45 protein-coding genes and 1 pseudogene (1 of these 46 only partly in view) are annotated in these 57,265 nt (G+C 73.7%); 25 read left to right on the top strand and 21 right to left on the bottom strand.

Annotation, left to right across the window (positions count from 1 at the left end; translation table 11 throughout):
• The 3 genes from ABT299_RS04880 to ABT299_RS04870 all read left to right on the top strand — a co-directional run.
• Positions 1–352, top strand: the 3' end of a protein-coding gene (locus tag ABT299_RS04880; protein ID WP_500249792.1) for an ATP-binding protein. Its footprint begins 758 nt before the window's first position; 352 of the gene's 1,110 nt are visible here — the last part of the coding sequence; its start codon lies beyond the left edge, outside the window; its stop codon occupies positions 350–352.
• Positions 349–2,640: a DUF5682 family protein gene (locus ABT299_RS04875; protein ID WP_500249791.1), complete on the top strand. Its 2,292-nt coding sequence runs from the start codon at positions 349–351 to the stop codon at positions 2,638–2,640. The genes ABT299_RS04880 and ABT299_RS04875 overlap by 4 nt, the downstream gene beginning before the upstream one ends.
• Positions 2,641–2,717: 77 nt before the next feature.
• Positions 2,718–3,860 (top strand): VWA domain-containing protein, encoded by a 1,143-nt coding sequence (locus ABT299_RS04870; protein ID WP_500249863.1) that lies wholly within the window; start codon positions 2,718–2,720, stop codon positions 3,858–3,860.
• Here ABT299_RS04870 and ABT299_RS04865 read toward each other — a convergent pair whose 3' ends face one another.
• Entirely contained in the window at positions 3,861–5,801 is a 1,941-nt protein-coding gene (locus ABT299_RS04865; protein ID WP_500249790.1) for a serine/threonine-protein kinase, read from the bottom strand.
• Between the two features lie 132 nt (positions 5,802–5,933).
• Here ABT299_RS04865 and ABT299_RS04860 point away from each other — a divergent pair, with 132 nt between their 5' ends.
• The 3 genes from ABT299_RS04860 to ABT299_RS04850 are packed head-to-tail and all read left to right on the top strand — an operon-like array spanning position 5,934 to position 8,520.
• Positions 5,934–7,058 carry a DUF6777 domain-containing protein gene (locus ABT299_RS04860; protein ID WP_500249789.1) on the top strand — a complete coding sequence of 375 codons (1,125 nt, stop codon included), beginning with the start codon at positions 5,934–5,936 and terminating at the stop codon, positions 7,056–7,058.
• Between the two features lie 23 nt (positions 7,059–7,081).
• Positions 7,082–7,471, top strand: coding sequence for an ArsR/SmtB family transcription factor (locus tag ABT299_RS04855; protein WP_190863600.1), 390 nt, complete (start codon positions 7,082–7,084; stop codon positions 7,469–7,471).
• Positions 7,468–8,520, top strand: a complete 1,053-nt coding sequence (locus ABT299_RS04850) for a cation diffusion facilitator family transporter (protein ID WP_500249788.1) — start codon at positions 7,468–7,470, stop codon at positions 8,518–8,520. Before ABT299_RS04855 ends, ABT299_RS04850 begins: the two co-directional genes overlap by 4 nt.
• A gap of 41 nt (positions 8,521–8,561) precedes the next feature.
• On the opposite strand, the gene ABT299_RS04845 is transcribed toward ABT299_RS04850, so the two are convergent.
• Positions 8,562–9,449: an amidohydrolase family protein gene (locus tag ABT299_RS04845; protein WP_500249787.1), complete on the bottom strand. Its 888-nt coding sequence runs from the start codon at positions 9,447–9,449 to the stop codon at positions 8,562–8,564.
• 42 nt (positions 9,450–9,491) lie between these two features.
• Positions 9,492–10,421: an alpha/beta hydrolase gene (locus ABT299_RS04840; RefSeq protein ID WP_500249786.1), complete on the bottom strand. Its 930-nt coding sequence runs from the start codon at positions 10,419–10,421 to the stop codon at positions 9,492–9,494.
• Positions 10,422–10,584: 163 nt separating this feature from the next.
• On the opposite strand from ABT299_RS04840, the gene ABT299_RS04835 reads away from it, so the two are divergent.
• Positions 10,585–11,571: a diacylglycerol/lipid kinase family protein gene (locus ABT299_RS04835; protein ID WP_190863592.1), complete on the top strand. Its 987-nt coding sequence runs from the start codon at positions 10,585–10,587 to the stop codon at positions 11,569–11,571.
• A gap of 42 nt (positions 11,572–11,613) precedes the next feature.
• On the opposite strand, the gene ABT299_RS04830 is transcribed toward ABT299_RS04835, so the two are convergent.
• Together ABT299_RS04830 and ABT299_RS04825 are read right to left on the bottom strand one after the other, a co-directional pair.
• A complete protein-coding gene (locus ABT299_RS04830; protein ID WP_500249785.1) occupies positions 11,614–12,723 on the bottom strand; it encodes a DmpA family aminopeptidase in 1,110 nt (369 codons plus the stop codon).
• Positions 12,724–12,747: 24 nt separating this feature from the next.
• Positions 12,748–13,305: a PadR family transcriptional regulator gene (locus tag ABT299_RS04825; RefSeq protein ID WP_241756161.1), complete on the bottom strand. Its 558-nt coding sequence runs from the start codon at positions 13,303–13,305 to the stop codon at positions 12,748–12,750.
• Positions 13,306–13,445: 140 nt separating this feature from the next.
• Here ABT299_RS04825 and ABT299_RS04820 point away from each other — a divergent pair, with 140 nt between their 5' ends.
• Positions 13,446–13,955, top strand: a complete 510-nt coding sequence (locus ABT299_RS04820) for a hypothetical protein (protein WP_500249784.1) — start codon at positions 13,446–13,448, stop codon at positions 13,953–13,955.
• Here the strand turns inward: ABT299_RS04820 and ABT299_RS04815 are convergent.
• Entirely contained in the window at positions 13,952–14,824 is an 873-nt protein-coding gene (locus tag ABT299_RS04815) for an aldo/keto reductase (protein ID WP_500249783.1), read from the bottom strand. The genes ABT299_RS04820 and ABT299_RS04815 overlap by 4 nt on opposite strands.
• 90 nt (positions 14,825–14,914) lie before the next feature.
• Here ABT299_RS04815 and ABT299_RS04810 point away from each other — a divergent pair, with 90 nt between their 5' ends.
• The gene (locus tag ABT299_RS04810; RefSeq protein ID WP_190863583.1) at positions 14,915–15,577 is read left to right on the top strand and encodes a helix-turn-helix domain-containing protein; all 663 of its coding nucleotides are present in this window, start codon (positions 14,915–14,917) and stop codon (positions 15,575–15,577) included.
• Positions 15,578–15,632: 55 nt separating this feature from the next.
• Here ABT299_RS04810 and ABT299_RS04805 read toward each other — a convergent pair whose 3' ends face one another.
• The 4 genes from ABT299_RS04805 to ABT299_RS04790 are packed head-to-tail and all read right to left on the bottom strand — an operon-like array spanning position 15,633 to position 22,403.
• Positions 15,633–16,025, bottom strand: coding sequence for a hypothetical protein (locus tag ABT299_RS04805; RefSeq protein WP_190863581.1), 393 nt, complete (start codon positions 16,023–16,025; stop codon positions 15,633–15,635).
• A complete protein-coding gene (locus tag ABT299_RS04800; protein WP_500249782.1) occupies positions 16,022–18,352 on the bottom strand; it encodes a DUF4132 domain-containing protein in 2,331 nt (776 codons plus the stop codon). The genes ABT299_RS04805 and ABT299_RS04800 overlap by 4 nt, the downstream gene beginning before the upstream one ends.
• Positions 18,352–19,863, bottom strand: coding sequence for a DUF4132 domain-containing protein (locus tag ABT299_RS04795; protein WP_500249781.1), 1,512 nt, complete (start codon positions 19,861–19,863; stop codon positions 18,352–18,354). The genes ABT299_RS04800 and ABT299_RS04795 overlap by 1 nt, the downstream gene beginning before the upstream one ends.
• Before the next feature lie 50 nt (positions 19,864–19,913).
• Positions 19,914–22,403, bottom strand: coding sequence for a DUF4132 domain-containing protein (locus ABT299_RS04790; RefSeq protein WP_500249780.1), 2,490 nt, complete (start codon positions 22,401–22,403; stop codon positions 19,914–19,916).
• A gap of 113 nt (positions 22,404–22,516) precedes the next feature.
• Here ABT299_RS04790 and ABT299_RS04785 point away from each other — a divergent pair, with 113 nt between their 5' ends.
• From ABT299_RS04785 to ABT299_RS04760, 6 genes are all read left to right on the top strand, one after another.
• The gene (locus ABT299_RS04785; protein WP_500249779.1) at positions 22,517–23,974 is read left to right on the top strand and encodes a flavin-containing monooxygenase; all 1,458 of its coding nucleotides are present in this window, start codon (positions 22,517–22,519) and stop codon (positions 23,972–23,974) included.
• 22 nt (positions 23,975–23,996) lie between these two features.
• Positions 23,997–24,764, top strand: coding sequence for an SDR family NAD(P)-dependent oxidoreductase (locus ABT299_RS04780; protein ID WP_387023680.1), 768 nt, complete (start codon positions 23,997–23,999; stop codon positions 24,762–24,764).
• A gap of 122 nt (positions 24,765–24,886) precedes the next feature.
• The gene (locus ABT299_RS04775) at positions 24,887–25,843 is read left to right on the top strand and encodes a DMT family transporter (RefSeq protein ID WP_387023682.1); all 957 of its coding nucleotides are present in this window, start codon (positions 24,887–24,889) and stop codon (positions 25,841–25,843) included.
• Positions 25,844–25,860: 17 nt separating this feature from the next.
• Positions 25,861–26,682 (top strand): serine protease, encoded by an 822-nt coding sequence (locus tag ABT299_RS04770; protein ID WP_500249778.1) that lies wholly within the window; start codon positions 25,861–25,863, stop codon positions 26,680–26,682.
• Positions 26,683–26,754: 72 nt separating this feature from the next.
• Entirely contained in the window at positions 26,755–27,663 is a 909-nt protein-coding gene (locus ABT299_RS04765) for an NAD-dependent epimerase/dehydratase family protein (RefSeq protein WP_500249777.1), read from the top strand.
• Positions 27,664–27,673: 10 nt separating this feature from the next.
• Positions 27,674–27,994: a co-chaperone GroES gene (locus ABT299_RS04760; RefSeq protein ID WP_190863563.1), complete on the top strand. Its 321-nt coding sequence runs from the start codon at positions 27,674–27,676 to the stop codon at positions 27,992–27,994.
• Between the two features lie 111 nt (positions 27,995–28,105).
• On the opposite strand, the gene ABT299_RS04755 is transcribed toward ABT299_RS04760, so the two are convergent.
• Positions 28,106–31,618, bottom strand: a complete 3,513-nt coding sequence (locus ABT299_RS04755; RefSeq protein ID WP_500249776.1) for an alpha-N-acetylglucosaminidase TIM-barrel domain-containing protein — start codon at positions 31,616–31,618, stop codon at positions 28,106–28,108.
• A 194-nt stretch (positions 31,619–31,812) separates the two neighbouring features.
• Between ABT299_RS04755 and ABT299_RS04750 the strand changes: the two genes are divergently transcribed.
• Positions 31,813–33,000: an ROK family transcriptional regulator gene (locus ABT299_RS04750; RefSeq protein ID WP_190863558.1), complete on the top strand. Its 1,188-nt coding sequence runs from the start codon at positions 31,813–31,815 to the stop codon at positions 32,998–33,000.
• A 28-nt stretch (positions 33,001–33,028) separates the two neighbouring features.
• Here the strand turns inward: ABT299_RS04750 and ABT299_RS04745 are convergent.
• A pseudogene (locus tag ABT299_RS04745) lies at positions 33,029–34,326 on the bottom strand (amidase).
• A gap of 355 nt (positions 34,327–34,681) precedes the next feature.
• Here ABT299_RS04745 and ABT299_RS04740 point away from each other — a divergent pair.
• The 3 genes from ABT299_RS04740 to ABT299_RS04730 all read left to right on the top strand — a co-directional run bounded on the left by ABT299_RS04740 (position 34,682) and on the right by ABT299_RS04730 (position 38,283).
• On the top strand, positions 34,682–35,509 hold the full coding sequence (locus ABT299_RS04740) for a nuclease-related domain-containing protein (RefSeq protein ID WP_190864207.1): 828 nt from the start codon (positions 34,682–34,684) through the stop codon (positions 35,507–35,509).
• Between the two features lie 432 nt (positions 35,510–35,941).
• Positions 35,942–37,792: a dihydroxy-acid dehydratase gene (ilvD, locus tag ABT299_RS04735; protein ID WP_500249775.1), complete on the top strand. Its 1,851-nt coding sequence runs from the start codon at positions 35,942–35,944 to the stop codon at positions 37,790–37,792.
• A gap of 137 nt (positions 37,793–37,929) precedes the next feature.
• Positions 37,930–38,283, top strand: coding sequence for a DUF1330 domain-containing protein (locus tag ABT299_RS04730; RefSeq protein ID WP_433149817.1), 354 nt, complete (start codon positions 37,930–37,932; stop codon positions 38,281–38,283).
• Positions 38,284–38,506: 223 nt separating this feature from the next.
• On the opposite strand, the gene ABT299_RS04725 is transcribed toward ABT299_RS04730, so the two are convergent.
• The 3 genes from ABT299_RS04725 to ABT299_RS04715 form a co-directional block, all read right to left on the bottom strand.
• Positions 38,507–38,725 (bottom strand): FmdB family zinc ribbon protein, encoded by a 219-nt coding sequence (locus ABT299_RS04725; RefSeq protein WP_190864213.1) that lies wholly within the window; start codon positions 38,723–38,725, stop codon positions 38,507–38,509.
• Positions 38,726–38,757: 32 nt separating this feature from the next.
• On the bottom strand, positions 38,758–39,267 hold the full coding sequence (locus ABT299_RS04720; RefSeq protein WP_173095744.1) for an HNH endonuclease: 510 nt from the start codon (positions 39,265–39,267) through the stop codon (positions 38,758–38,760).
• Between the two features lie 382 nt (positions 39,268–39,649).
• Positions 39,650–40,849: an RNA-guided endonuclease InsQ/TnpB family protein gene (locus ABT299_RS04715; RefSeq protein WP_500249774.1), complete on the bottom strand. Its 1,200-nt coding sequence runs from the start codon at positions 40,847–40,849 to the stop codon at positions 39,650–39,652.
• 151 nt (positions 40,850–41,000) lie between these two features.
• Between ABT299_RS04715 and ABT299_RS04710 the strand changes: the two genes are divergently transcribed.
• The gene (locus tag ABT299_RS04710; RefSeq protein ID WP_500249773.1) at positions 41,001–43,079 is read left to right on the top strand and encodes a prolyl oligopeptidase family serine peptidase; all 2,079 of its coding nucleotides are present in this window, start codon (positions 41,001–41,003) and stop codon (positions 43,077–43,079) included.
• A gap of 157 nt (positions 43,080–43,236) precedes the next feature.
• The gene (locus ABT299_RS04705) at positions 43,237–44,043 is read left to right on the top strand and encodes a methyltransferase domain-containing protein (protein ID WP_347256970.1); all 807 of its coding nucleotides are present in this window, start codon (positions 43,237–43,239) and stop codon (positions 44,041–44,043) included.
• A 105-nt stretch (positions 44,044–44,148) separates the two neighbouring features.
• On the opposite strand, the gene ABT299_RS04700 is transcribed toward ABT299_RS04705, so the two are convergent.
• Positions 44,149–44,862, bottom strand: a complete 714-nt coding sequence (locus ABT299_RS04700) for a GNAT family N-acetyltransferase (protein ID WP_387029035.1) — start codon at positions 44,860–44,862, stop codon at positions 44,149–44,151.
• A 6-nt stretch (positions 44,863–44,868) separates the two neighbouring features.
• Positions 44,869–46,536, bottom strand: a complete 1,668-nt coding sequence (locus ABT299_RS04695; protein WP_241756195.1) for an NsdA family TPR-like regulatory protein — start codon at positions 46,534–46,536, stop codon at positions 44,869–44,871.
• A gap of 408 nt (positions 46,537–46,944) precedes the next feature.
• On the opposite strand from ABT299_RS04695, the gene ABT299_RS04690 reads away from it, so the two are divergent.
• The 4 genes from ABT299_RS04690 (at position 46,945) to ABT299_RS04675 (ending at position 50,623) form a co-directional block, all read left to right on the top strand.
• Entirely contained in the window at positions 46,945–47,346 is a 402-nt protein-coding gene (locus ABT299_RS04690; RefSeq protein WP_500249772.1) for a hypothetical protein, read from the top strand.
• Between the two features lie 219 nt (positions 47,347–47,565).
• Complete coding sequence (locus ABT299_RS04685) at positions 47,566–48,564, top strand: mechanosensitive ion channel family protein (RefSeq protein WP_190864221.1); 999 nt, start codon at positions 47,566–47,568, stop codon at positions 48,562–48,564.
• A gap of 70 nt (positions 48,565–48,634) precedes the next feature.
• On the top strand, positions 48,635–49,018 hold the full coding sequence (locus tag ABT299_RS04680; RefSeq protein ID WP_500249771.1) for a globin: 384 nt from the start codon (positions 48,635–48,637) through the stop codon (positions 49,016–49,018).
• Positions 49,019–49,036: 18 nt separating this feature from the next.
• On the top strand, positions 49,037–50,623 hold the full coding sequence (locus tag ABT299_RS04675) for a glycoside hydrolase family 13 protein (RefSeq protein WP_500249770.1): 1,587 nt from the start codon (positions 49,037–49,039) through the stop codon (positions 50,621–50,623).
• Positions 50,624–51,139: 516 nt separating this feature from the next.
• Here the strand turns inward: ABT299_RS04675 and ABT299_RS04670 are convergent.
• The 4 genes from ABT299_RS04670 to ettA form a co-directional block, all read right to left on the bottom strand.
• Complete coding sequence (locus tag ABT299_RS04670; RefSeq protein WP_190864226.1) at positions 51,140–52,561, bottom strand: S28 family serine protease; 1,422 nt, start codon at positions 52,559–52,561, stop codon at positions 51,140–51,142.
• 164 nt (positions 52,562–52,725) lie between these two features.
• Positions 52,726–53,163, bottom strand: coding sequence for an acyl-CoA thioesterase (locus ABT299_RS04665; RefSeq protein WP_190864228.1), 438 nt, complete (start codon positions 53,161–53,163; stop codon positions 52,726–52,728).
• A gap of 149 nt (positions 53,164–53,312) precedes the next feature.
• Positions 53,313–54,650, bottom strand: coding sequence for an enolase C-terminal domain-like protein (locus ABT299_RS04660; RefSeq protein ID WP_500249769.1), 1,338 nt, complete (start codon positions 54,648–54,650; stop codon positions 53,313–53,315).
• A gap of 199 nt (positions 54,651–54,849) precedes the next feature.
• Positions 54,850–56,514: an energy-dependent translational throttle protein EttA gene (gene ettA / locus ABT299_RS04655; RefSeq protein WP_190864232.1), complete on the bottom strand. Its 1,665-nt coding sequence runs from the start codon at positions 56,512–56,514 to the stop codon at positions 54,850–54,852.
• Positions 56,515–57,265 lie beyond the last annotated feature (751 nt).

Raw genomic sequence — 57,265 nt, 5'->3', positions numbered from 1 at the left:
GTCGCTGGAGCTGCCGCAGGCGCCGGCGGGCCTGGAGGAGATCCGCCGGGTCGTCACCGTGTTCCGGGAGCTGCGCTCGGGCCTGACGTCCGACGGCCGCACGAAGCTGAAGTCGCCGAGCGGAACGCTCAGCACCGCCGAGGCGATCTCGGTGATCACCAGCGGGCTGGCGCTGGCCGCGCACTTCGGCGACGGGGTGCTGCGGGCCGCGGACGTGGCGGGCGGGCTCGTCGGCGCCGTCGTCCAGGACCCGGTGTCGGACCGGGTGGTGTGGCAGGAGTACCTGGAGGCGGTCGTGCGGGACCGCCCGGAGTGGCGGGACTTCTACCGCGCCTGCCGGGAGGTGTCTTGACGGCCGGACGGGTCGAGGTCTTCGGGATCCGCCACCACGGTCCCGGTTCGGCGCGCGCGCTGCGCGGCGCGCTGGAGGAGTTCGGTCCGGACGCGGTCCTGATCGAGGGTCCGCCGGAGGCCGACGCGATCGTCGAGCTGGCCGGCGACCCCGGCATGGTCCCGCCGGTCGCGCTGCTGGCCTACTCCCCCGCCGGCCCGCCCGGCGGCGCGGCGGGGAAGGACGACCGGAAGGCCGCGTTCTGGCCGTTCGCGGAGTTCAGCCCGGAATGGCAGGCGATCCGGTACGGGCTGGCGGCGGGCGCGGCCGTCCGGTTCTGCGACCTGCCCGCGGCGCAGCAGCTCGTCCCGCCCGAACCGGACGCCGCCGACCCCTCCGGCGCCGGACCCGGCGGCGAGGAGCCCGGGGACGGGGCTGCGGGCGCCGCGCCGCCGGAGGACGTCCGGCTGGATCCGCTCGGGACGCTGGCCAAGGCGGCGGGCTACGACGACACCGAACGCTGGTGGGACGACGTCGTCGAGCACCGCCACGAGGGCCCCTCGCCGTTCCCCGCGATCGCGGAGGCCATGGCCGAGCTGCGCGAGCGGGTGGAGCCGTCCCGGGCCGACCGCCGCGAGGAGCAGCGCGAGGCCCACATGCGCCGGACCGTGCGCCGCGCCCTCAAGGAGGGGTTCGAGCGGGTCGCGGTGATCTGCGGCGCCTGGCACGTCCCCGCGCTGCGCGCGAAGGTCCCCGCGACGCACGACGACCGGACGCTGCGCGGGCTGCCGAAGACGAAGGTCGCGATGACGTGGGTGCCGTGGACGCACGGGCGGCTCGCGGGCCGCTCCGGGTACGGCGCGGGCGTCCGCTCCCCCGGCTGGTACCACCACCTGTTCGCGGCGCCGGACCGGCCGGTCGAGCGGTGGCTCGCCGCCGCCGCGCGGCTGCTGCGCGAGGAGGACCTGCACGTCTCGTCCGCCCACGTGATCGAGGCGGTCCGGCTGGCGGAGGCGCTCGCCGCGCTGCGCGGCCGCCCGCTGGCCGGGCTCGACGAGGTCACCGAGGCGACCCGCGCGGTGCTGTGCGAGGGCGCGGAGGCGCCCGTCGAGCTGATCCGCGAGCGGATGGTCGTCGGGGAGCGGCTCGGCGCCGTCCCGGACCGGACCCCGATGGTGCCGCTCCAGCGCGACCTGCAGGCCGAGCAGCGGCGGCTGCGGCTCAAGCCGTCCGCGCTCGGCAAGGAGCAGGACCTCGACCTCCGCAAGCCCACCGACCTGGAGCGCAGCCGGCTGCTGCACCGGCTCCGGCTGCTCGACGTCGACTGGGGCGTGCCCGCCGAGAGCCGGTCGAAGGGCACGTTCCGGGAGACGTGGACGCTGATGTGGCGGCCCGAGTTCGACGTCGAGCTGATCGAGGCGAGCGCGTGGGGCACGACCGTGCGGGACGCGACCGCGGCCCGCGCGGAGGCGATGGCCGCCGAGGCCGGGACGCTGCCGGAGCTGACGTCCGTCGCGGAGCGCTGCCTGCTCGCCGACCTCGGCGACGCGCTGCCGACGGTGATGCGCGCCCTCGCCGACCGGGCCGCGCTCGACACCGACGTCGCGCACCTGATGGCGGCGCTGCCCGCGCTCGTGCGCGCGCTCCGCTACGGCGACGTGCGCGGCACCGCGACGGGCCCGCTGCGCACCGTCGTGGACGGCCTGGTCGTCCGGGTGTGCGTCGGCCTGCCGCCCGCCGTGTCGGGCCTCGACGACGACGCGGCCCGCGATTTCCTCGGGCACATCGACTCCGTCCACGGCGCCCTCGCCCTGCTCGCCGACGAGGACCACCTCGAACGCTGGCGCGCGGCCCTGACGGCCCTGATCGCCCGGCCCGAGACCCTCCACGGCCTGCTCGAAGGCCGGATCACCCGGCTGCTGCTGGACGCGGGCCGGCTGGACGATGTCCCCGCCCGGATGGCGCGCGCCGTGTCGGTCGGCGCGGCGCCCGCCCGCGCCGCCGCCTGGGTGGAGGGTTTCCTGTCCGGCGGCGGGCTCGTCCTGGTACACGACGAGGAACTGCTCCGGTTGGTCGACGGCTGGATCGCCGGGCTGCCCGCCGACGCGTTCACCGACGTCCTGCCGCTGCTGCGCCGCACGTTCGGCGCGTACGCCGCCGCCGAGCGGCGTGCGATCGGCGAGCGGGTCCGCCGGGCCGGGGCCGCGCCCGCCGGGCCGTCCCGCCCGCCCGGCGACGACCTCGACGGGAAGCGCGCGGCGCCCGCCGTCGCGACGGCACTGCGCGTCCTCGGCTGGGAGGCCCCGTGAACGACGACACCACCAACGACGGCACCACCAACGACGGCACCGTGAACGAGGGCACCGCGAACGGCGGGCCGGAACGGATGCGGCGGTGGCGGCTGGTGCTCGGCGGCGAGCGCGCCGACGGCACCGGGGTGTCCCTGACCGGCGACGACGCCCGGATGGACGCGGCGCTGGAGAAGCTCTACGGGGCCGGCGACGCCGGAGGAGGCCGGCCCCGGCCGGGCCGCCGCGGCGCCGGGCTCGGCGACTCCGCACCGTCGGTCGCTCGCTGGCTCGGCGACATCCGCGCCTACTTCCCGTCCACGGTCGTCCAGGTGATGCAGAAGGACGCGATCGAGCGGCTCGACCTCACCCGGCTGCTGCTGGAGCCGGAGATGCTGGAGGCCGTCGAACCGGACGTGCACCTGGTCGGGACGCTGCTGTCGCTGAACAAGGTCATGCCGGACCGGGCGCGGGAGTCGGCGCGGGCCGTCGTCCGCAAGGTCGTCGACGAGCTGGAGCGGCGGCTCGCGCAGCGGACCCGCTCGGCGGTCGGCGGCGCCCTCGACCGGTCCGCGCGGGTGCGGCGGCCGAAGCGGCTCGCGGACGTCGACTGGGACCGGACGATCCGCGCGAACCTGCGGCACTACCTGCCCGAGCACGGCACGCTCGTGCCGGAGCGGATGATCGGGTACGGGCGGCGCCGGCAGGCGGTGCAGCGGGACGTGGTCCTCGCGATCGACCAGAGCGGCTCGATGGCGGCGTCGGTGGTGTACGCGAGCGTGTTCGGCGCCGTGCTGGCCTCGATGCGGTCGCTGCGGACGTCGCTGGTGGTGTTCGACACCGCCGTCGCCGACCTGACCGACCAGCTGCACGATCCGGTCGAGGTCCTGTTCGGGACCCGGCTCGGCGGCGGCACGGACATCAACCGCGCGGTCGCGTACTGCCAGGGCCTCGTGACCCGGCCGAACGAGACGATCCTGGTACTGGTCAGCGACCTGTACGAGGGCGGCGTCCGGGACGAGATGCTGCAGCGGGTCGCGGCGCTGACGGCGGCGGGCGTGCAGGTCGTCGTGCTGCTGGCGCTGTCCGACGACGGTGCGCCGGCCTATGACCACGACAACGCCGCGGCCCTCGCGGCGCTCGGCGTCCCGGCGTTCGCCTGCACCCCGGACGCCTTCCCGGACCTGATGGCCGCCGCGATCGAGCGCCGCGACCTCGGGCAGTGGGCGGAGCGGCGCTGATCAGGAGGCCCAGAGGCCCTGCGCGAGCAGGAGCACCACCAGGGCGGTGAGGGCGGCGTGCCCGGCGAGCGCGGCGGGCTCCACGTGGACCAGCCCGCCCCACGCCGCCCACATCGCGACGCGGGCGACCCGCGCGGCCACGACCGTCCACGCCGCCGCCCGGCTGCCCCGCCACGCGACGATCACCGCGACCAGCGTGACGACCGCGACCAGCGTGAACGACGACGCGACCAGCGGGAGGAGCCCGCCCCGGTGGCCGGCGCTGAGCGACGGCCGGGCGATCAGGATCGCGAGCGCGACGACGTCCAGCGCGGCGAGCAGCGTCGCGAGCACCAGACCGGTGACGACTCCCGGTCCGCGCCGCAGCCGCCGGTACGTCCGCGCGGGCGCCGCCTGCGGCCCCGGGCGCCCGCTGTCACCGATCGGGCCCGGATGGCCGGACGGCTCGTGAGCGTCAGGTGGCCCCTGAGGCTGGAGTGGCTGCCGGTACTCGATGGGCTGCGAGTACCCGGAGGGGGCGAAGTTCTCGGGCGACGGCCGGTAGGCGGCGGACGCGGTCTCCGCGCCCGCGCCCTGCGTCCCGGCGGCGTCCCACGCCGGCGGGCTGCCGGAACCGGCCGGGAGGCCCGGCGCGGCGGCCTCGGTCGAACCGGGACCGGCGCCGGAGCCGACGACGGTCGGCGCCTCCCCCGCGCCGTACGCGCCGGGCGGCGCCCCGGTCGCCCCCGCGCCGGGCCCGATCCCGGCCTGCGCCGGACCCTGCTGAACGGCTCCCGGCGGAGCGGCGCCAGGCGGGGCCTCACCGGAACCGGACGGACCGGGCCGGGCGCCACCGGCGGCGGCGCCCGGCTGGACGCCTCGGCCCGGGATGGCGCCGGACCGGGCGCCAGAGGCAGAGGTCGAGCCGGGTCGGGCGTCCTGGGCAGGGACGGCTCCAGGTTGGGCGCCGTAGGCAAAGGCAGCGCCGGGCCGGCCGCCTTGGGCAGGGGTCGAGCCCGGGCCGGCGGTGCCGGTCCAGGTGGCGGTCGGGGGTTCGGGGAGGGCCGCCGTGGCGGGGGCGGCGGACGGGTCGAGGCGCGGGTGCGGCGGGCCCGGACGGTCGCCGAGGAGGCGGAGCAGGACGTCCTCGGAGGTGGGGCGGGCCTTGGGGTCCTTGGCGAGGCAGCCGGCGGCGACCTCGGCGATCGGGCCCGGCAGCGCGCCGAGGTCGGGGGTCTCGTGCATGATCCGGTACATCACGGCGGGCAGCGCGCCGCCCGCGAACGGGTCGCGGCCGGTGGCGGCGAACAGCAGCGTGGCCGCCCACGCGAACAGGTCGGTGGCGGGCGACACCCGTCCCGCGAACTGCTCCGGGGCCATGTAGGCGGGCGTCCCGACGACCTGGCTGGTCATCGTGGCGCCGGCGTCGAACGCGCGGGCGATGCCGAAGTCGATCACGCGCGGCCCGTCCAGCCCCATCAGCACGTTCTGCGGCTTGAAGTCGCGGTGCACGACGCCCGCGCGGTGGATCGCGGTGAGCGCGGTGACCGTGCCGATCGCCAGCCGGTCCAGATCGGCGCCGGTGCGCGGGCCCTGCTCGAGCACGAGCTCGCGCAGCGACCGGCCCGGCACGTACTCGCTGACGATGTAGGGGCGGTCGCCGTCCATGTCGGCGGCGAGGACCTGCGCGGTGCAGAACCCCGCGACCCGCTGCAGCAGCGCCAGCTCGCGGACGAAACGGCCGCGCGCGGCGGCGTTGCCGAGCAGCTGGGCGTGCAGCAGCTTGACGGCGACGCGCGGCGGCGCGCCGGACGGGCCCGGCGCGGCGGGCGCGCGGTCGCCCGCGCCGGCGGGGCGGCCGAGGTAGACCACGCCCTGGCCGCCGGTGCCGAGCCGCCCGAGGATCTCGTAGCCGCCGAGGCGGGTGGGATCCGCGGCGGTGAGGGGAAGCGGGCTCGCCATTGTGACCCCCGTCAGGTCCCGCAATGCCGGCCGCCGGCCGGGCGCAAGAATTCCGTATTCTCCCGGGCACTAATCGGTGCCGCCCGGCATCCAAGAGTATAGGTTCACCGAACCCGGAGCGGGAGACGACGCATGCTCGAGATCAATTCACGAATGGCGCGGGGCCGGATGCCGATCATGGCGGCCGGCGCGCTGGTGCTGGCGGCGGGGACGCTGGCGGGCTGCGGGGACGCGGGGGCCACCATCACCCGGCTGACCGTGGGCTCGCCGGGGCGCGACCCGTACACCCTGGCGGCGAACACCGACCAGGTCAAGGTGGCGACGCGCCCGGCGCGGGGCGGCACGAAGGACGGCGACGCGCCCGGCCTGTACGGCGGGACGCGCCGGATCTCGAGCTGCGACCAGCGCAGGCTCGTCGCGTTCCTGCAGGCCAACCCGGACAAGGCGCGCGCGTGGGCGGGCGTGCAGGGCATTCCGGTGAGCGACATCCCGCGGTACGTGTCGCGGCTGACGCCGGTGCTGCTGCGCACCGACACCCTGGTGACCAACCACGGCTACCGGGACGGCAGGGCGACGAGCGAGAGCGCCGTGCTCCAGGCCGGAATGGGCGTTCTGGTCAATGGCTACGGGGTTCCGGCGGTGAAGTGCAATTGCGGGAATCCGCTGACCGCGCCGGCGGGCAAGATCAAAACGTCGAACGCGCGGTACAGTGGCCGAAAGTGGCCGGGATTCGAGAAGCGGAATGTGACGCGGATCCGGCCGCGGGATTCCCGCAAGGGCACGATCACGGTCTTCGTGCTCGTCGATCCGGGCGCCACGATGGGCTTCGAGCGGCCGCGCGCGACCACGGGCGGCGACGACGGGCCGCCGCTGCCGCTTCCGGCCACCGAGATGGAGCCGTCGGGCGGCACGCCCAGCGACTCCCCGGCGCCGGCCGACTCGGGGTCGTCGGGCTCCCCCGCGCCGGGCGACGGGTCGCCGGCCCCCGGGTCGCCGGAGCCGGGGATCTCCGATCCGGGATCGCCCGCGCCGGGGTCCCCGGCGCCGGAAATCTCGCAGCCGGGGGTGTCGCCCGGCGGCGGACCGGGCACGGGGACCGCGACCGGCACCGGAACCGGCGATGATGGGTCGGGCGGCACCGGGACCGGCGGCACCACCGGCGGGACGGGGGCCGGGACGCCCGGCGACGAGCCGCAGAGCCCGGTGATCTCGATGGCGCCGCCCGGCGGTTCCGCGGGGTCGTCCCCGGCCTTCTGACCCCTGCTGCTACATTTGTTCATATGAGCAGTGCTTCAGATGTCATCCCCGCGGAGGCGTGCGCCGTCCGCGTGGTCGACGCGGAGAAGGTCGCCCTCGTGTCCGCCTCGATGCCGGGCGCGGAGGCGGTCGGGGAGCTCGCGCAGGTGTTCGGGCTGCTGTCCGACCCGGGCCGGCTCCGGGTGATCACCGCGCTGCTCGAGGGGGGAGAGATGTGCGTGTGCGACATCGCGGCGTCCTGCGGGCAGTCGGAGTCGTCGGTGTCGCACGCGCTGCGCCTGCTGCGCGCCAACCGCGTGGTCCGGGTCCGCCGGGCCGGCCGGATGGCCTACTACCGGCTGGACGACTCGCACGTCCGGATGCTGCTCGATCTCGCCCTCGCCCACGTCGGCCACGGGGAGGAAGGCGCATGACCGCGAAGCCGGGGAACGAGCCGGACGGGCATGGGCACGGCCATGAGCACGCCCAGGGCCAGAGCCAAGGCCATGGGCATGGACACGGCCACGGGCACGGCATCTCCGCCAACGCGGACCGGAGGGTGCTCGGCGGCGCCCTCGCCCTGATCGTCGCCTACATGGCGGGCGAGGTCGTGATCGGCCTGCTGGCCGGGTCGCTCGCCCTGCTCTCCGACGCCGCGCACATGCTGACCGACGCGTTCGCGATCGCGCTGGCGCTGGTCGCCATGCGGATCGCGGCGCGCCCGCCGCAAGGCGGTTTCACGTTCGGGATGCGCCGCGCGGAGATCCTCTCGGCCCAGCTGAACGGGCTGACGCTGATCCTGCTCGCGGCGTTCTTCGTCTACGAGGGCGTCCACCGGCTGATCAGCCCGCCGGAGGTCGACGGGCGGTTCGTCCTCTGGACGGCCCTTGCGGGCATCGTGGTCAACCTGGGCGCGAGCTGGCTGCTGAGCCGGGCGAACCGGACGAGCCTGAACGTGGAGGGCGCGTTCCAGCACATCCTGAACGACCTGTTCGCGTTCGTCTGCACCGCCGTCGCGGGACTGGTGGTGTGGACGACGGGGTTCGCCCGCGCGGACGCGATCGCGTCGCTGGTGGTGGCGGCGCTGATGCTGAAGGCCGGGTACGGGCTGCTGCGGGACGCGGGACGGGTGCTGATGGAGGCCGCCCCGGCGGGCATCGACCCGTCCGAGCTGGGCTCCCGGCTGGCCGAGCGGCCGTGCGTCGAGGAGGTGCACGACCTGCACGTGTGGGAGGTCGGGTCCGGCTATCCGGCGCTGTCGGCGCACGTGCTGGTGGACGCGAAGGGCGACTGCCACGCCGTCCGCCGCGACATGCAGGACCTGCTGCGCGCCTCGTACGGGATCACCCACACGACGCTGGAGGTCGATCACGTGGACGGCCCGTCCCGGCACGGCCACTGCGAGGACTCGCACGGCCCCCGGCACGTGGGCGAGGCCGACCAGCCGCACCAGCACGCGGGCTCCGCTCCCTGCGACCACTGACCCGCCGCACGTCACAGGCCCTGGGCGTCAGAGCCCCGGCGTCAGAGGTCGAAGAGCTCGGCGGCGGTGTTCCAGCAGACGGCCCGCAGCCAGTCGTCGCCGAGGCCGAGATCGGCCAGCGCCTCCAGTTGATGGGCGTAGGCGTAGGGGATGTTGGGGAAATCGGTGCCGAGCAGGATCCTGCCCTCCAGGCCGAGGTCGCGGAGCCGCGGCAGGAGCGCCTCGGGGAACGAGCCCAGGCCGCCCGCGAACCGGGTGAAGGTCATCGTCGTGTCCAGATGGACGCCGCCGTACCGGTCGGCGAGGTCGAAGAAGCCCCCGAACTCGGGCGCGCCGAGGTGGGCGATGATCGCGGTGAGGCGGGGGTGGCGGGCCAGCACCCCGGCGAACGGGTCCGGACCGGTGAACCCGTTGGCGACCGGGCCGGACCCGGCGTGGACCAGGGCGGGCACCCCGGCCTCGGCGAGGATCCCCCACGCCTCGTCCAGCTCCTTGTCCCGGGGGTCGAACCCGCCGACCTGGAGGTGGACCTTGAACACGCGCGCCCCCGACTCCAGGGCGCGGCGCACGTAGGCGGCGGCGCCCGGCTCGGGGAAGAACGTCGCGGTCTGCAGGCAGTCGGGGACGCGGGCGGCGAACTCGGCGCCCCACTCGTTCAGCGACTCGGCCATGCCGGGCCGGTGCGGGTACACCAGCGCGGTGAACGCGCGGACGCCGAGGCCGCGCAGGAACGCCAGCCGCTCCTCCTCCGAGTCCCGGTAGCGGATCGGCCACTCCGTGCCGATCAGCGGTCCGGCGTCGTCGAAGTACGCCCAGACCGCGCTCATCAGCCGCGGCGGCATGAAGTGGACGTGCGCGTCGATGATGCCGGGCAGCCCGAGCGCCTGCCAGAACGCGGGGACGGCGGAATCCGAACGGGGTTCAGTCACGCCCCGAACCCTAGCCGGAGGCGGGCGGGCCGCCGACAGGTGCTAGGCGATCGCGGCCAGCAGGGCGGGCAGCGCGGCGCGCAGCTCCCGCCGCCAGTACGGCCAGGTGTGCGTGCCGCGGTAGAAGTGCGTGGAGATCGGGATGCCGAGCTTCTTCAGCTTGCCCGCGAACTCGCGGGTGACGGTGCCGGCGAGCGCCTCCACCACGTCGTGGCCGGTGCCGGGCCTCGGGTCGTAGGGGCCGGGACGCCCGTCGCCCGCGCTGACGTGCAGCTGGACGCCGGCGAGGCGGTCGGCCAGGTCGAACGGGTTGTGCTGGCGCCACACCACGCGCTGCTCGTCGGGGTCGCCCCACACGTCCGTCCAGTCGCGGGCGGGCTCGCCGATCGCGACGGTCAGCTCGACGAGGTCGGCGACGTCCAGGCCGCACGGGTCGCGGTGGAGGGTATGCACCGGGCCGCTGAACGACGCGGCGGCGCGGAACAGGCCGCGGTGCCGGGCGGCGTAGGACAGCGCGCCCATCCCGCCGGTCCCATTCCCGGCGACGGCGCGCCGCGTTCCGGCGCGGTATCCGCGTTCGAGTATCTGGCGCAGCTCGGCCAGATGGAACGTCTCCCACTTCGGCGCCCCGCCGTCGCCGCGATTCCACCAGTCGGTGTAATTGCCGCACGGGCCGCCGTCCGGCATGACGACGATCACCTCGCCGTCCCCGGTCAGCTCCTCGACGCCGCCGTGGTCGGTCCAGGCGGTGTGCCCGGCGCCGGAGCCGTGCAGCAGCCACAGCACGGGCCAGGTCCGGGAGGCGTCCCGCGACCAGCCCGGAGGCAGCAGGAGCCGGGCGTGCGCGACGCCGGGGAGGACGGGCGAGCGGACCGCGAGGTCCAGGACGCGGCGGCGGGGCCGGTGCTCGCCGACGACGGTCGCGCCGTCGTCGGCGGGTGCTGCGGACGGGGCGGCGCCCCCGGTGGCCATGGACATATTTTCCGTCCCGGTCATTCAGCTGTGGTTCACCGGTAATGTCCCCACTTCCGGCCATGTTTCAACGTGAAGTAATGGGTTTATAAAGCAGCGGACCCGGGTTCCCGGGCGGCCGCCGGTAGGGTGGCGCGAACGAGTGGAGGGCGACCGAGTCGAGATGCGGAGCAAAGCGGAGCTGGAGTCGGCGATCGGCAAGGGCGGCCGCGCGGTCCTGGTGATCAACTCGCGGTCGCGGCGGGGCCGCCGGCTGTACGGCCGGGCGCGCCGCCTGCTGGACGAGGCCGGGATCGCCTTCGACCAGGTGTTCCCGGTGACCGATCCGACCCGGCTGCGCGACCTGTTCGGCGACGTGCTGGCGCTGGAGCCCGATCTCGTCGTGGTCGGCGGCGGCGACGGGACGGTCGCCGAGGCCGTCGGGCACCTCGCGCACCGCGACATCGCGCTCGGCGTGCTGCCGCTCGGCACCACCAACAACTTCGCGCGCAGCCTGGAGCTGCCGCTGGACCTGCCCGGCGCGGTCCGGACCGTGGCGCTGGCCGGGCCGGGCGGCGGGAAGGTCGCCGACGTGGACGTCGGCTGGTTCGAGAGCACCGGCGACCCGCAGGGCGAGGGGCCGGGCGCCGACCGCGAGCACATCTTCGCGAACATGGTCAGCCTCGGCCTGTCGGTGCAGGTCGCGGGGAAGGTCCCGCACCTGCTGAAGCGGTACCTCGGGCGTCCCGCGTACGCGCTGACGGCGGCGGGGCTGCTGCCCCGGCACAAGGCGTTCACGGCCCGCATCACGATCGACGGGGAGACGACGTCCCTCCGGACGCACCAGCTGAACATCGCGAACGGCGCGCACCACAGCGGGCAGCGGATCGCCCGGGACGCGAGCCCCGACGACCGGCTGCTGGCCGTCTACCGGCTGGGCGACGAGCGGCGGTTGCGGCTGGCGTCCGCGACGGCCCGGCACGTGCTGACCGGCCCGTGGCGGACGCTGGACGAGGACGCGTTCCTCACCACCGCGCACGTGGAGATCGAGACCGATCCGCCGATGCGGGTGGACGTGGACGGCGAGGTCCGCGGCCGGACGCCGGTGACGATCCGGCTGCGCGGCAACGCGCTGCGCGTGATCGTCCCGCAGACGTTCGACGACACCTGATCCGCCGCGCGGCGGCCCGGTGCGGGCGGGCCGGGTCGCGGGTCAGAGCACGCCGCGCGCCGCGAGCAGGTCCCTGAGCCGGTCGTGCGGGAGCGCCGGCGACCGGTGCCCGTCCCGGCCGATCATGGTGCGGGCCGCCAGCAGCGCGTTCAGCACGGCCTCCTCGACCGTCTGGACGACGGCCTCGTAGAACGGGTCGATCCGGTTCCACGGGACGAACCGCAGCGTCTCGTAGCCCTCCTCCCCCGCCGGGAAGCCGCCGGTGAGCGCGCCCGCGTTGGCGGTGGAGAAGGCCAGGAAGATGTCGCCGGACGAGTGCTGCCCGTAGGTGCCGGTGCGGGCCAGGCCGAGCGGGACGCGGCGGGCGAGCGCGGTGCACTGCCCGGGGATCAGCGGCGCGTCCGTCGCGACGACCGCGATGACCGAGCCGGCGCCGGCGAGCCCGAGCCAGTCGGTGTCCTCCATGGGATTGTCGTCGGCGAGGGCCGCGCCGACCGGGACGCCGCGGACCGTGAGGTCCTTGCGGGAGCCGAAGTTCGCCTGGACGAACGCGCCGACCGTGTAGGCGTCGCCGCCGTACCGCACGACCCGCGAGGACGTCCCGTTGCCGCCCTTGAAGCCGTAGCAGTTCATGCCGGTCCCGCCGCCGGCGCTGCCCTCCTCGACGGGGCCGCCGCGCGCCGCGTCCAGCGCCCGGACCGCGTGCTCGGGACGCACGTGGGCGCCGCCGATGTCGTTGAGGTAACCGTCCCAGGTCTCCGCGACGACGGGCAGCATCCAGTCCTGCGAGCCGGGGCTCTCGCGGAGCATCCACTCGATGGCGCCCCGGTGGCAGGCGCCGACCGCGTGCGTGTTGGTGATCAGCACGGGCGTGTTCAGGGCGCCGGTCTCGGCCAGCCAGTGCGAGCCGGTCATCTCGCCGTTGCCGTTCAGCGAGTGCACCCCGGCCGCGCAGGCGTCGGCGAGGCCCGCGCGTCCGCGCGGGAGCAGCGCCGTGACGCCGGTGCGGACGGGGCCCTCGCCCGGACGCAGCGGGCCGTCGCCGGAGACCAGCGTGACGCAGCCGACCTCGACGCCGGGCACGTCGGTGATCGCGTTGAGCGGGCCGGTGTCGCCGGGCATCGGCAGGCCGAGGGCGCGGGCGCGGGTCATGTGCCGCCTTCCGGGTCGAAGGGTCTAGCGCTCGTCGGCCATGACGTAGTCGCCGGCCTCCAGGCGCTCGATGAGGCCGCACGCCCACTGCATGGCCGCGTCGGCGGAGTGCACCCACCAGCCGAGCAGCTCGTGCAGGTGCGCGGGGTCCGCCGGCGCCTCGTACAGCGGCATGACGTTGGCGCGCCGGGCGGCCAGGCCGTCCAGCCGCTGCCGGAGCAGCTCGATCGCCTCCGGGCGGGTCAGCTCGGCGAGGAAGGCGAGCCCGGCCGTCAGCATCTCCGGGTGCCGGATGTCGACGGTGGAGATCGCGCAGCGCAGCAGGCGGAAGAACTCCTCCCGGCCCGCGCCGGTGATCTCGTAGTCGGTGTGCGGCGGCCCGGCGTCGCTCTCCTCCACGTCGTGGGCGAGCAGCAGGCCCTCCTTGGCCAGCTGCCGCAGCGCGTGGTAGATCGAGCCGGGGTTCACGTGGGCCCACTCGTCCGAGCCCCAGGAGATCAGCTCCCTGCGGATCTCGTACCCGTGGGCCCGGCCGAACCGCCGCACCCCGCCGAGGACCAGCAGCCGCGTCGCCGACATCATCACCCTTCCCTGTCCGAGCCGACGTTCAGGGTAGAGCCTGCGGCGGGCGCCGGTGGCACGCCCCCCGGCGGGCGCACCGGGAGGGTGTTCTTCCCCGGCGGGCACTGGCCCCTGGGCGGGGCCCGGCCTAGCGTCGTGCCATGGCAGCGGAATGGTGGTCCATCGAGGTGTTCGACGCGTCCCTGCCCGCGTCCGCCTGGCAGCGGTCCTGGCAGGAGACGCTGGCGGAGACCGCGCTGACCTACGGCGCGGTCCACTGGGAGTGGCACACGCACACGTGGGGCGTCGTCTTCGAGGTGTTCTTCGAGGACGAGGAGCAGTGGGAGGCGTGGCGGGCCCTGCCCGTCGTGCGCGCGGCCCTGGACGCCGTGCCGGACCCGGTGAACGGGCTGGTGGTGTACCGGGGCCGCGGCGGGTCGTCCGGGGCCCCGGTCCCCCGGCGGCCGGCCCCGGCGCCGGGCGCCGCGGCGATCGAGGCCGTCCCGCCGGAGCCCGACCCGATCATCGACCTGACGGCCGCGGCCCTCCCGGACCCCGGCCGTACGGGCGCGGGCGCCGCGGGCGCGAGCGCCGCGGGCGCGGGCGCGGGCGCGGGCGCCGCGGGCGCGGGCGCGGGCGCCGCGGGCGCGGGCGCCGCGGGCAGGGGCTAGGCGCGCAGTTCGGCGAGGTCGGCGGCGGTGAGTTCGAGCCGCGCGGCGGCCATGTTCTCCTCCACGTGCGCCGGTGAGCCGGTGCCGGGGATCGCCAGCATCACCGGGGAGAGCGCGAGCAGCCCCGCGAGCAGCACCTGCGGGACGGTGGCGCCGTGGCGCGCGGCGACGGCCTTCACGCGGTCGTCGTCGGGGATGCCGAACCCGCCGAGCGGGAAGTACGGGGCGTAGCCGATGCCGTCGCGCTCGCAGATCGCGAGCAGCTCGGTGTCCGCCGGCCGGGTGATGTCGAACCTGTTCTGGACGGCGGCGACCGGCGCGATCGCCCGGGCCTCGGCGAGCTGGGCCGCGCTGACGTGGCTGAGCCCGAGATGCCGGATGAGGCCCTCCTCGCGGAGCCCGGCGAGGACCTCGAACCGCTCCCCGATCGGCTCGTCCAGCGGCGTCTCCAGGCCGCCGGGTCGCAGGTAGACCAGGTCGAGGCTGTCGCGGCCCAGCTCGCGCAGGTTGCGCTCGACCTCGGCGCGGAGCCCGGACGCGGGGAGCTGGCCGCTCGGGTACGGGTCGTCCGGCGCCCGGAAGGGGCCGACCTTCGTGGCGATGACCAGGCCGTCCGGGTAGGGCGACAGGGCGCTGCGGATCATCTCGTTCGCGGCGAGGCCGGAGGGGTGGAAGTAGAACGCGGCGGTGTCGATGTGGTCGGCGCCGAGCTCGACGGCGCGGCGCAGCACCTCGAGGGAGGTGTCCCGGTCGTTGGGGGCGCCGCCGCGGGTGCTCGCCGGCAGCCGCATCGCGCCGAAGCCCATCCGGGAGATCCGCAGGTCGCCGCCGAGGTCGAAGTGGCCGTCACGGGTGATCGGTGTCGTCATGCGTCCCACTGTGCTGCGCCGGTCCCGCCCGGACGAGCCGCTGGCATCTTGCTGCCACCCCGTCCCGGCCGCGTGGCAGACTGGCGGGTGATGACAGTCGACCTGGACCAGAACGTGATCCTGCGCGGCGAGCGGGAGCTGCTCGAGCGGGCGTGGCGGCTGTTCCTGGCGCGCGAGGAGTTCGCGTGCGCGGCGACGGACATGCGCACCTGGGCCATGCCGGAGATCCGGGAGCGGATCGCCGCCGACCGGCGGAGGCTGGTGCCCCGGCCCGCCGCCTACAAGCTGCACAACCCGGCCGCGCTCGCCGACGAGGAGTCCGAGCGGCGGCTCGTGGAGATCGCCAAGGGCGGCGCGAGCGTGCGGATCTGCACGACGCCGCTGCCGCACGAGACGATCATCGTGGACCGCCGGACCGCGATCCTCGCCGGGCCGCCGGAGAACGGGGTGCGCGAGTACACCGTCGTCCGGTCGCCGAGCGTGGTGAAGGGCGTGGTGTCGCTGTTCTGGGCGACCTGGGAGACCTCCGCCGACCTCGCCGACTACCGGCGCGAGCGGCCGCCCGCGCTGAGCGAGGAGAGCCGGCGGATCCTGCGGCTGCTCGCCGGCGGGCTGAAGGACGAGGCCGCCGCCCGGCAGCTCGGCATGTCGCTGCGCACCTACCGGCGCCGCGTCGCCGAGATCCTCACCCTGCTGGACGCCGGGTCCCGGTTCCAGGCGGGGCTGCGCGCCCACGAGCTCGGCCTGCTCTGACGCCCCCGGGCGACCCTGCGGCCTCCGACGCCCCCGGACGGCGGTGCCGGGCGGGTCAGCCGCCGACCAGCGGGACCAGCTTGATGAACACCAGGTCGGGGTCGCCGGTGAGGTCGATCTCCTCGTCCAGGTCCTCGACCTGGCGGTCCCCGGCCAGCACGAAGAACCCGTTGCCGAGGAACGCCCGCTCGGCGATCTCCGCCTGCCGCTCCCAGTCGATGGGGCGGCGGTCCCGCATCCGGTAGCCGTTCAGCTCGGTCTCGGCGTCGTCCGGGCGGACCAGGCCGTTGAACCGGGTGGACGGGCGGGCGTTGAACCGGGCGACCTCCTCGCGGACCCGGAGCCGGATCAGCTCGCGGACGGTCATCCGCGCGGGCAGCCCGCCGACCTCGAACGCGGCGACGGGCGTGCCGGTCGCGGTCTCGTCGCGGAACGTCACGGCGGTCATCGGGCGCCTCCCTTGATCTGGGCGAGGATGGACTCGTCGGTGATGCCGCCGTCGTCGGCGAGCAGGAACGCCTTGCTGAGGATCAGCGACAGCCGGCCGTCCTCGAACGGCAGGAACACCGTGCCGCCGGCCGCGCGGCCGCCCGGGACGATGCACAGGTAGGCGTCGTCCGGCTCCATGAGGATGTTCGCCGACCCCAGGTGGATCCTGTAGGTGCGCAGGTCGCCGCGGACGACGAGGAACCGGCCGTCCAGGGAGCAGCGGCCGGCGATCCTCGTGCGGGGCAGGATGCGCTCCAGCGCGTCGCGGCGGGCGGCGGCGCTCTCGGTCAGCTCCCCGAACCCGGACCGCTCCCAGTACCGGCGCGGCTCGCCGTCGCCGCTCCACTCCGGGTCGGCGGCGATCGAGGTGACGCCGACGAACAGGTCCACGTCGCGCATCGCCTCGCTGAACACCAGCGGCGGGACCTCCCGCAGCAGCGCCTCACGCCACGCGCCGTCGACCCGGCGCTCGAACGACACCCGGTCGGTGCCGGCCAGCACCAGCTCGTCCTGCCAGTCGGCGAGGACGTGCGCGAACCGCGCCCGCCACTCCCCCGCGCCGAGCAGCCGCACCGCCTCGTCCTCGTAGCCGCCGTCCCACGGGCCGAGCAGGCGGCTCGTCCAGCCGCGCGCCCGGAACAGCGCGAACATCCTGCGGTAGTGGACGAGATGCGCGGCGAACCGGTGGGAGTACGCGCCCGTCCGCTCCTCGGCGGGCGTGAGCAGGTACACCTCGCGGAACGCCTGCTTGAAGGGCTGCCGTATCCGCCGCTCGACGAGCAGGTCGCGCCAGGCCCGCACCTCGTCCGGGGCGGAGCGGAGCGGGTGCCACAGCCGGACGCCCGCCGCGTCCGGCGCGTCCGGGACGCCGCCCGTCTCGGGCAGCACCGCACGCCACTCCCCCGGCGCCTCCTCGATCTCCCAGATCAGCCGCCGGACGGTCGGGCCCGCGACCGGGTGCCGGGCCAGGCCGTCCCGCCACCGGCCGAACCCGTGGACGGCACCGGCCGTGTACCCGGCCTCCAGCGCCCGGACGAGGGTCGTCAGGTGCGCGTCGACCCGCTTGGCGAGCTCGCGCAGCTCCTTGACCTCGGCCTTGTGGTCGCGGCGGACGGCCGCGGGGACGCCCTTCAGCGCCTTGCCGTTCTTCTCGAAGACCAGCACGGCCTTCTCGCCCGCGGTGATGACGGCGGTGTGCGCGCCGAGGTCGCGGCGGTACGCGCCGTCCGGGCCGAAGCCGAGGTCCGGGAGGCGGAGCGCGACGTCCGCCCGCTCCGCCAGCGCCGCCTCGACCCTCTTCAGCATCTTGTCGAGCTGCTTGGGCACCCCGGCGTGCCGGACGGAGCCGCGGACCGTCCGGATCGTGGTGACGAGCTCGGGGATGGGGAAGTCCTGCGCGGCGCGGACGATCTCGTACAGGAGCGCCTGCGACGGCAGCGTCTTCGCCAGCGTCGGCGCGACGGACACGTCCGGCAGCAGGCGGTCGAGCAGTGCGGGCAGCCATGGCTCGTCCCGCAGCAGCGCGATCCGGGCGGCGTGCCCAAGCGCCTTCACCTCGCCGGACGCGAACGCCTTGTCGGCGCGGTAGGGGACGGTCCCGTCCTGGACGGCGCGGGCCCGCTCGGCCGCCGCCTCCAGCGCGCGGCGCGCGAACGCGGCGTAGGCGGGGATCCCGGCCGCCCTCCCGGCGGCGTCCTCCGCGGTCGGCGGGCCGGTGTAGGAATCGTCGGCGGTGAACTCGGCGACGACCACGCGCTCCTGCGCGCCGAGCCCGGCGATGACGTCGATCTCGTCGCGCGCGATCGGGCCGCCGCCGTCCGCCAGCCGGTCCGCGACCTCGCGCAGCAGGCCGGGTCCGGCGAGACCGGCGACCGCCAGCAGCGCGTACGGCTGGTCGAGCCGCCCCGCGTCCAGGAGGAACCGGACGAGCGTGCGCGCCTGACCGGCGACGTCCGGCCACGGCCCGGTGCAGCGCAGCAGCGCCCCGGCTCCGAGCCGCACGTCCGCCCATTTGCGCTGCTCCAGGCCCTGCACGAGCGCGTCGAACATCCGGCGGCACGCGTCCGGGGTGTACCTCGGCTGCCGCTCCCGGCCCTCGCCCTCGACCGCGAACCGGACGCTCGTCGACACGGGCGCCTTCCCCACCGCCGCGTACGCCGCGGGCAGCAGCGTGCCGAGATCCTCGTCGGAGACCCGGGAGACGTCGGCGTACCAGCCGTGGTACTCCGCGTCCTCCGGTGCCGGGTCGGTCATGGCGCGCAGCATCCGCGCCGCCGGGCCGTCCATCAGAGCCCCGTCCTGATCCGCCGCAGCAGCGGCTCGTCCGCGATCTTGTGGTCGGCGGCGAGCAGCACCGCCTTGGTGAGGATCAGCGACAGCCGCTCGTCCTCGAACGGCAGGAACAGCCCGGACTGCCCCTTGCGGCGCGACGGCACGACCCTCAGCAGCGTCCCCTCCGGCTCCATCCGCACGTGCGCGGTGCCGAGATGGATCCGGTAGGTGCGCAGCTCGCCCCGGACGTCGAGGAACCGGTCGCCCAGCCCGCACCGGTCGGCGATCCTCGTGCGCGGCAGGATCCGCTCCAGCGCCGCCCGCCGCGCCTCCGCCGCCGCGCCCGGCCGGCCGAACGCCGCCTCCCGCCGGTAGTGCAGGTGGTGTCGGTCCTCGCCGTCCGGCCAGTCCGGGTCCGCGGCGATCGACGCCGCGTCCACGAACAGGCCGACGTCGCGCATCGCCTCGCTGAACACCAGCGGCGGCGCGTCGGCGAGCCCCGCGCGGCTCCAGTGCCGGCGGTCCCGGCGCTCGAACCGCACATGCCCGGTGACGACATGGTCGCCCTGGCCCGCCGCCTCCGCCGGGTCGTAGCGCAGCACCGCCCGCCACCCGCCGCCGAGGACGCGCCGCGCCGCCGGCGGGGCGCCGCCGTGCAGGCGGCCGCGGTGGTCGGGCCGCCAGCCGCGCTCCCGGAACAGCTCCCGCAGCCGCGCGTACCGGACGATGTGCCCCGCGAACCGGTCGGACCGCAGCGCCCCCTCCTCGTCGGGGGCGAGGACGCACACCTCCCGGAACGCCTGCTTGAACGCCTGCACCATCCGGTTGTCGACCACGAAGTCCCGCCAGGCCCGCACGACGCCGGGCCGCGCCCGCGCCGGATGCCACAGCCGCACCCGCGCGCCGTCGGCGGGCGCGGGCAGCGCCCGGCCGTCCACCGTCACCAGCACGCTCTCGCCCGGCGTCGCCGCGTGCCAGACCCCGTCCGGGTCCTGGAACTCCCAGATCAGGCCGCGGGCGACGGCGCCGCTCACCGGGTGGTCGAGCCACTCGCGCCGCCACGCGCCGTGCCGCCAGGACCGCTCGTCCGCCGCCATCAGCTCCTCGGCGCGGGCCCGCTCGTCCGCGAGGGTGCCGCGCACGCCCTTCGCGAGCGCCTTCAGCTCCCTGATCTCCGCGGCGTGCGGGACCTTCAGCGCCCCGGGGACGGTCGGCAGCGGGTACCCGTCCGCGCCGACGTAGGCCAGCCGCACGGTCAGCGGGTCCTCGATCGTGAGGACGGCCTGGTAGCCGCCGACGTCGCGGGCGAGGGAACCGTCGCCGCCGAGGCCGTGCGCGGGCACGTCGGGTGCGCCGGCCGGCTCGGGGGCGCCGGTGGGCTCGGGGACGCCGGACGCGCCGTCGTCGGGGGGCGGGGCCGCCGCGGGTCCGGCCCACGCCGTCGCGGGCCGCTTCCCGGCGGGCCGCTTCCTCGCGGGCCACGGGCCGTCGAGCGCGGCGAGGTGCGCACGGAGGTCGTCGAACATGTCGCGATCTTGGCAGATCGTTCCGCCCGAGCCGGGCCATTCGGTAAGGATCATCGCGACGGTGACAGCTGGCGGAGGATCGTCTCGTCGGTGATCCGCGCGTCGGCGGCCAGTAGGAACGCCTTGCTGAGGATCAGCGAGAGCCGCTCGTCCTCGAACGGCAGGAACACCGTGCCGCCCGTCGTGCGGCCGCCCCGCACGACGCACAGGTACGCGCCGTCCGGCTCCATCAGGATGTTCGCCGAGCCCAGATGGATCTTGTAGGTGCGCAGGTCGCCGCGGACGACCAGGTACCGGCCGTCGAGGGAGCACCGGCCGGCGATCCTCGTGCGGGGCAGGATCCGCTCCAGCGCCGCCCGCCGCACCTCCGCGCTCGCGGTCAGCTCGCCGAACGTCGCCGCGCGCCAGTAGGCGGCGTACCGGTCCTCGCCCCGGTCCGTCCAGGCCGGGTCGGCGGCGATCGAGGTGACGCCGACGAACAGGTCCACGTCCCGCATCGCCTCGCTGAACACCAGCGGCGGGACCTCGGACAGCGGCGCCTCCTCCCAGCGGCGGCCCTGCCTGCGCTCGAACCGCACCTGGTCGGTCGCGGCGTACTCGGGCGCGTCGTCGAACCCCTCCTCGGCCGGCTCGTGGTAGAAGCACGCCCGCCATGTGCCGCCGCCGAACTCGCCCCGCGCCTCCCCGGAGTAGCCGCCGTCGTAGGAACCGAGGAAGTTGCTCTGCCAGCCCCGTTCCTTGAACAGCGCGTACAGGCGCCGGTAGTGCACGATGTGCGCCGCGAACCGGTTGGAGTACGTCCCGGTCTCCTCCTCCGCCGGGGTGAGCAGGTAGATCTCCCGGAACGCCTGCTTGAACGGCTGCCGGACCCGGGCGTCCATGACCCGCTCCCGCCACGAGCGGACCTCGTCCAGCGCGGCGCGCGCCGGATGCCACAGCCGGACGTTCGCCGCTCCGCCGCCCGGGGTCTCCATCGCGGCGCGCCAGGTGCCGTCCTCGCCCTGGAACTCCCAGATCAGCCCGCGCGCGACGGCGCCGGTGACCGGGTGGTCGCGGTAGTGCTCCCGCCACTCGGCGAACGGCCAGGACCGCGCGCCGTCCGACATGATCGCCTCGACGCGCGCCCGCTCCCCCGACAGCGTCGCCCGGATCTCCTTGGCGAGCGCCTTCAGCTCCTTCAGCTCGCCGGCGAACCCGTCCTTGACCGCCGCCGGGGCCGTCCTGGACGCGCGCCCGTCCGCGCCGGTGAACGTGAGCCGGACGGTCGCCGCGTCCTCGATCGCGATCCGCGCGACGTGCTCCCCGAGGGCGCGCTCCAGCGCGCCGTCCGGGCCGAGCCCGTGGTCGGGGACGCTGCGCTCGACCAGCTGCTCGGGCGTGATGCCCTGCCGTTCGGCGGCGGTCAGGAGCGCGGCGCCGATCTGCTTGCGCAGCGCCCGGTCCTTGATCTTCATCTGGAGGCGCCCCAGCTCCGCCAGCGCCGAGGCGTCCTCGACGGCGCCCAGCGCGTTGATCGCCGCCCCCGCGAGCTTGAGATCCTGCGCGACGTCGCCGCCGTGCGACCCCGTGCGCAGCGCCAGCGCCCCCAGGAACGGCACCGTCTCCGCACCGCCGGTCAGCGTCGCCGCCCAGACGACGCCCCGCGCCAGATCCCCGTGGTTCTGGTGGACGACGTAGTGGTAGTGGTACTGGTCGCCGACCCATCCGGCGTGGCCGCCGTGCTCCCGGCTGCACAGGGGCTCGTCCCGGGCGAGGAGGCGCAGGCACTCGGCCACGGCGGTCCTCGCGTCCGCCGCGTCCGCGAGCGAGACACACGTCCGCCGCCACTTCTGCGACGGGCGCGGCGCCGACAACCCGTCCAGGTGCCGGATGAACGACGCCACATCACCGCCCATCGCTTTCCGTACATGCTCACGCAGCGGCGCCGCCCACGCGTCGTACTTCGGGACCAGACCGGCCGGGAGGGAGTCGCCGACGTCGTCCAAGAGCGCGCGCAGCCGCTTGGCGATCGCCGGGCGCTCGTGCGATCCGACGTAGCTCTCCATGAAGGCGTCATGGGCGAGGCGGAGCCGCGGCGCCACGGCCCGGCGCCCTTCGGCGTCGAGCGCGTCGGCGGCGTCGAGCGCGAGCTTCAGGGTCTCCGCGAACCAACCGTCGCGGTACTCGGCGGCGCATTCGAGCAGGACCTCGACCTCGGAGGCCGCCCAGCCGCCCGTCCGCGCCGCCAGACGGGAAATGTCGCGCTGGTGGCGCCACAGCGGCGCGTCGTTGTTGCAGATGGCCAGCATGAGGGTCAGCAGCGCGGCTCTGGCGTCGGCCCCCGCGCAGCCTTCCAGCCGGCGGTTCAGGTCGCCCCGGACGGCCGTGTCCTCGGCGGCGTACGCCGCGTACTCCTCCGGGGTCTTCGCGGCGTCCCAGGGGTTCCTTCGCGCCCGGTCGAGCAGGTCGACGAGGGCGCGGCCGCGGGCCAGGGCGGCGAGGCGGACGTCGTCGAGGGCGTCGCCCCTGCGCGCCGCCGCCACGAGGGTGTCGTAGAGCATGGCCGTGAGGGTGGCAGGGGCGACCGACAAAACCGGCGAGCGGGCATCTGGTCAGTGACCTTCCGGTCACCTACGCTCGGGACAACGGGACAGAACGAGATTCGGGACGGCCCATGGCGCACAGCGTGGTGATCATCGGAAGCGGGTTCGGCGGGATCGGCATGGCGATCCGGCTCCGGGAGGCCGGCGTCCACGACGTGGTGATCCTGGAGAGGGCGGACGGCCTCGGCGGGACCTGGCGCGACAACACCTACCCCGGCGCCGCCTGCGACGTCCCGTCCCACCTGTACTCGTTCTCGTTCGAGCGCAAGACGGACTGGACGCGCCGGTTCCCGCCGCAGCCGGAGATCCTCGACTACCTGTGGCACTGCGCCCGCAAGTACGGCCTGGTCGGCCGGATCCGGTTCGGCACCGAGGTGACCGAGGCGCGGTTCGACGAGGACGCCGCGCTGTGGCGGGTCTCCACGACGACCGGCGAGCTCGACGCGCGGGTGCTGGTGTCGGCGTGCGGGCAGCTGAACCGGCCCGCGCTGCCGCCGATCGAGGGCCGCGACTCGTTCGCCAGCGCGAGCTTCCACTCCTCCCGCTGGGACCACGGCACGGACCTGCGCGGCAAGCGGGTCGCGGTGGTCGGGACGGGCGCGAGCGCGATCCAGATCGTCCCGGAGATCGCGACGGAGGCGGCGGAGCTGCGGCTGTTCCAGCGGTCCGCGCCCTACGTGATCGAGAAGCCGGACCGGCCGTACCGGGCGTGGGAGAAGGCCGTCCTGCGGACGGTGCCCGGCGCGTACGCGCTGAGCCGCGCCCGGATCTACGCGATGTTCGAGTCGCGCGCCCTTGGCTTCGTCAAGTACCCCAAGCTGATGGGGCTGATGGAGAAGGGCTTCCGCAAGCACCTGGAGGAGCAGGTCGCCGACCCGGCGCTGCGCGACCGGCTCGTCCCGGGGTACCGGATGGGGTGCAAGCGGATCCTGCTGTCCGACACCTACTATCCGGCGCTGAACAGGCCGAACGTCCGGCTGGTCACCGATCCGATCGAGCGCGTCACGCCGTCCGGCGTCGCGACCGCGGGCGAGCACCACGACGTGGACGTGATCGTCTACGCGACGGGGTTCCGGTCCACCGACTTCCTGTCCCCGATGAAGATCGTCGGACGGGACGGGCGGGAGCTGAACGAGGCGTGGCGGGACGGCGCGCAGGCGCATCTCGGCATCACCGTCAGCGGCTTCCCCAACCTGTTCCTGCTCTACGGGCCGTACACCAACCTGGGCCACAACTCGATCATCTACATGCTGGAGTCGCAGTTCCGGTACGTGCTGGGCTGCGTCGAGGCGCTCCGCCGCCACGGCCTGGACTGGATCGACGTGAAGCCCGACGTGCAGGACGCGTTCACCCGCGAGATGCGGGAGCGGATGCGGACGACGGTGTGGGAGGCGGGCTGCCAGAGCTGGTACATGACCGAGGACGGCCGGGTCGTCAACAACTGGCCCGGGTTCACCTTCGCCTACCGCAACGCGACCCGCCGCCCCGATCCCCGCCACTTCACCGCACGGAGGGCTACCGCCCGGTAGGCGGCAGGCTAGGCTCGGAGCCATGCCGACCGCCTTCATCACGGGCGCGACCGCGGGCATCGGCGCCGCGTTCGCCCGCCGCCTCGCCTCCGACGGGTTCGACCTGGTGCTGCTGGCCCGCGACACCGAGCGGCTGGAGCGGGCCGCCGCCGGGCTGCGCGAGCGGTACGGGGTGCGCGCCGAGACGCTGACCGCCGACCTGGCCACCGAGGCGGGCCTCGCCGCCGCCGAGGAGCGCGCCCGCGAGGGCGTCGACCTGCTGGTCAACAACGCCGGGTTCGGCCACAACGGCGTGTTCCTCGACGTGCCGGTGGCGGACGAGATCACGATGCTGAAGGTGCACTGCGAGGCCGTCCTGCGGCTGACCCACGCGGCGCTGCCCGGGATGCTGGAGCGCGACCGGGGCGGGATCGTCAACGTCGCGTCGGTCGCCGCGTTCGCGACGCGCGGCACCTACGGCGCGTCCAAGGCGTGGGTGGTCAACTTCTCCCAGGGCGTGGCCGCCGACATCCGGGGCCGCTCGCGGGGCCGCGTCCGGGTGATGGCGCTGTGCCCCGGCTTCACGCACACCGAGTTCCACCAGCGGGCGAGCATGGACATGTCCGGGCTGCCGGAGTTCATGTGGCTGAAGGACGCCGACGTCGTCGACGCGGCGCTGCGCGACCTGCGGCGCGGCGTGCAGATCAGCGTGCCCGGCGCGCAGTACAAGGCGATCGTGGGGCTCAGCCGGCTGGTGCCCCGCGGGCTGGTCGCGCGGCTCTCGTCCGACACGGGCCGTCACTACGATTGATCAAGTAGTCAAGCGTCACGGTCTTGTCACGCGGAGTCCGACGGGGCATGTTGGACATCCGGCGGTTCTCAGGCGCGCGGAACCCCGGTTCCGCCCGCCCCCAATCCGCCGAGAGGACCCCGATGGGTCACGACCTGGGTTACGCCGCCCTCGCTCTGATCGCGACCACCGTCTACTACATCGCCTTCCTCGTCTTCCGTGTCTCCGCGCGCCGGATGGAGCCGCTGAGGGGAAGCCGCCCGTTCCGCGTCGCCCGGCTCATGCTCACCGATCCGGTGTGGCTGGGCGGCGGGCTGCTGCTGTTCCTCGGCCTCGGCTACGAGGTGGTGGCGTTCCAGCAGATGCCGCTCGCCGTGGCGCAGCCGATCTTCGCGGTCAGCCTGGTGTTCCTCGTCGGCTACGCCGTGTGGTTCCTCGGCGAGCGGCTCGGCGTCCGGGAGTGGGCGAGCGTCGCGCTGTTCGTGCTGGCGACCGTGCTGATCGGGCTGTCGGCGACCGGTGACGGGACCCCGGCGGCGCATGCCACGCTCGTCGGCACGCTTGAGTCCCCCTGGACGATGCTCGCGATCTGCGCGCCCGCCGTGATCATCGCCGGGCTGGTGTGGCTGGTCGGGGACCGGCGCGCCGGCGGCCGGCACGCCCGCAAGCTCGCCGGGGTCGCCTACGGCATCGGCGCGGGCGCCTGCGCGGGGCTCGCCGAGGCCGGCATCCGCGGCATCTCGCTCGTCTACGCCGACACCGGCAGCCTGCGCGCCGTCCTGGAGTCGGCCTACCCGTACCTGACGCTCGGGCTGGCCGCGATCGCGCTCGGGCAGCTGCAGATCGCCCTGCAGCGCTGCCGCGTCGCGATCGTCGCGGTGGTGCTGACCGTCATCGGCCGCACCTACCTCATCGTCAGCAGCACCGTCCTGTTCGGTGAGGAGTGGCCCCGGGACGCGCTGCCGTTCCTGCTGCGCGCCGGCGGGTTCGTCCTGGCGCTGGTCGCGCTGGTGACCTTCCCGCGCTACGAGGATCCGGGCGCCACCGGGCCGCTGCCGGCGCGGGCTCCGCGCCGGAAGGGCGTGCGCGCCCTCCCCTGATCCCTTACATTGCCGGAATGGCCCCCTTCCTCCCGTCGTCTCCGGGGGCGGCGCCCCGCCGGGCGCCCGCCCGGAGACGGGTGCCGGGCAGGGCCCTCGGCTCGGCCGCGCTCGCCGCGGCCGCCCTCGGCGCCGCCCTCCTGCCCTTCGCCGCCTCCCCCGCGTCCGCCGTGGTCGGCGGCGCGCCCGCCTCCGCCGCCTCCTACCCGTGGCTCGCCGCCGTCGGCTCGCCGGTCTTCTTCGTGCGCCCGGCGGGCCAGTTCTGCGGCGGCGTCCTCATCGAGCCGGACCGGCTCCTCACCGCCGGGCACTGCGTGTCGGTGCTGCGCGGCGTCCCCGGCCTGCTCAAGGTCACCTTCGGCCGCGACGACCTGTCCGGCGGCGGCGGCGAGAGCGTGTCCGTCACGTCCGTGAAGCTGCACCCGAAGTACAGCGAGACGTCCTTCAAGGGCGAGACGGTCAGCCACCACGACGTCGCCGTCCTCACCCTCTCGCGGCGGGTGGACCGGCCGACCGTCCCGCTCGGCTCCCCCGGGTCCGCCACGAGCGGCGTGGTCGCCGGCTGGGGCACCACGTCCGAGTCCGACTGGTTCAACACCCGGCTGCGCTCCGCGCAGGTGCCGCTGCCCGGCGACGACGCCTGCAAGAAGGCGTACGGCGGCTCCTACGACGCGTCCGACATGGCGTGCGCCGGGTCGCCGAAGGCCGACACCTGCCAGTTCGACAGCGGCGGCCCGCTGCTGGTGGGCGGCCGCGTCGTCGCCCTCACCTCCTGGGCCTACGGCTGCGCCAAGCCCGGCTATCCCGGCGTCTACACGCGCGTCACCGACCTGCCCTAGCCGCGCGCGGCGCCCGGCCGGAAGCGGGCAGCGGTTGGCGCCGCGACCCCGCCTGCGGCGATGCTGTGACGCATGCGCGTATTGGTGACGGGGGCGGCGGGTTACATCGGGTACGCGGTGGCGCGGCGGCTGGCGGCCGCCGGGCACGACGTCGACGGGCTGACCCGGCGGGACGCCGCGCTCCCGGACGGGGTGCGGCCCGTCCGCGGCGACGTCCTCGACCCGGGTTCGCTGCCATCCGGACCGTACGACGGGGTGTGCCATCTCGCGGCGCTCACCCGCGTCCGCGAGTCGTTCCAGGAACCGCTGCGCTTCTTCACCGCCAACGTGCAGGGCACGGTCAACGTCCTGCACGCCGCCGCCGGGGCGCGCGTGGTGTTCGGGTCGACCGCCGCCGTGTACGGGACGCCCGAGCGGCAGCCGATCCCCGAGACGGAGGCCACCGCGCCGTCCAACCCGTACGGGGCGTCGAAGCTGGCCGCCGAGCAGGCCGTCCGGTACCACGCCCGGACGGGCGCGATCGGCGCGGTGGTGCTGCGGACGTTCAACGTCGCGGGCTCGGTGGACGGCCGGATCGACCCGGACGAGACCCGCCTGATCCCCAAGGCGCTCGCGGTGGCGGCGGGCCGCGCGCCCCGGCTGGAGATCAACGGCGACGGGCTGGCCGTCCGCGAGTTCCTGCACGTGGACGACCTCGCCGCCGCCTACGTCGCCGCGCTGGAGGCGGTCGCCCTCGGCGAGGACCGCGTGTACAACGTCGGCGGCGGTGCGGGCACGGCCGTCCACGAGGTCGTCTCGGCGGTCGAGGAGGTGACGGGGCGGCCCGTCCCGACGCTGCGGCGGCCGCCGCAGCCGGAGCCGCCGGTGCTGGTCTGCGACTCCGCCGCGATCCGCGCCGAACTCGGCTGGCGGCCGGAGCGGTCGGGCCTCCGGGAGATCATCCGGGGCTCGTGGTCCGCCCTCACCCGCGGGGACGGATAAACTCTCCAGCGTGTCCGACCCGAAGTTCGAAGTCCAGATGCTGCACGACCGTGTCATGATCAAGGTCGAGAAGGACGCCGGCGAGCGCCGCAGCACCGGCGGCATCGTGATCCCGGCGACCGTCGAGCAGGCCAACCGGCTGGTGTGGGGCGAGGTGTGCGGGGTCGGCCACCATGTCCGCACGGTCAAGGTGGGCGACCGCGTCCTGTTCCACCCCGGCGACCAGTACGAGGTCGAGATCCAGGGCGAGAACTACCTGGTGATGCGGGAGCGCGACCTGCACGCGGTCGCCAGCGAGCGCCCCGAGCACGGCACCGGCCTCTACCTCTGACGCCGAACGACCCGTAACGCCGAACGACCCGTAACGGCGAGCGGCCCGTACCGGCGAGGGCGGGGCGCGGGACGGTCCGGCCGTCCCGCGCCCCGCCCTCCGGTCGGGCGGTCAGGTCTTCGCGACGGGCGTGCCGTACACGCTGACCTCCGTGAGGTGGAAGGTGAAGTTGGCGGTGTTGCCGAGGCCGACGACGCGGATGTAGCGGGCCTTCGCCTCGGTGTTCATCGTGTCGCCCGCGTCGGTGGCGGGGGCGGGGCCGTTGCGGCCGCCGAGGGTGAACCAGTGCTCGCCGTCGAGGCTGCCCTCCAGCCGGTAGGTGTAGTAGCGGGTCCCGTCGACGTAGTTGCGGACGTTGACGCGGGACACCGCGTTGACGGCGCCGAGATCGACGCGCCACCACGTCTCGCCGTAGGTCAGCTGCCCTCCCCAGTACGGCGAGTTGGCGCGGCTGCCGTCGTTGGCGGCCTCCGGCGGCCGCCCGGACTCCGACGACAGCGCCGTCACCGGCTTGCGCAGGCTCTGCAGCTGGTCGCCCGACCCGTCGCGCGAGGTGTCCGGCGTGGCGGTGACGCCGCCGTCGAAGCGGGCGATCGCCTCCTGGCCGGTGTGCCGGTTCACCGCGCTGACGAACATGCCGACGTCCTCGGCGCCGGACGCGCCGGACACCGCGCCGGAGCCGACGACGGTCCAGTTCTCGCCGTCGGAGCTGCACGAGCCGGTCATCCGGTCGCCGTCCCTGCGCAGCCGCACCCGGACGTCGCCGGCGGTGAACCCGCCGACCTCGGTGACATGGTCGAGCCTGCCGTCGCCGTCGGCGTCGTAGGAGAAGACGCAGCCGTGCTCGGGCGTGACGGCGATGTCGGCGTATCCGCCGGAGCCGGCCTTGGTCAGGTCGGCGGCGGCCACCAGCCCGGCGCGGGAGTACGGCGAAGCGCCGTCCAACTGCGTCACCTTCGTGGACACCGCGTGCCCCGAGGCGAGCCCGCCTTCGGTGTAGACGGTGGCGAGCTCGTTGGTGGCGCCCCAGACGTCCTCGCCGCCGGCGGCGATCCCGATCGTCCCGCCATCCTGCGCGTACTCGGCGGGCGCGGAGGCCGTCGTCTTGTAGGGCGCGCCGATCGTGCTTCCGCCGACCATCAGCAGGGAGTGCGCGTTCGCCTGCTCGGTCCCGCCCTTGCCGCTGCGCCACGACACGGTCGCGTCCAGGCCGGGCAGCGCGCCCGGCTTGGCGTCGGCGGGGGCCGTCACGGTCCACGTCGAGGTGGCGGTGGCTCCGGGTGCGACATCGCCCGCTCCGGACGAGGCGGCCGCCTCGCGGACGGTGTAGCCGGACGGTGCCGACAGCGCGAACCGGACGCCGCTCGCGGCGCTCAGCGTCGACTCGTTGGTGTAGGTCGCGGTGACGCGGACGGTGCCGCCCGCGGTGATCCCCTTCCGGTCGGAGGCGAGGGCCAGCGCGCCCGCGGGCTCCTCGGCGATCCGCGCGGCCAGCCGGTAGGCGTCGCCGTGCGGACGGTCGGGGTAGCGGGTTCCGGCGTGGGCCCAGTTCTCGGCGACGGCGCGCCAGTCGATCTCCTTGGGCTGCGCACCGGTCCTCATCGCGCGCTTCAGCTCGTCGAAGAACATCGTCCAGCGCTCGCCGTAGTAGCCGCCGACCAGGCCGTTGACCTCGCGGCGCGCGTAGTCCTGCAGGCCGGGGCTCTCGGTCTGCCACAGCGTGACGAGCGACTTGAGGTCGTAGTCGAGGGCCGCGGCCTCCTTCCGGTCCGCCGCCTGGCGGGCGGCCTCGCTCTGCCAGGTGCCGAGCAGGAAGTTCGGGTCGGTGCCGAGGACCTGGTCCATGAGCCCGATCTCCGCCGTCCACCGGTCGGTGAGCCGGTCGAAGGCGGCCCGGTCGCCGTCCTGGTAGGCGGCGCGGATCTTCGGCAGGAGCGACCTGCCGCGGTTGGCGAGGACCTGCCGGGCCACGTCGACGAGGTCGTAGCGGTACGCCTCGGAGCGCCGCAGCCGCGGGTCGACCTGCAGCAGCTCGCGCAGCGCCCGCTCGAACTCGGCGGGGTCGTACTGGAGGGCCGTGCCGGTGTCGTTCAGGCTCGGCTGGTCGTCGAACAGGGCGGTCACGTGCCGGGTGTCCTTGCCCGCCGGCCACGCGTAGGCGGTGCGGCCGATGATCCGCCAGGCCGCGACGGCGTGCGGGTCGGCCGCGCCGTAGCGGGCGGCGGCGTACTCGGAGAGCCAGGCGTCCATGTCGACCGGCCCGTCCTCCCACGGCATGTCGGTGAAGAACGCCACCGCGGCGGGGTTGTTGTCGATGGCCTCGGGCATCAGCGCGATGCCGTTCAGCGCGCTGCCCGGCTTGGTGCGCATGGCGTGGAACTTGGCGTTCCACACGGTGAGCCCGGCGCCGAAGTTCTGGTGGCCGCCGAAGTTCCAGATCGTGCCGAAGGCGTACTGGGTGCCGAGGAAGTCGGTCTCGCGGTCGGTGACGCTCGGCTGCTCGGTGATGCCGTCGACGATGAACATCCGGGACCGGTCGACGGCTTCGAGGGTCTCCTTGCGCGGGTTGCTCTGCCAGCCGAGGATCACCCAGAGCGCGCCCGGGTGGGCGGCTTCGAGCGCGTCCTGGACGGCCTTCGACGCGGGCCCCACCGGCACCGACCCGGCCCTGCCGCCCTCGTGCAGCAGATCCATCTTGTACATGCTGCTCTGGCCGTAGAGCTGGGTCTGCGCCTGGTAGAACGCCGCCGCGACCTTCCCGAACTCGGGCCCGGTCGGGTCGAGCCAGTCGGGACGCTCTAGACCGTTCCACGTACCCTGCGGGACGGTGTTCGCGCCCGGGTTGCGGGTCTCGAAGTCCGTCGGAACGGTGCCGTAGTAGCCGGGCAGGACGGGCGTGATGCCGAGCTCGCGGAGCCGGTCGACGATGCGCCGGGCGAGCGCCGCGCGCCGGTCGATCAGCTGCTGGGAGATCGGCGAGCCGGTGCAGCACATGTTCTGCAGCAGCCACCACGCCTGGTGCGCGGGCTGCGGGATCCACTTGCGCATGTCCTCGGCGCTGTAGCCGAACCGCTGGAAGGCCCGCTGGTAGACGGCCTCCTGGCCCTCGTACACCAGCACCTCGTTGACGCCGTGCAGCGCGAGGGCGTCGATGCGGCGCTGCCACTCGTCCCAGCTCAGGTACGCGCCGGCGTAGCCCTCGTTGGTGTCGTTGAGCGCGAACCGGTGCGCGACGGAGGCGTCCTCCTCGATCGGCGCGGCCGGCAGCGGCAGCCGGGCGGGCAGGTCGAGCTGCGCCCCGCCGATCGCGTAGTCGGCGTGCGCGACCTTGCGCAGGTACCAGCCGAAGCCGGTGAGCTGGACGGCCGGGGACGTCCCGGCGATCACCAGCCGGCCGCCGGCGGCGGAGATGCGGAACCGGTCGGCGCCGGTGCCCTTCCCGATCGTCTGGAGGGTGACCTGCGCGGCCCGCTGCCGGCCGAGGATCCGCTCCAGCGCCTGCGCCGCGGGCCCGGTCCGCGGGGCCGCGGCCGGTGCTCCGGCGGGGCCGGTCCGGGCGGCCGCCGGCGGCACCGCCCCGGCGAACGGCACCGCGAGTGCCGCCGCCACCGCGACGGCGAGCACCCGTGAGCGCCGCCCGGCGTCTCGTCGTCTGCCCCGTGGTCTTGCCTGTCGTCTGTCCGGTCTACGGCCCAACACCATGGCGGAACCTCCACCGCGCGGGGGTTTGTTAAAGTCCTTGCAATACCAGGACGAAGTTCATAATCGATGCGCGGGGCCCTCCGGTCAAGGGGTCCGGACGATCTTTCGGAGGGGCGATGGGAGACGAACGGGCGGTCGGGACCCCGGTGCTGCGCCGCCTCAACACCGCCGCCGTGCTGCGCGCGGTGCGCGACTGCGCGCCCGAGCCCGTGCGGCTGGCCGAGCTGGTCAGGCTGACCGGCCTCACCCGCCCCACCGTGGGCCAGGCGGTGGACGACCTGGTCGAGGAGGGGTGGCTGCAGCAGCACGACCCGGCCGCGGCGTCCCCGCAGGGCGGCCGCCCCGCGGTCCGCGTCTCGCTGCGCGGCCGCGCCGCCCCCGTGCTGGGCCTCGACGTCGGCCCGCACACCGTCAGCGCCGGGATCGACGACCTGGCCGCCCACCGCCTCGCCGCCGTCCGCCTCCCCGTCGACCACACCGGGGCCGGGCGGCTGCTCGGCGTCGTCGACGAGGCGGTCGCGCGCGCCCTCGCCGAGGCCGGGCTCGGCGCGGACGAGATCGCCGCCGTGGTCGTCGCCACGCCCGGCATCGTCGACCCCGCGTCCGGCCGGATCCTGCTGGCGCCCAGCGTCCCGGGCTGGACGTCGGTGAACCTGTCCGAGCACCTCCGGGGCCGCTTCGGCTGCCCCGTCCAGGTGGAGAACGACGCGAACCTCGCGGCGCTGGCCGTCGCCGGGGAGCGCAGCGGGGCCGGCACCCTGCTCGCCGTGCAGTGGGGCGAGCGGCTCGGCGCCGGCGTCGTGATCGGCGGCCGGCTGCACCGCGGCACCGGGTCCGCCGGCGAGATCGGCTTCATCCGGCCGCCCGGCGACGTCCCCGACACCGGCGACGGCCGGGGGCCGCTGGAGCGGGCCATCGGCGCGGAGGCCATCACCGAGCGGGCCCGCCGGGCCGCCCGCTACCGCCCCGGCACCGCCCTCCGGGCCGACGGGCTCGACGCGGCGGCCGTCTTCGCCGCGGCCGCCGGCGGCGACGAGGCGGCCGTCGAGGTCGTCGACGAGGTGGCCGCGTCCTTCGCGCACGCCATCGCCCCGGCCGTGCTCGTGCTGGCCCCCGACGCCGTCGTGATCGGCGGCGGCGTCGCCCGCGCCGGGTCGGTGCTGCTGACGGCCATCACCCGGCACCTCGGCGGGCTGACCCTCACCCCGCCCGCCGTCGAGTTCTCCGGCCTGGCCGAGGACACCGTCCTCACCGGCGCCCTGCGGCTCGCGCTCGACGAGGTCTGGGGGCGGCTCCCCGTCTGACCGGCCGCGGCGCGCGGGACGCCGGGCGTCACCACTCGGGCGGGCGGTGCCGGATCCACGGGTCGGCCGCCTCGACCTGGGCACAGAGCGCGAGCAGCGCCGCCTCTCCCGCCGGGCGCCCGACCAGGCTGACGCCGACCGGCAGGCCGGTGCCGGTACGGTGCAGCGGCAGGTTGGCGACGGGCTGGCCGGTCATGTTGTAGACGCTGGTGAACGCGCTGAACGCGCTCTGCCTGCGCAGGTTGTCGAGCGGCTCGGTGTCCTTCTCGTCGAAGAACTCCACCGGCTGCGGCAGCGCCGCCAGCGTGGGCGTCAGGACGGCGTCGTAGCGGGCCGTGGCCTCGATGGACGCGCGGGCGGCGCGCTGCATCCCGCCGATCGCGGCGGCGAAGGCGGCGCCGTCCATCCGGCGCCCGTACGCGCGCCAGGCACGGGTCACGGGGCGCAGCGCCTCCTCCGCGCCCGGTGCGACGGCGGGGCCGAGCGACTGCACGCTCCAGACGGTGACGAAGAGGTCGGAGACCTCGGGGCCGAAGGGCGTGGGGATGTCCTCGACGTCGTGCCCGAGGCCCTCCAGCACGCGGGAGGCGTGCTCCCACGCCTCGACGCAGGCCGGGTCGACGTCGACGCCCGGCGCGGCGGGCCGGGCGTAGCGGCCGATGCGGAGCCGTCCGGGCTCGCGGCCGGCGTGGCCGAGGAAGGTCTCGCCGTCCGGGAGCGGCGGCGCCCAGTGCGGGTCGCCGGGCATCGGCACCGCCATCACGTCGAGCATCGCGGCGGCGTCCCGGACGGTGCGCGCCAGCGGGCCCTGGACGGCGAGGCCGCTCACGTCGGCGCCGTCCGGTCCCGCGCTGATCCGGCCCCGGGACGTCTTGAGCCCGAAGAGCCCGCAGGAGCTCGCGGGGATCCGGATGGAGCCGCCGCCGTCGCTCCCGTGCGCGCCGGCGCGAGGCCGAGCGCCACGGCGGCGGCCGCGCCGCCGCTGGAGCCGCCCGCCGACCTGGCCGTGTCCCACGGGGTGCGGGCGGGCGGCGCGACGTCGCCCTCGGTGTAGCAGGGCAGCCCGAATTCCGGCACGGCGGTCTTGCCCGGCATGACCGTTCCGGCCGCGCGCAGCAGCCGCACGACGCTGTCATCCGCAAATCCGGTCAAATCGGCAAAAACGGATGAACCAGAAGTCATCCGCACGCCGTCCACCATGTTCAGGTCCTTGACCGGAACCGGCACCCCGAGCAGCGGCGGCAGGTCCGCCGGGTCAGCGGCGTCCAGCACCGCCTTCTCGGCCCGCGCGGCCTGCTCGCGCGCCGCCTCCGCGGTGACCGTCACATAGGCGCCCACCTGCGGGTTCAGCCGTTCGATGCGGTCCAGGTAGTGGTCGGTCAGCTCGACCGGGGACAGCCGCCCCGAGCGGACGGCGTCAGCCGCCTCCCTAGCGCCGAGGTCATGGAGATGTGTCACGAACCGGAACGCTAGACCGCTCGACCGCGGGCATCAAAAAGCAGAGACTCTCTGCCAGGGAAGAGGTGGTAGAAGACTCACGTACCCGCCGTGCGCGGAAGTCAATCACTCACGTCCGGCGACAAAAGATTAACCCTGCATGACTAGTCGTCGACGCGCATGATGATTACTCTGCGCTCGGAGGATCATGCCCCCGATAGGAAAGGAATACGGAGCGTCACTTATGGCGATCACGGAGCGGGGCGACACACAGCAGGCGCGGGGACAGCCCGTGGACGACCCCGAGCAGCTGGACGAGGCGCAGGAGCAGCCCCCCATGCAGGAGCCGGAGAAGCGTCCCCCCGGCGACCGGACGCCCACCGCGATGCTCGCCGACCCCCGGGTCCGGACCTGGGCGTGGCGGATCGGCGTCGCCGTGGCGGTGCTCATCGTCGTCACCCTGGTGTTCGGCGGCAGGCTCGGCATCACCGCGGCGGTCCTCGCGGTCGTCGTGGACGTCGTCCGCCGGTCCCGCCGGAACTCCAGCATCCCGGCCTGGCAGAAGTCCTCGGCCGCCGAACGGCGCACCGAGAAGCAGCTCAGGTCGCTGCAGCGCAACGGCTACCTCGTGCTGCACGCCCGGGCCGTCCCGCGCGACGACGAGGGTGTCAGCGACGGGCGGATCGACCACCTGGTGATCGGGCCGAGCGGCGTCTACGCCATCGACTCCGAGAAGTGGGACAAGCGCCTCCCCGTGCGCACCCTGTCCCACCGCAAGCTCTTCCACGGCCCCTTCAACAAGAAGGACCGGCTGGACGAGGCGCGCTGGGAGGCCGACCAGGCCAGCAAGATCATCGGCGGGCAGGTCGGGTTCGAGGTGCCCGTGCAGCCCTCGGTGGCCATCTACGGGCCGTCCATCCCGTGGAAGGTCATGCGGGTCAGGGACGTCGACGTGTACGCGGGCAACCGGGCCCGCTCGTACCTGCGCCGCCGCCCCAAGATCCTCACCGACACCGACGTCCAGCGGATCTTCCAGGCGGCGGAGAAGGCGCTGCCGCCCAAGTACGGCTGATCCCGCGGCGGCGGACCCGCCACGACACCGGATCCCGCAACGGCGCGGGACTCCGTCAACCCGGGGCGGCCCTGTCCCTGGGCCGCCCGAACGCTCGAAGCCGAGCCCACCGGGCCCCTCGCGGGCCCGGCTCCTTCCCGCCGGCCCACCGAGCCCCCGGCCCTCCGAACACCCGGCCCGCCGAGCCGCCCTCCCCGGCCTCCGGCCCCTGACCCGATCGTCGCCGTGCCCGGCTTTTCCAAGCTCCGGCCCCGACCTTGTAGCATCGGATGACACAGGCCGGCCCGCGCGCGACCTCCGCTGAGCCGGCGGCAGCGTCGCGATCCGCCGCTGAGAGCTTCCACCGCGCACCGCTCGCTCCCGCCCGCCGACCCCGGCGCGGCGACGCGTCCGGCGGCACGGCACCACGGCACAGGTTGGAGAGGTCTTAAGATGCCCCCGCTCAGGTCACGTACGGTCACCCATGGCAGGAACATGGCGGGCGCCCGCGCGCTCATGCGGGCCAGCGGCGTCGAACGCGAGGACTTCGGCAAGCCGATCGTCGCGGTGGCCAACAGCTTCACCCAGTTCGTGCCCGGCCACGTCCACCTCGACGAGGTCGGCAAGGTCGTCGCCGGCGCCGTCCGCGAGGCCGGCGGCGTGCCCCGCGAGTTCAACACGATCGCGGTGGACGACGGCATCGCCATGGGCCACGACGGCATGCTGTACTCGCTGCCGTCCCGCGAGGTGATCGCCGACGCCGTCGAGTACATGGTCAACGCGCACTGCGCCGACGCCCTCGTCTGCGTCTCCAACTGCGACAAGATCACCCCGGGCATGCTGCTGGCCGCGATGCGGCTGAACATCCCCACCGTGTTCGTCTCCGGCGGCCCGATGGAGGCCGGCAAGCCCGTCGAGGGCGTGATGGACGGCAACAAGCTCGACCTGATCGACCCGATCATCGCCTCCGCCGACGCGTCGCTGGCCGACGACAAGCTGCTCGAGATGGAGGAGAGCGCCTGCCCGACCTGCGGGTCGTGCTCCGGCATGTTCACCGCCAACTCGATGAACTGCCTCACCGAGGCGATCGGGCTGGCCCTGCCCGGCAACGGCACCGTCCTCGCCACCCACACCGCCCGCCGCCGCCTCTACGAGGACGCCGGCCGCACCGTCGTGGAGATCGCCCGCCGCTACTACGACGGCGACGACGAGTCCGTCCTGCCGCTGAACATCGCCACCCGCGACGCGTTCGAGAACGCCATGACCCTCGACGTGGCCATGGGCGGCTCCACCAACACGATCCTGCACCTGCTGGCCGCCGCCTACGAGGGCGGCGTCGACTTCGGCCTCACCGAGATCGACGAGCTGTCCCGCCGCGTGCCGTGCATCTGCAAGCTCGCCCCGGCGACCGGCAAGTACCACGTCGAGGACTGCCACCGCGCCGGCGGCATCCCCGCCCTGCTCGGCGAGCTGCACCGCGCCGGGCTGCTGCACGACACGGCGCGCTCGGTCCACTCGGCGTCGCTGACCGAGTTCGTCGACAAGTGGGACGTCCGCTCCCCGAACGTGCTGCCCGAGGCCGTCGAGCTGTTCCACGCCGCGCCCGGCGGCGTCCGCAGCACCTCCGCGTTCTCGCAGAGCGCCCGCTGGGAGGAGCTGGACCTCGACCGCGAGAACGGCTGCATCCGCTCCGTCGAGCACGCCTACACCGCCGACGGCGGCCTCGCCGTGCTGCGCGGCAACATCGCCCCCGACGGCGCGATCGTCAAGACCGCCGGCGTGGACGAGGAGCTGTGGACCTTCACCGGCCCCGCCGTCGTCTTCGAGTCGCAGGACCAGGCCGTCGAGGGCATCCTCGGCGGCAAGGTCAAGGCCGGCGACGTCGTCGTCATCCGGTACGAGGGCCCGAAGGGCGGCCCCGGCATGCAGGAGATGCTGTACCCGACGAGCTTCCTGAAGGGCCGCGGGCTCGGCAAGGCGTGCGCGCTGATCACCGACGGGCGGTTCTCCGGCGGCACGTCCGGGCTGTCCATCGGGCACGCCTCCCCCGAGGCCGCCGGCGGCGGGATCATCGCCCTCGTCGAGGACGGCGACCGGGTGGTGATCGACATCCCGAACCGGACGCTGGAGCTGGACGTCCCGGCCGACGAGCTGGAGACCCGCCGCGAGAAGCTGCTCGCCGACCTCGGCGGCTACCGGCCCCGCAACCGGGACCGCAAGGTCAGCGCGGCACTGCGGGCCTACGCCGCGATGGCGACGTCGGCGTCCACCGGCGCGGCCCGCGACGTCTCGCAGCTGGACTGACACGAACCCGGCCTAGCGAGGCTGATGCATTACCCGCTGGGTAATCGCCGCCGTTCCCCTTCCGGGCCGATAGTGGATCACGTCAGCGGGGCCGCCCCTCCGGGCGGCCCCGGGATCCACGACCCGGAGGAGTCACGTTGACCGCCTACGCCCTCGGCCACCTGCGCACCCAGCTGCCGATCCACGACGACGTGCTCACCTACATGGAGCGCATCCAGGCCACCATGGACCCGTTCGGCGGCCGCTTCATCGTGCACGGCGAGACCCCCGACGTACGGGAGGGGACGTGGGAGGGCGACCTGATCCTGCTGGAGTTCCCGGACATCGACAGCGCCCGGGCCTGGTACGACTCGCCCGCCTACCAGGAGATCAAGCACCTGCGCGCCGACCACGTCCCGGGCACGATCATGCTGATCGACGGCTGCGGCCCCGACCACGACAGCGCCGCCATGGCCGCCGGGATCCGCGCCGCGATGGCACAGCAGGGCTAGCGCACCGGCCCCCCGGGATCGGGGCGACGCAGCGCCGAGGTGGGGCGAGGGCCTGCCTCGAAGTGGCCTCGGCCGCACGTGCGAACGCGTGACCTGGCCGGTGGAGCGAAGCCGGAGGCGAGCGGAGCCGGGCAGATCGCGAAGCGATGCCGCGTTCGCCCAGGCCCGGTCACGTAGCGAGCCGCCAGGCGAGCGAAAGTGGGCCGGGACTGTGAAACACGGCCTAGGAGCAGCAGCCCCCGCCGCAGCAGCCGCCGCCCGCGCTCGGCGGAGGCGCGGGGGCGCCGCCGCGGGACGTGCCGGTCACGGCGACCGTGGACAGCAGCTTCACCGTGTCGTCATGGCCGGCCGGGCAGGTCGCCGGGTCCGACGCGTTGATCATCGGGCGGGAGACCTCGAACGTCGACCCGCACGCGCGGCAGCGGTAGTCATAGCGTGGCACGAGGACAGGATACGGTCACGCGGCCGCCCCGGTCACGCCGCGGGCTCGGTCACGTACGGCGCCCACTGGGGGTCGCCGTCGTGGACGATGCCGATCAGCCGCCAGTGCGCCCCGCGCGGGACGCCGGGGGTCATCCCGAGCGTCCAGCCGAGTTCGGACAGCAGCCGGTCGGCCTTGCGGTGGTTGCAGGTCATGCAGGACGCGACGCAGTTCTCCCAGACGTGCTTCCCGCCGCGGCTGCGCGGATGGACGTGGTCGATGGTCTCGGCGCGGCGGCCGCAGTAGACGCAGCGGAAGTTGTCGCGGCGCATGAGGGCGGCGCGGGTGAGCGGGACGCGGGTCCGGAACGGGATCCGGACGTAGCGGCGGAGCCGGATCACCGACGGGACCTCGACCTCCATGGTCGCCGAATGCAGGGTGGCCCCCGAGACGTCGTGGTGGACGATCTCGGCCTTCTCCCGGAGCACGAGGCAGACCGCCCGCCGCAGCGGGAGCGTGGTGAGTGGTTCGTACGTCGCGTTCAGGAGAAGGACCTGTCTCATCAGACGGCCTCCGCCGGCGTGTCGGGTTTCGCCTCGGCGGACGCGGCTGACCGCGCCTCGCACCGAGGCCCGAATATTGTCTCCGGCACCTGCGCACTCGCCATGAGGACCTCCCCAGAGGCGAACCGACCTGGAATCAGTGTGGCGGCTGAGGGAGCCCGACCGCTACCCCAAATATCCCCATCGAAGGGCCAGATCGAACGCAAAAACCCAGGCATTGCGCGCCGGACGCCCTGCCGGACGCCCTACAGACCGCCCTGCCGACCGCCTTGCCGAGCTCTGCCGACCGCCGTGCCGGGCGGCTTGATCGGGCGGATGACCCGCGCACGGGCACGGTGAATACAGTGCATCCTTGGCCTCCCCCTTCTCAGTCGAAGGGTTCTCACGGCTCACGCCGTGAGGGTTTCTGCTTCGTCGCCGACGGCCCCGTCCGGGAGGACTCCCGTTGGGGTCTTACACCGGCTCCACAGACGGACACCGCCAACCCGGCGGCCAGAAGGTTGCGTGCCGCGTTCACGTCCCGGTCAAGGGTCGCGGCGCAGCCATCGCATGTCCATTCGCGGACGTTGAGGGGCATCTTGTCCTTCAAGGTGCCACAGGTCGAGCACAGCTTGGAGGAAGGAAACCAGCGGTCTACCGCGATCACCTCACGGCCGTACCAGCCGGCCTTGTACTCCAGCATCCTCCGGAACTCGCTCCAAGCCGCATCGGAGATGGAGCGGGCGAGGCTCTGGGTCCTCACCATGTTCCGCACCGAGAGGTCCTCGATCACGATCGTTTGGTTGTCACGAACGAGCCGAGTGGTGATCTTGTGCAGGGTGTCCCGGCGCCGGTCGGTGATCCGGGCGTGGATACGGGCGACCCGGCGCCGAGCCTTCTCCCGGTTGGCTGATCCCTTCGCCTTACGGGACAAGTGGCGCTGGGCCTTGGCCAGGCGTTCTCGATCGCAGCGCTCGTGCCGGGGATTGGTGATCTTCTCGCCGGTGGACAGGGTGAGCAGATGCTCCAGGCCGGCGTCCACGCCGACCGCCGTGCGAGTGGCGGGCAGCGGCTGGACGGAGGGGTCCTCGCACAGCAGCGAGACGAACCAGCGTCCGGCGCCGTCCTGGGAGACGGTGACCGTGGACGGGTGCGCGCCCTCGGGCAGGGGACGCGACCAGACGATCGCCAGCGGTTCGGCCATCTTCGCCAGTGTCAGCCGGCCGTCTGTGAAACGGAACGCCGAACTGGTGTACTCGGCGGACTTGCGGGACTTCTTCTTGCTCTTGTACCGCGGGTATTTCGCCCGCTTGGCAAAGAAGCCGGTGAACGCGGCCTGCAGGTGACGCAGCGCCTGCTGAAGGGGGACCGAGGACACCTCGTTGAGGTAGGCGAGTTCCTCGGTCTTCTTCCAGGCGGTGAGCATCGCAGAGGTGGCGTTGTAGTTGACCCGTTCCCGCCGCAGCACCCACGCGTGCGTGCGAGCGGCCAGCGCCAGGTTGTAGACCTTGCGCACGCATCCGAACGTTCGCGACAACTCGGCTGCCTGTGCATCGGTGGGATAGAAGCGGTACCTGAAAGCCCGCTTCACACCTTTGGCCATGATTCACAAGCTAGCATGTTCATTAGTAAGCACGCGTCGATTCGGCCCTGTCGCGCAACGGCTCGCCGGGCGGCGATCCGCCTTCCCGCCGTGCTCGGCACGAGCATTGTTTTCATCCCCCGCCCGAAGGCGGGTCCACGGAGGAGGCTGGATGACCGGAACGCCTTATCCGCCCGCGCGGCGCCAGGACATCGTCGAGGACATCCACGGCCACCGGGTCGCCGACCCGTACCGGTGGCTGGAGGACGCGGAGAGCGACGAGACCCGGGAATGGCTCGCCGCACAGGACGAGCTGTTCCACAAGGTCACCGACGCGTACCCGGGCCGCGAGCGGCTGCGCCGACGGCTCGGGGAACTGCTCGGCGCGGGCAGCGTCGGCTCGCCGGTCTGGCGCGGCGACCGGCGGTTCTTCACCCGGCGGACCGCCGAGCAGGAGCACCCCGTGCTCTACACCGTCGACCCGGACGGCTCCGAGCGGGTCCTGGTCGACCCGATGGCGCTCGACCCGGCCGGCACGACGACGCTGGACGGCTGGCAGCCCGACAAGGAGGGCCGGCTGCTGGCGTACAAGATCTCGACGGGCGGGGACGAGGAGTCGCTGCTGTTCGTGATCGACGTCGCCACCGGCGAGCGGGTCGAGGGGCCGATCGACCGGACCCGGTCGTCCGGCATCGCCTGGCTGCCCGGCGGCGAGGCGTTCTACTACGTCCGGCGGCTGCCCGCGCGGTCCGTCCCGGAGGGCGAGGAGCAGTACCACCGGCGCGTCTACCTGCACCGGGTCGGCGCCGAACCGGAGACCGACGACGTCCTGATCTTCGGCGAGGGGATGGACAAGACCAACTACTACGGCGTCGGCGTCAGCCGCGACGGGCGGTGGCTGACGGTGTCGGCCTCGCAGGGCACCGCGCCGCGCAACGACCTGTGGCTGGCGGACCTGTCGGCCTCGCCGCTCGAACGCCCCGAGCTGCGGCCGGTGCAGGTCGGCGTCGACGCCGAGACGTGGCTGCACGTGGGACGGGACGGGCGCGCCTACGTCTTCACCGACCGGGACGCGCCGCGGTCCCGGCTGTGCGTGACCGACCCGTCCGACCCGTCGTACGAGTCGTGGCGGGACCTGGTCCCGCAGGACCCCGAGGCCGTCCTCACCGACTACGCCGTCCTCGACGATCTGGAATCGCCGGTCCTGCTCGCCGGCTGGACGCGGCACGCGATCAGCGAGATCACGGTGCACGACCTGGCGTCCGGCGAGCGGCTCGGCACGGTCCCGACGCCGGGGCTCGGCTCGATCGGCGGGATCGTCGAGCGGCCCGAGGGCGGCCACGAGGCGTGGTTCGGCTACACCGACAACGTCACGCCGTCGTCGGTGCTCCGCTACGACGCCCGGACCGGGGAGACGAGCCTGTGGGCGAACGCGCCGGGCAGCGTGGAGGTCCCCGAGATCGAGACCCGGCAGGTGACGTACACGTCCGCGGACGGTACCGAGGTGCGGATGCTGGTGGCGTCCCGTCCGGGCGCGTCCGGCCCGCGCCCGGCGATCCTGTACGGCTACGGCGGCTTCAACATCTCGCTGACGCCGTCGTACTCGGCGAGCATCCTGGCCTGGGTGGAGGCCGGCGGCGTCTACGCGATCGCGAACCTGCGCGGCGGCTCCGAGGAAGGCGAGGAGTGGCACCGCGCGGGCATGCGGGAGCGCAAGCAGAACGTGTTCGACGACTTCCACGCCGCCGCCGAGAAGCTGATCGCCGACGGCCTGACCACCCCGGCGCAGCTGGCGATCTCCGGCGGGTCCAACGGCGGGCTGCTCGTCGGGGCCGCGCTCACCCAGCGTCCCGACCTGTACCGGGCGGTGGTCTGCTCGGCGCCGCTGCTGGACATGGTCCGCTACGAGCGGTTCGGGCTCGGCCAGACGTGGAACGACGAGTACGGGACGGCGGACGACCCGGTGGAGTTCGGCTGGCTGATCGGCTACTCGCCGTACCACCACGTCCACCCGGGGACGGCGTACCCGGCGACGCTGTTCACCACGTTCGGCAGCGACACCCGCGTGGACCCGCTGCACGCCCGCAAGCTGTGCGCGGCGCTCCAGCACGCGACGGCGTCGGACGCGCCGATCCTGCTGCGCAACGAGTCGGAGGTCGGGCACGCCGCGCGGTCCGTCAGCCGGTCCGTGGACCTGATGGCCGACACCCTCGGCTTCATGGCCGCGCAGACCGGCCTCGACCTGGCCTGACACAGGGGCGGAGGTACCGGACGGGGACACCGGCGGACGGGCGTGAGCCGAGGCACCGGGCGGCGGGCTGAGACACCGGGCGGCGGGCCTGGGGCGTGGGCCGGGTCACAGCCGCCGCGCCTGGCGGGGCGAAATTGACGGGTGATCTAATAAGGGGGTGAACGTGTCGATGGTGCGCAGTCCGTCCGCGGTGGACCGGGTGCTGGGGCTCCTGCGCGAGCCGCCCGCCGAGCCGGACCTGTCGGCCGGCTACCTCGACCTGCTCGGTCCCGCCGAGGACCGGGCGCCGTCGCTCGCCCAGTCCGTCATGGAGTCGACGTTCCTGCCGCGGATCTACGAGAAGGTCTGGCGGCCCGTCGGGTTCAACCTGGCCAAGGGCTGGCCGCTCGGCCCCGACACGGCCGCCGAGCAGGCCACGGCCCGCGACTGGCTGGGGCTCGGGCAGCCGGGCGAGGCCGGCCGTCCGGCCGCGACCGTTCTGGACGTGGCGTGCGGGCCGGGCAACGTGACCCGCGCGCTCGCCGAAGGGGTCGGCGAGGACGGCCTCGTCGTCGGGCTGGACGCCTCCGCCACCATGCTGGCCCGCGCCGAGGCCGACACCCCGCCCGGCGGCGGGGTCTGCTACGTCCGCGGCAACGCCGTCGACCTGCCGTTCCGCGACGCGACGTTCGACGCCGTCTGCTGCTTCGGGGCGCTGTACCTGTTCGACGACCCGTGGACGGCCGTCGACGGGATGACCCGGGTGCTGCGCCCGGGCGGCCGGTTGATCATCCTCACCTCGCGGCGGCTGACGCCGCTGCGCGCGTCCAGGGTCGGCGGCGAGCTGATCCGCCGCGCCACCGGGTACACGGTGTTCGGCGACCGGGAGATCACCGGGGCGCTCGCCGACCGCGGGTTCACCGGCGTCCGCCGGCACCGCTACCCCCTCATGCAGCTGGTGGGCGGGACCCTCCCGGCCGCCTGAGCCTCCGCGCCCCCTCCTACCGGAGGGGCGTGAACACGCCCCGAGCCGCGGGCGCTCGCGCGCCGCGCCGCGCCGCCGGCGCGCCGTCCCGCGGCTCGGGTGTCCTCAGCGGAGTTCCTTCTCGATGTAGATGTTGACGATGCCGCCGATCACCTCGCGGCGCGTCTCCCTCCAGCCGAACTTGCGGTACAGGGCGAGCGCCGGGGCCTGCAGCTCGGTCGTGTCGCCGCGCAGGACCCGGTACCCGTACTCCGCGGCGCGTTCCTCCAGCGCGGAGACGACGGCGGCTCCGTAGCCGCGCCGCTGCGCGGCCGGCCGCACCCGCAACCGCACCATCTCCACCGCGTCGAGCACGGAGGCGCCCGGCGCGTAGCCGCCGAACGCCCGTGCCCGGCCCCCGGGAACGAGGTCGGCGCGCCGCAGACCGCCCATGGCGACGATCTGCCCGTCCACCTCGCCGACGAGGAACTCGCCGTCATTGCGCAGGTAGATGTCCTCCATCCGGAAGAAGTCGTGGTCGTAGTAGACGCCGTCGCCGGGCCGCAGGCCCACCTGCGCCAGGCCCTCGCGGTGCAGGGCGAGGACGGTGGCGTGGTCGGAGGCCCGGTACCGGCGCAGCCGCAGTTCGCCGAAGCTCCAGACGGGGGGATCGTCCTGCAGCCGCACCAGGGCGCGGCGGCGGGGACGAGGATCCGCGGTGGACGGCGCGGAGGGCCCGGCCTCGGGGCCCGGGGTCGGCGCGGGCCCGGCCTCCGGGCCCGCGGGTTCCGCTCCGGGCGCGGAACCGTCCTGCCAGGAGGCGCTGTCAGGCGTTCCCATCCCCGGTCAGACCTGCTCGCTCGGGGGGACGGGGGGCCGCTCCCCGGTGGGGGCCGGTTCCTTCGTGGGACTGGTGACCCAGGGCCCCGCGAGCGCCTCGCGGAACTCCCGCAGCCCGGGGATCTCGCCGTGCTTGGCCTGCACGGCGGCGCCGATCTGGCGGGCCCGGTGCACCAGGATGTCGGACCGGTGGTCGGGGGGCAGGTCGAGGATCGCCTCCTGGCCGCCGGCCAGCGCCGCGTCCGGGTTCCCGGCGTGGAACCTGCACATCGCCCGGTCGAGGCGCACGAGAGTCAGGTCGACGCGGTCGGTCGGCGCGTACAGCGTCAGCGCGTGGCTCAGCACCTCGTCGCCGTGCTTGTGGTCGCCGAGATTGGTGAACGTGTCGCCCTCATAGAAGGCCATCTGCCGGTCGGTGAAGCCGAAGACCAGGTCGTTCGTGTCGGTCTTGGACAATTGGTCGAACACCGAGCGCCCGCGTACGAGCGCCCTGCGAGCGCTGGGCGCGGCGTCGCCGCGTCCGCGCAACGCCAGCATGCCGAGCGCGCGGGCCTCCACCGCGGGCGCCATGGCCGCCGCCACACCGGGGGTGCGGCCGGCCAGGTCCTGCGCCTTGCGCGCCAGGTGCAGCGCCTCGCGGGGGTCGCCGTAGTACATCGGGACGAGCGACTCGCGGACGGTCACCCAGGCGCGCAGCTGGCGGTCGCCGGTCTCGTCGGCCGCGGTGCGCGCGGTCCGGAAGAACGAGCGGGCCAGCCGGTGGTCGCCCAGATTGATCATGATCAGCCCGGACAGCCCGGACAGCTGCGCCGCGATCCGGCACAGCCGCTCCTGCAGCTCGACCGGCTGCCGCTTGTCGCACATGCGCCGCACCTCGCTGAAGTCCAGCAGCACGTCGCACAGCATCCGCAGCGACGGCGTCGCCTGGTACTGCCGGCCGTAGCCGTAGGTGGTCTCCTCCCATTGGTCGAGCATGGTCGGCGAGACCGTCGCGCCGACCAGCGTGTCGTCCATCTTGCGCCGAAGGTTGTCGACCGCCCCAAGGAACTGACCGTCGAGCGCCACGCCCGCTCCGGCCAGCAGTTGCAGAAGGGTCCTACGAAGCACGATGTCCTCCTCTCCCACATCAATGGACAGGGGGCCGTCGGCGCGGTCGGGGCCCCGTAGGTCGTTGACGTCCACCCAGTGGCGGTCCTCCGCCCTGGGGATGATCGACCCGACGAGCGGTACGTCGGGCTGCTGTGCGGCGTGCCGTTCCGGCGCCCGCGGCTGCGGCACCGTGGCGGCCCCCGGCCGCACGGCGTGTCCCCGGCCGCAGATGCAGGGGCTCTTGTAGTCGAGCTGATCGGGCTCGACGCGGTACACGGCGCACAGGTAGTGCAGATACTCGGGACCGGGTCTTTTGTACCCGCTCTCATAGGCCGACAGCAGCGTCTCCCCGAGCCGGGGCGGCGGCTTGCCGTCGACCTCGTACAGGGCCCTGACCTGGGCCACGATGTCGGACAGCGCGACCCCGTGGGCCAGGCGATGCGCCTTGACCCGGCTGGTGCCGAACAGGGGGCCGCACTGCTCGTGGATCTCGTGCGCGATCTCCTGCGGGCTGCGCCCTCGGGCCAGAGCGTGCGCGCGGATCCGGCGAGCCACGTCCGTTTCTTTCCGAGGGGGGTCCGACATCGATTCCGGCCTCCTCACCGTCGGGCCGGGGCGGCGCCCCTCCGGGGGAAGGGCGGTCGTCCAGGCCACGGCGACCGGTCAATAGATGGCCACGACAGATAATCTCTCGCGCACGCAGCGTAACCCTCACGGCGGGACGGGCCAAGCGGTTCCGGAGAAAGACGGGGGCTTCGGATGCGTCCTGACACCCCAGGGTAGAGATTCTTCCTCCGAGGGGTGTGAAGCTTCCTCTGAGGTGGGGTAATCCGGTACTTCGCCGGACAGTGACTCCCTTGACCCAGCACTGTGAGAGTTGCAATTCTCACCGGGAGCGACAGTACGGATCCAGAGGGTTGATCATTTGCCGGCCGTCCCGGCGCCGCGCGGTCACGCGCCGCGCACGCCGGGGCCGGCGACGAGGGATCGGCGATGCACACGTCAACGCAGGAACCGGCGGTACAGGAGCGCACCGGCGCAGCGGCGCCGGGCACGGCCGAGGGAGGGGGAACGCAGGTGGTCAGCGACGGACGCGTCGGCCATCTCCGGGCGCTGGAGCGCGAGCTCGACGCCCGCGGACTGGTCGCCCGCGTGGTCCGGACCCGCTCGGGCCCGGCGTTCCTGCGGGTGGTGAACCCGGCCGCGGCGAGCCTGGCCGAGGACGTCACCTGCGCGCCCGCCCCCGGGTCTCACGAGCACTACTTCTGGTGGTCCTGGGGCGAGCGCATGCACCGCGCCGACGACGTGGACGGCGCCGCCGAGAAGCTCGCGCACGTCCTGCAGCCCCTCGATCAGCGGCCCGCCCGCGCGATGCGGCCGGCGGGCCGCCCCTAGAGCCGGGCGTGCCCCGCGCGGCCGTGGCCGGAACGGCGCGGCAGCCGCGGACCACGCGGGGCACGCTCGCCGGAACAGTCCCTCCCCGGCCTTGTCAAGACACATAGCCAGCGGAGTACGAACCGGTCGTTACCGTCCCCTACGATCGGGCTCGTACCCGCCGCAGGTCCACGGCGTGGTGTCGAGACACCCACAAAGGCCGGGGAGGGTCTGCCCGAGATGTTGGTGGATGCGCAGTCGCTGCTGCCCTGGGCACAGGACGGCACGCCGGAGGCGGCCTGCCGCGACCAGACGCCGAGCACCGGCTGCCGGCTGGTCTGGAACGTCTCCCACAGCACCGACTTCACCCACTTCTACGCCACGTGGCTCGACAAGCCCCTCGGCACCGTCCTGTCGATCATCCTCACCTTCGCGTTCGCGCTCGTCGTGCGGAACATCGCGCACCGGATGATCACCAAGGTGACGGTGCGGATGTCCGAGGGCACCATGTCCGAGAAGGTCAAGGAGCGGTCCCGGACGGTCTTCGAGGGCAGCCCCGCGCTGCTGAACCAGCGGCGGGCGCAGCGCGCCAAGACGCTCGGCTCGGTGCTGCGCTCGGTCTCGTCCATCGTGATCATGGGGACGGCGGCGTTCAGCATCCTCGGCTCGCTCGGCCTGAACCTCGCCCCGATCCTGGCCAGCGCGAGCGTGATCGGCGTGGCGGTCGGCTTCGGCGCGCAGAACATCGTCAAGGACTTCCTCGCCGGGCTGTTCATGCTCCTGGAGGACCAGTACGGCGTCGGCGACTTCATCGACGTGGGCTCGGCCAAGGGGACGGTCGAGGCCGTCACCCTGCGGGTCACCCGGATGCGCGACGTCAACGGCGTCGTCTGGTACGTGCCGAACGGCGAGATCAAGAAGGTCGGGAACGAGTCGCAGAACTGGGGCCGCGCCGTCCTGGACATCCCGGTCGACATCCGCGAGGACACCGAGAAGGTCAAGGAGATCCTGCAGACCACGGCGGACGAGCTGGCGGCCTCCCCCGGCTGGGAGGACATGATCCTGGAGAAGCCGTCGGTGTGGGGCGTGCAGGCGCTCGCCGGCGACGCGCTCGTGATCCGGGTGGTGCTCAAGACCGCGCCCGGTAAGCAGGGCGAGATCGCCCGGGAGCTGCGCGAACGGGTGAAGAACGCGTTCGACGACGCGGGCGTGGCGGTCGCCACCCCGGCGACGACCTGACCGCCCGCGGCCGCGGGCCGGTCCGTGCGGCTGATCACCGGGCCGCCGATCGCATAGGGTGGGCAGCGCCATGACTGAACAGGTGACCTTCTACGAAGCGGTCGGCGGCGAGGAGACCTTCCACCGGCTGGTGCACCGCTTCTACCAGGGTGTCGCTGAAGACCCCGACCTTCGCGCCCTCTACCCGGAGGAGGACCTCGGCCCCGCCGAGGAGCGGCTCCGGCTCTTCCTCATCCAGTACTGGGGCGGCCCCAACACCTACAGCCAGCGGCGGGGCCACCCCCGGTTGAGGATGCGGCACGTCCCCTTCATCATCGGCGAGGCCGAGCGGGACGCGTGGCTGAAGCACATGCGAGTCGCGGTGGACGAACTGGAACTTCCCGAGCAACTGGAGAAGATGCTCTGGGACTACTTCACGATGGCCGCGCGAAGCATGGTGAACGCGCCCTCCTGAGCGGGTAGATCGCTGTACATGACGCGAACCCCCTGGTGGCGCAACGCCGTCGTTTACGAGGTCTACGTCCGCAGCTTCGCCGACTCCGACGGAAACGGCGAGGGCGATCTCCAGGGGATCAGGTCGCGGCTGCCGTACCTGCGCGACCTGGGCGTGGACGCGCTGTGGCTGACGCCGTTCTACACCTCGCCGCTCGCGGACGGCGGCTACGACGTGGCCGACTACCGGGACGTCGACCCCCGGTTCGGCACGCTGGCGGACTTCGACGCGCTGGTGGCGGACGCCCACGCGCACGGCCTCAAGCTGATCGTGGACATCGTGCCGAACCACTCGTCCGACCGGCACCGGTGGTTCCAGGAGGCGCTGGCGTCACCGCCGGGATCCCTGGAACGGGACCGCTACATTTTCCGCGCCGGAAGGCCAGGGGAGAATCCCGACGAGGTCGATCCGCCGAACGACTGGCCGTCCGCGTTCGGCGGGCCGGCGTGGACGCGCGTCCCCGACGGGGAGTGGTACCTGCACCTCTACGCCGCCGAGCAGCCGGACTTCAACTGGCGCAACCCGGAGGTCCGGGCCGAGTTCGAGGACGTCCTGCGGTTCTGGCTGGACCGGGGCGTGGACGGCTTCCGCATCGACGTCGCCGCCGGGCTCGTCAAGGACGCCTCCCTCGGCGACCTGAACGGCCGCGGCCGCCGGGTCGCGAACGGGCCGATCTACAGCCGCCCCGAGGTCCACGAGATCTACCGGCGCTGGCGCCGCATCCTGGAGGGGTACGGCGACGACCGGATGGCGATCGGCGAGGTGTGGACCGACGGCCCGGAGGACCTCGCGCTCTACCTGCGTCCGGACGAGCTGCACCAGGTGTTCCAGTTCGACCTGCAACTGGCGCCGTGGTCGGCGCCGGCGTTCCGCGACGTGGTGGAGGCGGCGCTGAAGGCCGTCGCGCCGACCGGCGCGGCCCCCACCTGGGTACTGTCCAGCCACGACTCCGTCCGCCACCTCACCCGCTACGAGCGGCCGGGCGGCGTGCCCGGGATGGAGTACGCGCGCGCGAAGGCGGCCCTGCTGATGCTGCTGGCGCTGCCGGGGTCGGCGTACCTGTACCAGGGCGAGGAACTGGGCCTCCCGGAGGTCCGGGACCTGCCCGACGACGCCCGCCAGGACCCGATCTGGAAGCGCAGCGGCGGCAGCCAGCCCGGGCGGGACGGCTGCCGCGTGCCGATCCCCTGGTCCGGGACGGCGGAACCGTACGGCTTCTCCCCCGACGGCGTCCGCCCGTGGCTGCCGATGCCGGCGGGATGGGCGTCACTGACGGCGGAGGCGCAGGCCGCCGAGCCGTCCTCGATGCTGGCGTTCTACCGGCAGGCACTGGCGCAGCGCCGCGAACTGCTGGAAGAGCTGCCCGAGGAACTGGAGTGGCTCGAATCCCCCGAGACCGCCGTCTTCTTCACCCGCGGACCGCTGACCTGCGCGGTCAACTGCGGCGAGAACCCCGTCCGGCTCCCACCCGGGCGGACGCTGCTGACGACCATGCCGATGTACGGCGACCTCCTCCCCGGCAACGCCGCCGCTTGGTTGCAATCCCGGCCCAAGGGCCTCGCCTAGCGGCTCGGCCCTTGACCGGGATTGGGCGAGCGCGACCTCGCTTCGCGAGCTTCGCGGTGGGGGCTCGCCTTCGGCTTCGCCCCCACCGCTCAGATAACGCGCTCGCGCGACACCTCAGGCTTCCGCCCCCTTCTAGGGGCTGCCGCCCTCTGACCAACCCACTCAGGCAGGCACGCGACTACAGCGTCAGCTACCGCGTGGAACGGCGATTTCAGAGAGACACTCCCGAGCCAATGCCCGCACGAACAGGCACGCGGAGCCAGGGGTTCCAGGGAGGCGCTTTCCGGGCCAGCCCTCACGGCCAGGCACGCGGAGCCAGGGCCAGCGGGCGGAGCGGTGATGCCAGAGAGGGCTTGCCGCGTCAGCACCCTCACGGGCAGGCACGCGGAGCGAGCGCCAGCGAGTGGAGCGGGCGTGCCCGACGACGGAGGGGCTGTTTCGCCGCGGAGCGCTAGCGGAGCGGGGAAACAGCCCCTCCGTCGCAACGGGGGGTTCCAGGGGGTCGTCCCCCCTGGGTCACATGGGCGGGCGCTGGAGCTGGAGCGGGTCGTCGGCGGACGGGCCGGTGGTGAGGGTCTTGGCCTGGGCCTGGACGCCGGCCCAGCGCAGCACGTCGGCCTTCGCCTCGGCCTGCTGCGCGTCGGGCAGGTGCGCGATGAGGCGACCGCTGTGGTTCATGCCGGGGGCGACGTACACGGCGGAGTCGCGGCTGCCGTTTCCGAGGCGGAACGGCTCGGCTCCCCACGGGTCGTTCTGGCCGTAGAGGAACAGCATGTGGTCGGCGTGCCGCTTCACCCAGCCGTCGATGTCGCGCATCGCCTTACCGCCGTCGAAGCGCATCGGGATGTCGCGCGGGACGTAGGTGCGCGGCTGGTAGCTGCTCTCGTACCGCAGCAGGGGGCGCAGGTACTTGAACTTCGGCGACGGCCAGCCGAGCTGGGTGCCCGCCTGGTAGTAGTACGGGATGTAGGGGGCGAGGCCCTGGTCGGTGTAGAACGACAGCCCCGAGATGTCGTCGAGCGTCTTGTAGAGGTCGTCGTCCGAGGCGTTCACGGCGGGCAGCGAGGCGCAGTCCGACTGCAGGTGGTACTGCCAGAAGCCCCACACGTAGTCCATGACGGAGTTCTCGAACGCGCGGTCCGGGGTGCGCAGGATGTCGAACGTCCAGCCGTTCTGCGCGGCCGCGGCCTTGAACCGTTCGAGCATGGCGGGGCGGCGCTTGAGGAACTCGCGGGCGAGCGCCTCCACGTGGGTGCGGCACCCGGGGTCGGTGCCGACGGTCTTGAAGAACTTGTCGTAGGCGCCGTCGGAGTTGTTGTCGACGTCGTTGGGCGCCACGTACACGACGCTGCCGTCGACGTCGCGGGGGTAGAAGCGCTTGTGGTAGACGACGGTCATGCCGCCCTTGCTGGCGCCCGTCGAGATCCACTTGCCCTTGTAGATCGTCTTGAGCGCGCCGACGATCCGGTGCTCGTCGGTGGCGGCCTGCCAGATCGTGTCCTTCTTCCAGTCCGCGGGCTCGGGCCGGGACGGGGTGAAGTAGCGGTACTCCACGGAGATCTGGTTGCCGTCGACGAGCGCGGTCGGCTCGGCGGTGAACATGGTCTCGGGGGTGTCGTAGCCGCTGGTGTAGAGCACCATCGGGCGGTCCGCCGACTTGTGCTGGAGCATGATCCGCTGCTCGAACCACTGCCCGTTCGGGTTGCGGTGGTCGACGGGCTGCCGGTACTCGAGCCAGAACCAGCGGTAGCCGGGGATCGTCGAGGTCTTCTCCGTCACCTGCATGCCGGGGATGGCCTTGAGCCGGGCGAGGATGTCGTCCGGCTGAGCCGCCCTGCCCGCCGTCGCGGGGGTCGCCGCCTGCGCCGCGGTGGCGCCGGTGCCGGCCATGCCCGCGGCGAGCAGCAGGGCGATCGCTCCTCGTGAGATGCGCCGCATTTCGTCCCTTCCACGTGGGTTCGCCACATTTCGCGACGCGACCCTAGAGGGATATGTGCGGCGAAAGCGGATTGCTGTTGCGCTTGTTATTTATCCGTGACGCCATGGTCATCACGCGAACGGCCGCGGGCCTCGCGCATACAGTTGGGGACGGGCGGCGGGAGTCACTCCGCGGGGACGACGTACCGTCCGATGAACTCGCGCTCCTCCGGCGTGAAGCGGCGCAGCCGGTTGGCCTCCACGTCGAACGCGACGAGCGTCGAGGTGGCGGTCGCGTACACGTTCTCGTCGTCGCGCACCTCGTAGGCCAGCTTGAACGACGCGGCGCGCGCCTCCGTCACCCACGTCTCGACGCGGATCGGGTAGACGGTCGGCAGCAGCGGCAGCCGGTAGTCGATCTCGTGCCGGGAGATCACCATGCCCCGGACCGGCTGCTCGCCCTTGCGCACCGGGTCGCCGTGGAACATCTCCAGGCGCGCGTCCTCGAGGTAGCCGAGGAACTTGACGTTGTTCACATGGCCCTGGGAGTCGATGTCCCCGAACCGGATGTAGAACTCGTAGACGTGCCGGTACTCGGCCGCGGGCAGGTCGGTCTGCTGCATGTCCTCGCCTGGGGGTCGGGTGCCTGGGGTCCGGGGACGGGGGTCTCCACCGGTCGGCCCGATGGTACCGGCCGGCGGCCAAGCCCCCGGTGCCCGCCCCGGCCACCACCTCGGAGGGCCGTCTTTGGCGGGCGGCTCAGGCGGCCCTGTCAGGCCGGGGCGTCCCGCACCAGGCAGGGGCGCTTCGGGTCGAACGTCCAGCCCGGTACGAGGTACCGCATCGCCGCCGCGTCGTCGCGGTCGCCGAGGCCGTGCTCGACGTACAGCCGGTGCGCCGCCTCGACGCGCTCCTCGTCGATCTCCACGCCGAGCCCCGGCGCGTCCGGCAGCGCGACCTCGCCGCCCTCGATCCGCAGCGGGTCCCGGGTGAGGCGCTGCCCGTCCTGCCAGATCCAGTGCGTGTCGATCGCCGTGATGTCGCCGGGCGCGGCGGCCGCCACGTGCGTGAACATCGCCAGCGACACGTCGAAGTGGTTGTTGGAGTGCGAGCCCCAGGTCAGGCCCCACGCCTGGCAGAGCTGCGCGACGCGCACCGAGCCGCGCATCGTCCAGAAGTGCGGGTCGGCGAGCGGGATGTCGACCGCGTCCAGCCGGATCGCGTGCCCCAGCTCCCGCCAGTCCGTCGCGATCATGTTGGTGGCGGTCCGCAGCCCGGTCGCCCGCCGGAACTCCGCCATCGTCTCGCGTCCCGAGTAGCCGCGCTCGGCGCCGCACGGGTCCTCGGCGTAGGCCAGCACATCGGACAGGTCCCGGCCGATCCGGACGGCCTCCTCCAGCGGCCACGCGCCGTTCGGGTCGAGGGTGATCCGCGCGGACGGGAACCGGACGGCCAGCGCCCGCACCGCGTCCGCCTCCTCGTCGGGCGGCAGCACCCCGCCCTTCAGCTTGAAGTCGGCGAACCCGTACCGGTCCCGCGCCGCCTCCGCCTGCCGGACGATCGCGTCCGGCGTCAGCGCCTCCTCGTACCGGACGCGCAGCCACCGGTCCGCACCGTCCTCCGGCTCCGGGTAGGGCAGGTCGGTCCGGCGCCGGTCGCCGACATAGAACAGGTAGCCGAGGACCGGGACCCGCGCGCGCTGGACGCCGTCGCCCAGCAGCGCCGCCACGGGCACGTCCAGGTGCCGGCCCATCAGGTCGAGCAGGCACGACTCGATCGCGGTCAGCGCGTGGACGGTGACCCTCGTGTCATGCGTCTGCGGGCCGCGCCCGCCGGCGTCCAGGTGGCCGAACGCGGCGCGCACACCGTTGAGCACCTCGTCGGACCGGCCGATCCGGCGTCCCACGACCAGTTCCCGCGCGTCCTCCAGCGTCCGCCGGATGGCCTCGCCGCCCGGGACCTCGCCGACGCCGGTGGCGCCCGACTCGTCGGTGAGCAGCAGCAGGTTGCGGGTGAAGAACGGCGCGTGCGCGCCGCTGAGGTTGAGCAGCATGCCGTCGCGCCCGGCGACCGGGACGACCCGCATCTCCGTGATCCTGGGCGTGCTCATCGTCGTCCCGACCTCCCGGCTGCCCCCGTCGACTCCACCTCAGGGACGATAGGAGCCTGCGGTGATACCCGTCCAACACTGTTTGCGCATCGTCCGATGCTCGGGCTGAATCAATCGGCTCCGCCGCCCCCCGGCGGACAGCCGAACGGCCGCGCCGGCACCTGGGTGCCCGCGCGGCCGTTCGCCGCCGATCAGCCGATCAGTCGCGGGTGAGCTTGCGGTGCGTCACCCGGTGCGGGCGGGCGGCGTCGGCGCCCAGCCGCTCGATCTTGTTCTTCTCATAGTCGGCGAAGTTGCCCTCGAACCAGAACCAGTTCGAGCCCTCCTCCCACGCCAGGATGTGCGTGGCGATGCGGTCCAGGAACCACCGGTCGTGCGAGGTGATCACGGCGCAGCCGGGGAACTCCAGCAGCGCGTTCTCCAGGCTGGACAGCGTCTCGGTGTCGAGGTCGTTGGTCGGCTCGTCCAGCAGCAGGACGTTGCCGCCCAGCTTCAGGGTCAGCGCCAGGTTCAGCCGGTTGCGCTCACCGCCGGACAGGACGCCCGTCGGCTTCTGCTGGTCGGGGCCCTTGAAGCCGAACGCCGCCACGTACGCGCGGGACGGCATTTCGACCTGCCCGACGTTGATGTGATCGAGGCCGTCGGAGACGGCCTGCCACACGGTCTTCTTCGGGTCGAGGCCGCCGCGGCCCTGGTCCACGTAGGAGATCTTGACGGTCTCGCCGAGCCGCAGCTCGCCGCTGTCCGGCTGCTCCTCCCCCACGATCATGCGGAACAGGGTGGTCTTGCCGACGCCGTTCGGGCCGATGACGCCGACGATGCCGTTCGGCGGCAGGTTGAACGACAGGTCGTCCATCAGGGCCCGGTCGCCGAACCCCTTGCCCAGCTTGTCCGCGACGATCACGGTGTTGCCCAGGCGCGGGCCCGGCGGGATCTGGATCTCCTCGAAGTCCAGCTTCCGGGTCTTGGCCGCCTCGGCCGCCATCTCCTCGTAGCGCTCCAGACGCGCCTTGCTCTTCGTCTGCCGCGCCTTCGGGTTCGAGCGGACCCACTCCAGCTCGTCCTGCAGGCGCTTCTTGCGCTTGGCGTCCTTGTTGCCCTCGACCTTCAGCCGGTCGGCCTTCTTCTCCAGGTAGGTGGAGTAGTTGCCCTCGTAGGGGTAGCAGCGGCCGCGGTCGAGCTCCAGGATCCACGTCGCGACGTTGTCCAGGAAGTACCGGTCGTGGGTGACGGCCAGGACGGTGCCCTCGTACTTGGCGAGGAACTGCTCCAGCCACTGCACGCTCTCGGCGTCCAGGTGGTTGGTGGGCTCGTCCAGCAGCAGCAGGTCGGGCGCCTCCAGCAGCAGCTTGCACAGCGCGACCCGGCGCCGCTCGCCTCCGGACAGCTTGCTGACCTCGGCGTCGCCGGGCGGGCAGCGCAGCGCGTCCATCGCCTGCTCGAGCTGGCTGTCGAGGTCCCAGGCGTTGCGATGGTCGAGCTGCTCCTGCAGCTTGCCCATCTCCTCCATCAGCTCGTCGGAGTAGTCCGTCGCCATCTTCTCGGCGATCTCGTTGAACCGGTCGACCATCGCCTTGGTCTCGGCGACGCCCTCCTCGACGTTCCCGAGGACGGTCTTCTCCTCGTTCAGCGGCGGCTCCTGCTGCAGCATGCCGACGGTGAAGCCCGGCATCAGGCGCGCGTCGCCGTTGGACGGCTGTTCCAGACCGGCCATCATGCGCAGCAGCGTCGACTTACCGGTGCCGTTCGGCCCCAGAACGCCGATCTTGGCGCCTGGAAGGAAATGCAGGGTGACGTCGTCCAGGACGACCTTGTCGCCATGTGCTTTGCGCACACGCTGCATCGTGTAGATGTACTCGGCCATGTTTCAAGACTAGGGGGTCGCCGCCACCATTTCGTCGCCCTCCCGCCCCTTGCCCCGGCCCGCCGCGGCGAACCACGGCCCCCAAAGCCCACCCCCGCCTCACCACCACCAAGGCCAGGAACCCAGGCCAACAGAACCAGGCCCCGCAAACTCCCAAACGATCTCGCCCCGAAAGCCCCAAAACCCCGCTACCACCGCCCAAGAAGAAACCGCCGGGACGCCACCAACCGCCGCGAGGAGCCGGAGCAAGCACAGGCCAACAAGCACAGGTTGGTAGGCGCAAGCGGTCGAAGCAGTCGAGCACCGGCAGGCGGCGCCGAATAGCCGGGTCTAGAGAATCCGGTGTCGCCGGACGGCCAGCCGGTCGTCCTCGGTCGCCGTGACAGCAGCGGGGGTCGGCACCCGCGATCCAGGAGCCGCAACCGGCAGGGCCCGGCCAAGCCAGGCACGCGAAGCCAGGCACGCAGCGCCAGACACACGAGAGCCAAGGAGGGGGCGTCGGCCGGGGGGTGGCCCGAGACCGCCGTCCGCGAGCCAGAGCTGCAACCGGCCGAATAGGCGGGGCCGGATTAGAGGCCCGGCTAGCGCAGACTCGCAGACGCAGACCCGCAGGCGCTGGTAGGTGGGACCGAGTAGGTGGGGGGCTGGTCGGTGGGGGGTTGGGCGGTGAGGGTTGGGCGGTGAGGGTTGGGCGGTGAGGGTTGGGCGGTGAGGGTTGGGCGGTGAGGGTTGGGCGGTGAGGGTTGGGCGG

Source organism: Spirillospora sp. NPDC000708, assembly GCF_040299565.1.
In the GTDB taxonomy this organism is placed as follows: Bacteria; Actinomycetota; Actinomycetes; order Streptosporangiales; family Streptosporangiaceae; genus Spirillospora.
Note: the sequence above shows the minus strand (reverse complement) of the source record. Positions and strands in the feature narration are given on the sequence as shown.

What these genes read in the sequence shown, in the direction of transcription:
- ABT299_RS04775 (WP_387023682.1), top strand. Translation starts at nt 24,887, where the DNA reads ATGGGTCACGACCTGGGTTACGCCGCCCTCGCTCTGATCGCGACCACC.
- ABT299_RS04665 (WP_190864228.1), bottom strand. Translation starts at nt 53,163, where the DNA reads ATGCAGCAGACCGACCTGCCCGCGGCCGAGTACCGGCACGTCTACGAG.
- ABT299_RS04750 (WP_190863558.1), top strand. Translation starts at nt 31,813, where the DNA reads ATGGGAGACGAACGGGCGGTCGGGACCCCGGTGCTGCGCCGCCTCAAC.
- ABT299_RS04815 (WP_500249783.1), bottom strand. Translation starts at nt 14,824, where the DNA reads ATGACGACACCGATCACCCGTGACGGCCACTTCGACCTCGGCGGCGAC.
- ABT299_RS04700 (WP_387029035.1), bottom strand. Translation starts at nt 44,862, where the DNA reads ATGGGAACGCCTGACAGCGCCTCCTGGCAGGACGGTTCCGCGCCCGGA.
- ABT299_RS04740 (WP_190864207.1), top strand. Translation starts at nt 34,682, where the DNA reads ATGGCGATCACGGAGCGGGGCGACACACAGCAGGCGCGGGGACAGCCC.
- ettA (WP_190864232.1), bottom strand. Translation starts at nt 56,514, where the DNA reads ATGGCCGAGTACATCTACACGATGCAGCGTGTGCGCAAAGCACATGGC.
- ABT299_RS04865 (WP_500249790.1), bottom strand. Translation starts at nt 5,801, where the DNA reads ATGGCGAGCCCGCTTCCCCTCACCGCCGCGGATCCCACCCGCCTCGGC.
- ABT299_RS04805 (WP_190863581.1), bottom strand. Translation starts at nt 16,025, where the DNA reads ATGACCGCCGTGACGTTCCGCGACGAGACCGCGACCGGCACGCCCGTC.
- ABT299_RS04855 (WP_190863600.1), top strand. Translation starts at nt 7,082, where the DNA reads ATGAGCAGTGCTTCAGATGTCATCCCCGCGGAGGCGTGCGCCGTCCGC.
- ABT299_RS04675 (WP_500249770.1), top strand. Translation starts at nt 49,037, where the DNA reads ATGACGCGAACCCCCTGGTGGCGCAACGCCGTCGTTTACGAGGTCTAC.
- ABT299_RS04835 (WP_190863592.1), top strand. Translation starts at nt 10,585, where the DNA reads ATGCGGAGCAAAGCGGAGCTGGAGTCGGCGATCGGCAAGGGCGGCCGC.
- ABT299_RS04715 (WP_500249774.1), bottom strand. Translation starts at nt 40,849, where the DNA reads ATGGCCAAAGGTGTGAAGCGGGCTTTCAGGTACCGCTTCTATCCCACC.
- ABT299_RS04800 (WP_500249782.1), bottom strand. Translation starts at nt 18,352, where the DNA reads ATGGACGGCCCGGCGGCGCGGATGCTGCGCGCCATGACCGACCCGGCA.
- ABT299_RS04840 (WP_500249786.1), bottom strand. Translation starts at nt 10,421, where the DNA reads ATGGCCACCGGGGGCGCCGCCCCGTCCGCAGCACCCGCCGACGACGGC.
- ilvD (WP_500249775.1), top strand. Translation starts at nt 35,942, where the DNA reads ATGCCCCCGCTCAGGTCACGTACGGTCACCCATGGCAGGAACATGGCG.
- ABT299_RS04660 (WP_500249769.1), bottom strand. Translation starts at nt 54,650, where the DNA reads ATGAGCACGCCCAGGATCACGGAGATGCGGGTCGTCCCGGTCGCCGGG.
- ABT299_RS04690 (WP_500249772.1), top strand. Translation starts at nt 46,945, where the DNA reads ATGCACACGTCAACGCAGGAACCGGCGGTACAGGAGCGCACCGGCGCA.
- ABT299_RS04825 (WP_241756161.1), bottom strand. Translation starts at nt 13,305, where the DNA reads ATGATGTCGGCGACGCGGCTGCTGGTCCTCGGCGGGGTGCGGCGGTTC.
- ABT299_RS04795 (WP_500249781.1), bottom strand. Translation starts at nt 19,863, where the DNA reads ATGTTCGACGACCTCCGTGCGCACCTCGCCGCGCTCGACGGCCCGTGG.
- ABT299_RS04785 (WP_500249779.1), top strand. Translation starts at nt 22,517, where the DNA reads ATGGCGCACAGCGTGGTGATCATCGGAAGCGGGTTCGGCGGGATCGGC.
- ABT299_RS04860 (WP_500249789.1), top strand. Translation starts at nt 5,934, where the DNA reads ATGCTCGAGATCAATTCACGAATGGCGCGGGGCCGGATGCCGATCATG.
- ABT299_RS04790 (WP_500249780.1), bottom strand. Translation starts at nt 22,403, where the DNA reads ATGCTCTACGACACCCTCGTGGCGGCGGCGCGCAGGGGCGACGCCCTC.
- ABT299_RS04830 (WP_500249785.1), bottom strand. Translation starts at nt 12,723, where the DNA reads ATGACCCGCGCCCGCGCCCTCGGCCTGCCGATGCCCGGCGACACCGGC.
- ABT299_RS04820 (WP_500249784.1), top strand. Translation starts at nt 13,446, where the DNA reads ATGGCAGCGGAATGGTGGTCCATCGAGGTGTTCGACGCGTCCCTGCCC.
- ABT299_RS04780 (WP_387023680.1), top strand. Translation starts at nt 23,997, where the DNA reads ATGCCGACCGCCTTCATCACGGGCGCGACCGCGGGCATCGGCGCCGCG.
- ABT299_RS04870 (WP_500249863.1), top strand. Translation starts at nt 2,718, where the DNA reads ATGCGGCGGTGGCGGCTGGTGCTCGGCGGCGAGCGCGCCGACGGCACC.
- ABT299_RS04710 (WP_500249773.1), top strand. Translation starts at nt 41,001, where the DNA reads ATGACCGGAACGCCTTATCCGCCCGCGCGGCGCCAGGACATCGTCGAG.
- ABT299_RS04680 (WP_500249771.1), top strand. Translation starts at nt 48,635, where the DNA reads ATGACTGAACAGGTGACCTTCTACGAAGCGGTCGGCGGCGAGGAGACC.
- ABT299_RS04810 (WP_190863583.1), top strand. Translation starts at nt 14,915, where the DNA reads ATGACAGTCGACCTGGACCAGAACGTGATCCTGCGCGGCGAGCGGGAG.
- ABT299_RS04720 (WP_173095744.1), bottom strand. Translation starts at nt 39,267, where the DNA reads ATGAGACAGGTCCTTCTCCTGAACGCGACGTACGAACCACTCACCACG.
- ABT299_RS04770 (WP_500249778.1), top strand. Translation starts at nt 25,861, where the DNA reads ATGGCCCCCTTCCTCCCGTCGTCTCCGGGGGCGGCGCCCCGCCGGGCG.
- ABT299_RS04850 (WP_500249788.1), top strand. Translation starts at nt 7,468, where the DNA reads ATGACCGCGAAGCCGGGGAACGAGCCGGACGGGCATGGGCACGGCCAT.
- ABT299_RS04765 (WP_500249777.1), top strand. Translation starts at nt 26,755, where the DNA reads ATGCGCGTATTGGTGACGGGGGCGGCGGGTTACATCGGGTACGCGGTG.
- ABT299_RS04670 (WP_190864226.1), bottom strand. Translation starts at nt 52,561, where the DNA reads ATGCGGCGCATCTCACGAGGAGCGATCGCCCTGCTGCTCGCCGCGGGC.
- ABT299_RS04695 (WP_241756195.1), bottom strand. Translation starts at nt 46,536, where the DNA reads ATGTCGGACCCCCCTCGGAAAGAAACGGACGTGGCTCGCCGGATCCGC.
- ABT299_RS04685 (WP_190864221.1), top strand. Translation starts at nt 47,566, where the DNA reads ATGTTGGTGGATGCGCAGTCGCTGCTGCCCTGGGCACAGGACGGCACG.